At 39.1% G+C, this 57,671-nt stretch carries 62 protein-coding genes, 1 other RNA gene and 1 riboswitch (2 of these 64 only partly in view); of the genes, 16 read left to right on the forward strand and 47 right to left on the reverse strand.

Going from position 1 to position 57,671, the window contains the following annotated elements; genetic code table 11:
• The 18 genes from MMB69_RS21850 to MMB69_RS21935 form a co-directional block, all read right to left on the reverse strand.
• On the reverse strand, positions 1-706 hold the 5' portion of the coding sequence (locus tag MMB69_RS21850; protein ID WP_277448441.1) for a DUF72 domain-containing protein. The gene continues 149 nt to the left of window position 1, outside the view; only the first 706 of its 855 coding nucleotides appear in the window; the start codon lies at positions 704-706; its stop codon lies beyond the left edge, outside the window.
• Between the two features lie 102 nt (positions 707-808).
• Positions 809-2,206: a Fe-S cluster assembly protein SufB gene (gene sufB / locus MMB69_RS21855; RefSeq protein WP_016765826.1), complete on the reverse strand. Its 1,398-nt coding sequence runs from the start codon at positions 2,204-2,206 to the stop codon at positions 809-811.
• Between the two features lie 45 nt (positions 2,207-2,251).
• Positions 2,252-2,686, reverse strand: a complete 435-nt coding sequence (gene sufU / locus MMB69_RS21860) for a Fe-S cluster assembly sulfur transfer protein SufU (RefSeq protein ID WP_013085338.1) — start codon at positions 2,684-2,686, stop codon at positions 2,252-2,254.
• Complete coding sequence (locus MMB69_RS21865) at positions 2,676-3,896, reverse strand: cysteine desulfurase (RefSeq protein ID WP_014457888.1); 1,221 nt, start codon at positions 3,894-3,896, stop codon at positions 2,676-2,678. The genes sufU and MMB69_RS21865 overlap by 11 nt, the downstream gene beginning before the upstream one ends.
• Positions 3,896-5,203 carry a Fe-S cluster assembly protein SufD gene (sufD, locus tag MMB69_RS21870; RefSeq protein WP_014457887.1) on the reverse strand — a complete coding sequence of 436 codons (1,308 nt, stop codon included), beginning with the start codon at positions 5,201-5,203 and terminating at the stop codon, positions 3,896-3,898. The genes MMB69_RS21865 and sufD overlap by 1 nt, the downstream gene beginning before the upstream one ends.
• 17 nt (positions 5,204-5,220) lie before the next feature.
• A complete protein-coding gene (gene sufC, locus MMB69_RS21875; protein ID WP_013059647.1) occupies positions 5,221-6,006 on the reverse strand; it encodes a Fe-S cluster assembly ATPase SufC in 786 nt (261 codons plus the stop codon).
• Between the two features lie 240 nt (positions 6,007-6,246).
• Complete coding sequence (locus MMB69_RS21880) at positions 6,247-6,612, reverse strand: carboxymuconolactone decarboxylase family protein (RefSeq protein WP_013059648.1); 366 nt, start codon at positions 6,610-6,612, stop codon at positions 6,247-6,249.
• Between the two features lie 122 nt (positions 6,613-6,734).
• Positions 6,735-7,571, reverse strand: a complete 837-nt coding sequence (locus MMB69_RS21885; RefSeq protein WP_221812507.1) for a MetQ/NlpA family ABC transporter substrate-binding protein — start codon at positions 7,569-7,571, stop codon at positions 6,735-6,737.
• Positions 7,572-7,588: 17 nt separating this feature from the next.
• Positions 7,589-8,257, reverse strand: coding sequence for a methionine ABC transporter permease (locus tag MMB69_RS21890; RefSeq protein WP_013085342.1), 669 nt, complete (start codon positions 8,255-8,257; stop codon positions 7,589-7,591).
• Complete coding sequence (locus MMB69_RS21895; RefSeq protein ID WP_277448442.1) at positions 8,250-9,275, reverse strand: methionine ABC transporter ATP-binding protein; 1,026 nt, start codon at positions 9,273-9,275, stop codon at positions 8,250-8,252. The genes MMB69_RS21890 and MMB69_RS21895 overlap by 8 nt, the downstream gene beginning before the upstream one ends.
• 131 nt (positions 9,276-9,406) lie before the next feature.
• Positions 9,407-9,514: riboswitch (SAM riboswitch) on the reverse strand.
• Positions 9,515-9,694: 180 nt separating this feature from the next.
• Positions 9,695-9,994 (reverse strand): thioredoxin family protein, encoded by a 300-nt coding sequence (locus MMB69_RS21900; RefSeq protein WP_277448443.1) that lies wholly within the window; start codon positions 9,992-9,994, stop codon positions 9,695-9,697.
• Positions 9,995-10,008: 14 nt separating this feature from the next.
• Positions 10,009-10,359, reverse strand: coding sequence for a toprim domain-containing protein (locus tag MMB69_RS21905; protein ID WP_025752660.1), 351 nt, complete (start codon positions 10,357-10,359; stop codon positions 10,009-10,011).
• Positions 10,360-10,540: 181 nt separating this feature from the next.
• Positions 10,541-10,786, reverse strand: coding sequence for a YusG family protein (locus tag MMB69_RS21910; protein ID WP_014457881.1), 246 nt, complete (start codon positions 10,784-10,786; stop codon positions 10,541-10,543).
• Positions 10,787-10,865: 79 nt separating this feature from the next.
• A complete protein-coding gene (gene gcvH / locus MMB69_RS21915) occupies positions 10,866-11,249 on the reverse strand; it encodes a glycine cleavage system protein GcvH (protein ID WP_013059655.1) in 384 nt (127 codons plus the stop codon).
• Between the two features lie 135 nt (positions 11,250-11,384).
• Positions 11,385-11,741: an arsenate reductase family protein gene (locus MMB69_RS21920; protein WP_221785802.1), complete on the reverse strand. Its 357-nt coding sequence runs from the start codon at positions 11,739-11,741 to the stop codon at positions 11,385-11,387.
• Between the two features lie 115 nt (positions 11,742-11,856).
• On the reverse strand, positions 11,857-13,641 hold the full coding sequence (locus MMB69_RS21925; RefSeq protein ID WP_221785803.1) for an acyl-CoA dehydrogenase family protein: 1,785 nt from the start codon (positions 13,639-13,641) through the stop codon (positions 11,857-11,859).
• A 23-nt stretch (positions 13,642-13,664) separates the two neighbouring features.
• A complete protein-coding gene (locus tag MMB69_RS21930) occupies positions 13,665-14,843 on the reverse strand; it encodes an acetyl-CoA C-acetyltransferase (protein WP_014457877.1) in 1,179 nt (392 codons plus the stop codon).
• Between the two features lie 12 nt (positions 14,844-14,855).
• Positions 14,856-17,237, reverse strand: coding sequence for a 3-hydroxyacyl-CoA dehydrogenase/enoyl-CoA hydratase family protein (locus MMB69_RS21935; RefSeq protein ID WP_277448500.1), 2,382 nt, complete (start codon positions 17,235-17,237; stop codon positions 14,856-14,858).
• Between the two features lie 184 nt (positions 17,238-17,421).
• On the opposite strand from MMB69_RS21935, the gene MMB69_RS21940 reads away from it, so the two are divergent.
• The gene (locus MMB69_RS21940) at positions 17,422-17,571 is read left to right on the forward strand and encodes a YuzL family protein (protein ID WP_013059660.1); all 150 of its coding nucleotides are present in this window, start codon (positions 17,422-17,424) and stop codon (positions 17,569-17,571) included.
• Positions 17,572-17,650: 79 nt separating this feature from the next.
• Here the strand turns inward: MMB69_RS21940 and MMB69_RS21945 are convergent, their stop codons facing one another.
• The 6 genes from MMB69_RS21945 to MMB69_RS21970 all read right to left on the reverse strand — a co-directional run bounded on the left by MMB69_RS21945 (position 17,651) and on the right by MMB69_RS21970 (position 22,656).
• The gene (locus MMB69_RS21945; protein ID WP_221785804.1) at positions 17,651-18,568 is read right to left on the reverse strand and encodes a proline dehydrogenase family protein; all 918 of its coding nucleotides are present in this window, start codon (positions 18,566-18,568) and stop codon (positions 17,651-17,653) included.
• A 173-nt stretch (positions 18,569-18,741) separates the two neighbouring features.
• Positions 18,742-18,999 carry a YusU family protein gene (locus MMB69_RS21950; RefSeq protein ID WP_028409614.1) on the reverse strand — a complete coding sequence of 86 codons (258 nt, stop codon included), beginning with the start codon at positions 18,997-18,999 and terminating at the stop codon, positions 18,742-18,744.
• Positions 18,992-19,762, reverse strand: a complete 771-nt coding sequence (locus tag MMB69_RS21955) for an IucA/IucC family C-terminal-domain containing protein (protein ID WP_221785805.1) — start codon at positions 19,760-19,762, stop codon at positions 18,992-18,994. Before MMB69_RS21955 ends, MMB69_RS21950 begins: the two co-directional genes overlap by 8 nt.
• Entirely contained in the window at positions 19,752-20,579 is an 828-nt protein-coding gene (locus MMB69_RS21960; protein ID WP_013059664.1) for an ABC transporter ATP-binding protein, read from the reverse strand. The genes MMB69_RS21955 and MMB69_RS21960 overlap by 11 nt, the downstream gene beginning before the upstream one ends.
• A gap of 26 nt (positions 20,580-20,605) precedes the next feature.
• Positions 20,606-21,655, reverse strand: coding sequence for a FecCD family ABC transporter permease (locus MMB69_RS21965; RefSeq protein WP_013059665.1), 1,050 nt, complete (start codon positions 21,653-21,655; stop codon positions 20,606-20,608).
• Positions 21,652-22,656 carry a FecCD family ABC transporter permease gene (locus tag MMB69_RS21970; RefSeq protein WP_277448445.1) on the reverse strand — a complete coding sequence of 335 codons (1,005 nt, stop codon included), beginning with the start codon at positions 22,654-22,656 and terminating at the stop codon, positions 21,652-21,654. The genes MMB69_RS21965 and MMB69_RS21970 overlap by 4 nt, the downstream gene beginning before the upstream one ends.
• Positions 22,657-22,833: 177 nt before the next feature.
• Here MMB69_RS21970 and MMB69_RS21975 point away from each other — a divergent pair, with 177 nt between their 5' ends.
• Both MMB69_RS21975 and MMB69_RS21980 read left to right on the forward strand, forming a co-directional pair.
• Positions 22,834-23,820 (forward strand): ABC transporter substrate-binding protein, encoded by a 987-nt coding sequence (locus tag MMB69_RS21975; protein ID WP_269870862.1) that lies wholly within the window; start codon positions 22,834-22,836, stop codon positions 23,818-23,820.
• 111 nt (positions 23,821-23,931) lie between these two features.
• Positions 23,932-24,105: a YozQ family protein gene (locus tag MMB69_RS21980; protein ID WP_013085357.1), complete on the forward strand. Its 174-nt coding sequence runs from the start codon at positions 23,932-23,934 to the stop codon at positions 24,103-24,105.
• Positions 24,106-24,138: 33 nt separating this feature from the next.
• On the opposite strand, the gene MMB69_RS21985 is transcribed toward MMB69_RS21980, so the two are convergent.
• Complete coding sequence (locus tag MMB69_RS21985) at positions 24,139-24,276, reverse strand: hypothetical protein (RefSeq protein ID WP_192997141.1); 138 nt, start codon at positions 24,274-24,276, stop codon at positions 24,139-24,141.
• 36 nt (positions 24,277-24,312) lie between these two features.
• Positions 24,313-27,435, reverse strand: a complete 3,123-nt coding sequence (locus tag MMB69_RS21990) for an efflux RND transporter permease subunit (RefSeq protein WP_221812508.1) — start codon at positions 27,433-27,435, stop codon at positions 24,313-24,315.
• A gap of 269 nt (positions 27,436-27,704) precedes the next feature.
• Between MMB69_RS21990 and MMB69_RS21995 the strand changes: the two genes are divergently transcribed.
• Positions 27,705-28,577, forward strand: coding sequence for a TetR/AcrR family transcriptional regulator (locus MMB69_RS21995; RefSeq protein WP_129705292.1), 873 nt, complete (start codon positions 27,705-27,707; stop codon positions 28,575-28,577).
• A 24-nt stretch (positions 28,578-28,601) separates the two neighbouring features.
• On the opposite strand, the gene MMB69_RS22000 is transcribed toward MMB69_RS21995, so the two are convergent.
• Positions 28,602-29,186 (reverse strand): DUF502 domain-containing protein, encoded by a 585-nt coding sequence (locus MMB69_RS22000; RefSeq protein WP_221785808.1) that lies wholly within the window; start codon positions 29,184-29,186, stop codon positions 28,602-28,604.
• Positions 29,187-29,356: 170 nt separating this feature from the next.
• Here MMB69_RS22000 and MMB69_RS22005 point away from each other — a divergent pair, with 170 nt between their 5' ends.
• Positions 29,357-30,151: an SDR family oxidoreductase gene (locus MMB69_RS22005; protein WP_221785809.1), complete on the forward strand. Its 795-nt coding sequence runs from the start codon at positions 29,357-29,359 to the stop codon at positions 30,149-30,151.
• A gap of 129 nt (positions 30,152-30,280) precedes the next feature.
• Positions 30,281-31,483, forward strand: a complete 1,203-nt coding sequence (locus MMB69_RS22010) for an MFS transporter (protein WP_116741534.1) — start codon at positions 30,281-30,283, stop codon at positions 31,481-31,483.
• Between the two features lie 37 nt (positions 31,484-31,520).
• Here MMB69_RS22010 and MMB69_RS22015 read toward each other — a convergent pair whose 3' ends face one another.
• The 3 genes from MMB69_RS22015 to MMB69_RS22025 form a co-directional block, all read right to left on the reverse strand.
• The gene (locus MMB69_RS22015) at positions 31,521-31,952 is read right to left on the reverse strand and encodes a carboxymuconolactone decarboxylase family protein (RefSeq protein WP_014457862.1); all 432 of its coding nucleotides are present in this window, start codon (positions 31,950-31,952) and stop codon (positions 31,521-31,523) included.
• Between the two features lie 136 nt (positions 31,953-32,088).
• On the reverse strand, positions 32,089-32,982 hold the full coding sequence (locus MMB69_RS22020) for a LysR family transcriptional regulator (RefSeq protein WP_014457861.1): 894 nt from the start codon (positions 32,980-32,982) through the stop codon (positions 32,089-32,091).
• 157 nt (positions 32,983-33,139) lie between these two features.
• On the reverse strand, positions 33,140-33,766 hold the full coding sequence (locus MMB69_RS22025) for an FMN-dependent NADH-azoreductase (RefSeq protein WP_221785810.1): 627 nt from the start codon (positions 33,764-33,766) through the stop codon (positions 33,140-33,142).
• 213 nt (positions 33,767-33,979) lie between these two features.
• Here MMB69_RS22025 and MMB69_RS22030 point away from each other — a divergent pair, with 213 nt between their 5' ends.
• Positions 33,980-34,693, forward strand: a complete 714-nt coding sequence (locus MMB69_RS22030; protein WP_221785811.1) for an FTR1 family iron permease — start codon at positions 33,980-33,982, stop codon at positions 34,691-34,693.
• Positions 34,694-34,726: 33 nt separating this feature from the next.
• Here MMB69_RS22030 and MMB69_RS22035 read toward each other — a convergent pair whose 3' ends face one another.
• The 3 genes from MMB69_RS22035 to MMB69_RS22045 form a co-directional block, all read right to left on the reverse strand.
• The gene (locus MMB69_RS22035) at positions 34,727-36,082 is read right to left on the reverse strand and encodes a sensor histidine kinase (protein WP_014457858.1); all 1,356 of its coding nucleotides are present in this window, start codon (positions 36,080-36,082) and stop codon (positions 34,727-34,729) included.
• Positions 36,060-36,785 (reverse strand): response regulator transcription factor, encoded by a 726-nt coding sequence (locus MMB69_RS22040; RefSeq protein ID WP_013059676.1) that lies wholly within the window; start codon positions 36,783-36,785, stop codon positions 36,060-36,062. Before MMB69_RS22040 ends, MMB69_RS22035 begins: the two co-directional genes overlap by 23 nt.
• 158 nt (positions 36,786-36,943) lie before the next feature.
• Positions 36,944-38,071, reverse strand: a complete 1,128-nt coding sequence (locus tag MMB69_RS22045) for an MGDG synthase family glycosyltransferase (protein WP_269870866.1) — start codon at positions 38,069-38,071, stop codon at positions 36,944-36,946.
• Between the two features lie 162 nt (positions 38,072-38,233).
• On the opposite strand from MMB69_RS22045, the gene MMB69_RS22050 reads away from it, so the two are divergent.
• From MMB69_RS22050 to MMB69_RS22065, 4 genes are all read left to right on the forward strand, one after another.
• Positions 38,234-38,860 (forward strand): undecaprenyl-diphosphatase, encoded by a 627-nt coding sequence (locus MMB69_RS22050; protein WP_269870867.1) that lies wholly within the window; start codon positions 38,234-38,236, stop codon positions 38,858-38,860.
• A gap of 126 nt (positions 38,861-38,986) precedes the next feature.
• On the forward strand, positions 38,987-39,166 hold the full coding sequence (locus MMB69_RS22055; RefSeq protein WP_269870868.1) for a hypothetical protein: 180 nt from the start codon (positions 38,987-38,989) through the stop codon (positions 39,164-39,166).
• 169 nt (positions 39,167-39,335) lie between these two features.
• Positions 39,336-39,773 carry a MarR family winged helix-turn-helix transcriptional regulator gene (locus tag MMB69_RS22060; protein WP_013085370.1) on the forward strand — a complete coding sequence of 146 codons (438 nt, stop codon included), beginning with the start codon at positions 39,336-39,338 and terminating at the stop codon, positions 39,771-39,773.
• A 27-nt stretch (positions 39,774-39,800) separates the two neighbouring features.
• Entirely contained in the window at positions 39,801-40,442 is a 642-nt protein-coding gene (locus MMB69_RS22065) for a nitroreductase family protein (RefSeq protein WP_042991827.1), read from the forward strand.
• Positions 40,443-40,476: 34 nt separating this feature from the next.
• Here the strand turns inward: MMB69_RS22065 and moaD are convergent, their stop codons facing one another.
• Genes moaD through MMB69_RS22090 form a run of 5 tightly spaced genes read right to left on the reverse strand, consistent with a single transcriptional unit; the run spans position 40,477 to position 43,988 of the window.
• Complete coding sequence (moaD, locus tag MMB69_RS22070; RefSeq protein ID WP_042991825.1) at positions 40,477-40,710, reverse strand: molybdopterin converting factor subunit 1; 234 nt, start codon at positions 40,708-40,710, stop codon at positions 40,477-40,479.
• A 2-nt stretch (positions 40,711-40,712) separates the two neighbouring features.
• Positions 40,713-41,177 (reverse strand): molybdenum cofactor biosynthesis protein MoaE, encoded by a 465-nt coding sequence (locus tag MMB69_RS22075; RefSeq protein WP_277448450.1) that lies wholly within the window; start codon positions 41,175-41,177, stop codon positions 40,713-40,715.
• Positions 41,174-41,701: a molybdopterin-guanine dinucleotide biosynthesis protein B gene (mobB, locus tag MMB69_RS22080; RefSeq protein ID WP_277448451.1), complete on the reverse strand. Its 528-nt coding sequence runs from the start codon at positions 41,699-41,701 to the stop codon at positions 41,174-41,176. Before mobB ends, MMB69_RS22075 begins: the two co-directional genes overlap by 4 nt.
• Entirely contained in the window at positions 41,689-42,954 is a 1,266-nt protein-coding gene (locus MMB69_RS22085; RefSeq protein ID WP_277448452.1) for a molybdopterin molybdotransferase MoeA, read from the reverse strand. Before MMB69_RS22085 ends, mobB begins: the two co-directional genes overlap by 13 nt.
• Before the next feature lie 17 nt (positions 42,955-42,971).
• Positions 42,972-43,988, reverse strand: coding sequence for a molybdopterin-synthase adenylyltransferase MoeB (locus tag MMB69_RS22090; protein WP_264408665.1), 1,017 nt, complete (start codon positions 43,986-43,988; stop codon positions 42,972-42,974).
• A 162-nt stretch (positions 43,989-44,150) separates the two neighbouring features.
• Here MMB69_RS22090 and mobA point away from each other — a divergent pair, with 162 nt between their 5' ends.
• Positions 44,151-44,720: a molybdenum cofactor guanylyltransferase gene (gene mobA, locus MMB69_RS22095; RefSeq protein ID WP_277448453.1), complete on the forward strand. Its 570-nt coding sequence runs from the start codon at positions 44,151-44,153 to the stop codon at positions 44,718-44,720.
• A 12-nt stretch (positions 44,721-44,732) separates the two neighbouring features.
• Here the strand turns inward: mobA and moaA are convergent, their stop codons facing one another.
• The 3 genes from moaA to MMB69_RS22110 form a co-directional block, all read right to left on the reverse strand.
• The gene (moaA, locus tag MMB69_RS22100) at positions 44,733-45,749 is read right to left on the reverse strand and encodes a GTP 3',8-cyclase MoaA (RefSeq protein WP_277448454.1); all 1,017 of its coding nucleotides are present in this window, start codon (positions 45,747-45,749) and stop codon (positions 44,733-44,735) included.
• Between the two features lie 46 nt (positions 45,750-45,795).
• On the reverse strand, positions 45,796-46,542 hold the full coding sequence (fdhD, locus tag MMB69_RS22105) for a formate dehydrogenase accessory sulfurtransferase FdhD (RefSeq protein WP_481861928.1): 747 nt from the start codon (positions 46,540-46,542) through the stop codon (positions 45,796-45,798).
• Between the two features lie 66 nt (positions 46,543-46,608).
• A complete protein-coding gene (locus MMB69_RS22110) occupies positions 46,609-46,953 on the reverse strand; it encodes a Na-translocating system protein MpsC family protein (RefSeq protein WP_013085380.1) in 345 nt (114 codons plus the stop codon).
• 364 nt (positions 46,954-47,317) lie between these two features.
• Between MMB69_RS22110 and fdhF the strand changes: the two genes are divergently transcribed.
• From fdhF to modB, 4 genes are all read left to right on the forward strand, one after another.
• A complete protein-coding gene (gene fdhF / locus MMB69_RS22115; protein WP_277448457.1) occupies positions 47,318-50,257 on the forward strand; it encodes a formate dehydrogenase subunit alpha in 2,940 nt (979 codons plus the stop codon).
• Positions 50,258-50,268: 11 nt separating this feature from the next.
• The gene (locus MMB69_RS22120) at positions 50,269-50,748 is read left to right on the forward strand and encodes a helical membrane plugin domain-containing protein (RefSeq protein ID WP_277448458.1); all 480 of its coding nucleotides are present in this window, start codon (positions 50,269-50,271) and stop codon (positions 50,746-50,748) included.
• Between the two features lie 125 nt (positions 50,749-50,873).
• Positions 50,874-51,671, forward strand: coding sequence for a molybdate ABC transporter substrate-binding protein (gene modA / locus MMB69_RS22125; protein WP_277448459.1), 798 nt, complete (start codon positions 50,874-50,876; stop codon positions 51,669-51,671).
• 7 nt (positions 51,672-51,678) lie between these two features.
• Positions 51,679-52,335 carry a molybdate ABC transporter permease subunit gene (gene modB, locus MMB69_RS22130; protein ID WP_277448460.1) on the forward strand — a complete coding sequence of 219 codons (657 nt, stop codon included), beginning with the start codon at positions 51,679-51,681 and terminating at the stop codon, positions 52,333-52,335.
• Between the two features lie 130 nt (positions 52,336-52,465).
• Here the strand turns inward: modB and ssrA are convergent.
• The 6 genes from ssrA to eno all read right to left on the reverse strand — a co-directional run.
• Positions 52,466-52,827, reverse strand: a transfer-messenger RNA (tmRNA) gene (gene ssrA, locus MMB69_RS22135).
• A gap of 142 nt (positions 52,828-52,969) precedes the next feature.
• Positions 52,970-53,437, reverse strand: coding sequence for an SsrA-binding protein SmpB (smpB, locus tag MMB69_RS22140; RefSeq protein WP_013059694.1), 468 nt, complete (start codon positions 53,435-53,437; stop codon positions 52,970-52,972).
• 145 nt (positions 53,438-53,582) lie between these two features.
• Positions 53,583-55,925, reverse strand: coding sequence for a ribonuclease R (gene rnr / locus MMB69_RS22145; RefSeq protein WP_221785823.1), 2,343 nt, complete (start codon positions 55,923-55,925; stop codon positions 53,583-53,585).
• A 38-nt stretch (positions 55,926-55,963) separates the two neighbouring features.
• Positions 55,964-56,704 (reverse strand): alpha/beta hydrolase, encoded by a 741-nt coding sequence (locus tag MMB69_RS22150; protein WP_221785824.1) that lies wholly within the window; start codon positions 56,702-56,704, stop codon positions 55,964-55,966.
• A 267-nt stretch (positions 56,705-56,971) separates the two neighbouring features.
• Positions 56,972-57,205, reverse strand: coding sequence for a preprotein translocase subunit SecG (gene secG / locus MMB69_RS22155; RefSeq protein WP_014457843.1), 234 nt, complete (start codon positions 57,203-57,205; stop codon positions 56,972-56,974).
• A gap of 209 nt (positions 57,206-57,414) precedes the next feature.
• Positions 57,415-57,671, reverse strand: the end of a protein-coding gene (gene eno / locus MMB69_RS22160; RefSeq protein ID WP_221785825.1) for a phosphopyruvate hydratase. 1,039 nt of this gene lie beyond the right edge of the window; 257 of the gene's 1,296 nt are visible here — the last part of the coding sequence; the start codon falls outside the window, past its right edge; its stop codon occupies positions 57,415-57,417.

Here is a 57,671-nt window from a genome sequence, read left to right on the forward strand (position 1 = left end):
GCTTTTCAAGCCGTTCTTTCCACTCTAGGAGCTCTTTTTCATTGTAACGATACAAAAACCTTACCGCTCGCCAATTGCCTTCTGCGGGCTTGTTCCAACCATGTACGTTTCGTCCATGAAAACGTATGAGTGTTTTCTGTTTATCTGTAGCATGAATCACAATGGGAATAGATCCTTCTCCTGCCTGCGGTTCATCACAAATACCGTGAATCCACTTCTCTTGTTCCATAAACGTTAGCGTTTTATCGTAGAAAAACGGCTTAAACCAGGACTGATTTCGAAACTCAAGGGCTACTGGCAAATCGCCAAACTTCTCACGGCTATATCTCAAATAGGCTACATTTTCTTTTGTACAGTCAAACCAGGGCGGCATTTGAAATAAAATCATACCAAGTTTATTCGATGTTACGTACGGCTTCACTGATTCTAAAAACGCATGAAACATTTCTTCTTTGCTATCAAACGGATTTCCTTCTCTCATATGCCCTGTCATACCTTGATAGGCTTTTACCACAAAACGAAAAGATTCCGGTGTATCGTTCACCCATTTTTCTACATTTGATGTTGGTTGAATTGCATAAAAAGATGAATCGACTTCAACAATTGGAAAATGGCCTGCATATACGGCAAGCTTGTCTCTTGATGAAACCCCCGCTTCATATAATGAATCATGATCTCCCCAGCCTGTAACTCCAATATAAATCATGCCACTCCTCCTCTATGTTCTTAACTTCGCTTTTCTTTATTTTAATACAAACGATACAAAAAAACTCGTTTGCATAAACAGCAAACGAGTTTTGATCTATTATTAACCGATTGAACCTTCCATTTCAAATTTGATTAGACGGTTCATTTCTACTGCATATTCCATTGGAAGCTCTTTTGTAAATGGCTCAATAAAGCCCATTACAATCATTTCTGTTGCTTCTTCTTCAGAAATACCGCGGCTCATCAGATAGAATAATTGTTCTTCAGATACTTTCGATACCTTCGCTTCATGCTCAAGTGAGATGTTATCGTTTAAAATCTCATTGTACGGAATTGTATCAGAAGTTGATTGATTATCCATAATCAGCGTATCACACTCAATGTTCGCACGTGCACCTTCTGCTTTACGGCCGAAGTGTACGATACCGCGGTATGTTACTTTACCGCCTTGTTTTGAAATTGATTTTGATACGATCGTTGAAGATGTGTTCGGTGCTAAGTGAATCATTTTTGCACCAGCATCTTGGTGCTGTCCTTTACCAGCAAGGGCAATAGATAATGTCATACCACGTGCACCTTCACCTTTTAAGATAACAGCTGGATATTTCATTGTTAACTTAGAACCGATGTTTCCATCAATCCATTCCATTGTTGCGTTTGCTTCACAAACCGCGCGTTTTGTTACAAGGTTGTATACGTTGTTCGCCCAGTTTTGAATTGTTGTATAGCGGCAATACGCATCTTTTTTGATGATGATTTCTACAACGGCACTGTGAAGAGAGTTTGTTGTATAAACAGGTGCTGTACAGCCCTCTACATAGTGAACGTGTGAGCCTTCATCAGCAATAATTAACGTACGCTCAAACTGTCCCATATTTTCAGAGTTAATACGGAAATAAGCTTGTAATGGTGTATCTACTTTTATGCCTTTTGGTACGTAAATGAATGATCCACCAGACCAAACCGCCGAGTTAAGTGCAGAGAATTTGTTATCCGTCGGCGGGATAACTTTTCCAAAATGCTCACGGAAAATATCTTCGTTTTCTTTTAGCGCCGTATCCGTATCTTTAAATACGATACCTTGTGCTTCAAGATCTTCTTTCATATTGTGATAAACAACTTCAGATTCGTACTGAGCTGATACACCCGCAAGATACTTTTGCTCTGCTTCAGGAATACCTAGTTTATCAAACGTTTGTTTAATTTCTTCAGGAACTTCATCCCAAGAGCGTTCAGACTTCTCAGATGGTTTTACGTAGTACGTAATTTCATCAAAGTCTAAGCTTGCCATGTCTCCGCCCCACTGTGGCATTGGCATGTTGTAGAAGTGCTCTAGAGATTTCAAACGGAAGTCAAGCATCCATTGTGGTTCCTCTTTCATACGAGAAATTTCTTCTACGATTTCTTTCGTTAAACCGCGTTTTGAGCGGAAAATTGATACGTCTTTATCGGAAAATCCATATTTATAATCGCCGATTTCTGGCATTTTTTTAGCCATCTTTTATTACCCCCTACTTGATAGGATTGGGAATGAATGAAGGTCTTATTTTTGTTCGTTAAGACCTTTTTCCATCGCTTTCCACGCTAGTGTTGCACATTTAATACGCGCAGGAAATTTTGCTACACCTTGAAGTGCTTCAATATCTCCTAAATCTATACTATCATCATACTCTTTACCTTGCATCATGTCAGAGAAGATATGGGCCATTTTAAACGCTTTGTCTACTTCTTGACCTTTAATTGCTTGTGTCATCATTGAAGCTGATGACATTGAAATTGAACATCCTTCACCTTCGAACTTTGCATCCACCACTTTGCCGTCCTCTACTTTTAAAGAAAGTTCAATGCGGTCTCCACACGTCGGGTTATTCATATGAATGTTCACAGTATCTTCATTCAACGTTCCACGATTACGCGGATTTTTATAATGGTCCATAATTACTTGACGATAGAGAGTATCTAAATTATTAAAAGCCATTTGTAAAATACTCCTTCGTTTTTATTAATGATGATACCAATTTATCTACTTCTTCTTCCGTGTTATACAAATAGAAGCTTGCACGTGCAGTAGAAGATACGTTTAAATATTTCATCAGCGGCTGCGCACAGTGATGACCTGCACGAATCGCAATTCCATCAGCGTCTACTACTGTGGCAACGTCGTGCGGATGCACATCTTCAATATTGAACGTCACAACACCCGCTCGCTCTTTCGGTCCGTAAATCGTAATTCCATCTACTTGCGATAAGCGATCCAGTGCGTACTGCGCTAACTTGTGCTCATGTGCTTGAATATTATCTAAACCAACTTCTTCTAAGAAATCAATCGCTGCACCTAAACCAATTGCACCTGCAATGATTGGCGTACCTCCTTCAAATTTCCAAGGAAGCTCTTTCCACGTTGATTCGTATAGGTTTACGAAGTCAATCATTTCGCCGCCAAACTCGATTGGTTCCATTTTTTCAAGAAGCTCTTTCTTTCCATAAAGAGCGCCAATTCCAGTCGGTCCACCCATTTTATGTCCAGAGAAAGCAAAGAAATCACAGTCTAAATCTTGTACATCCACCTTCATGTGAGGCGTACTTTGCGCACCATCCACAACCATTACTGCACCGTTAGCATGTGCAATTTCCGCAATCTCTTTTACTGGGTTAATCGTTCCCAATACGTTAGATACTTGCATAATCGATACAATTTTGGTGTTGGACGTAATCGTGCTTTTTACCTCTTCTAGTGAAAGTGCATGATCTTCTGTTAATGAAATATATTTTAACGTTGCACCTGTTTCCTTGGCAACTTGCTGCCAAGGAATGATGTTACTGTGATGCTCCATATAAGTAATCACAATTTCATCACCAGGTTTGAGATTAGCACGGCCATAGCTTGCAGCTACTGTATTAAGAGCTGTCGTTGTACCGCGCGTAAAGATAATCTCTTCCGTTGATTTTGCATTAATAAACTTACGAACTTTTTCACGAGCGCCTTCGTATCCGTCTGTTGCTTTTGTACCAAGCGTGTGAACGCCTCGGTGTACGTTTGAGTTATATTCTTTATAATACTTCTCAATTGCTTCAATTACAGCAAGCGGCTTTTGTGAAGTTGCTGCACTGTCTAAATAAACGAGCGGGCTGCCATTTACCTCTTGGTCTAAAATAGGAAATTGTTTACGAATATCAGAGATATTCATTATCGAACTTTCCTTTCAATTAAATCTGTTAATTGCTTTTTAACCGTTTCGATTGGCAACTCGTTTACCACTGGTGCTAAGAACCCGTGAATAACTAGACGTTCTGCTTCTGTTTGCGGAATACCGCGGCTCATTAAGTAGTAAAGCTGAATTGGATCTACGCGTCCAACAGATGCAGCGTGTCCTGCTGTTACATCATCTTCATCAATTAGAAGAATTGGGTTTGCGTCTCCACGTGCTTTTTCACTTAACATTAACACACGAGATTCTTGCTCAGCGTTTGATTTAGATGCACCGTGTTCAATTTTACCGATACCGTTAAAGATTGAAGACGCGCTTTCTTTCATAACGCCGTGTTTTAAAATGTAGCCTTCAGAATGTTTTCCGAAGTGTACGATACTTGTTGTTAAGTTTTGAGACTGCTCTCCACGTCCAACTGTTACCGTTTTTGTATCTCCATATGAACCGTCGCCCATTAGATACGTTGTATTTTCTGAAACTGTATTTCCTTCACTCATTAAGCCTAAAGCCCACTCAATGCGACCATCTTTGCCCGCTACGCCGCGGCGGTTCACATAAGTAGTTGTACCTTTAGCTAAGTAGTCAACAGCTCCAAACGTTACTTTTGCATTGCTGTTAGCGAATACTTCCGTCACGATATTGACAACACCGTTTGACTCTTCAGCAGTAGCAATGTAGTTTTCTACATATGTTACTGAGCTGTTGTCTTCAGCTACAACAATCACATGGTTGAATAAAGCTGCTTCTTCATCTTCACGGACAAATACAGCTTGAAGAGGCTCTTGTACTTCTACATTTTTAGGAACGTATACAAATACACCGCCGTTTAATAACGCTGCGTTTAATGCAGTTAAACGGTGCTCATCTACTTTAACTCCGTCTTTCATGAAGTACTTCTCAACAAGGTCGCTATGCTCTTTAGCAGCTGTTTGAATATCTGTGAAGATAACGCCTTGAGACTTTAGCTCTTCTGTTAATGTTGAATATGCAGCTGTTTGGTCACGCTGAACATATAGATTTTTAACAGCTTCTGTATCAATCAATGCTTTAACCACTTCTGGAAGCTCGTCTACAGATGAGATTGTGCTTGCCTGTGAAGTGTGCTTGTCAAATGCAGTAAAGTTCCATTTCGAAATGTTTGTTTTATCTGGCTTTGGAAGTGCAAGATCTTCTGCTTTCGCAAGAGCTTGTAAGCGAAGATCTAGCAGCCAACTTGGTTCATTAGCTTCTTTTGAAAAGCTGCTGATGTACTCTTGATCAAATGGTAATTTCGTATCAATAGTCATAGAGATCCTCCTAACTCTTAAGCTTCTTGCTCTACAGTTTCGTCTTCAATACCTAATTCTTGTTTGATCCAGTCATAACCTTCTGCCTCTAGACGCTGTGCCAATTCTGGTCCGCCTGATTTTACAACGCGACCTTGCATCATAACGTGAACTTTATCTGGTGTAATGTAGTTTAATAAACGTTGGTAGTGAGTAATCATTAAGCAACCAAACTCGCTGCCGCGCAGTTCATTAATACCTTTTGATACAACTTTTAACGCATCGATATCTAAACCAGAATCGATTTCATCTAAAATTGCAATTCCTGGTTGAAGCATCATTAATTGAAGAATTTCATTACGCTTCTTCTCACCGCCAGAGAAACCTTCGTTTAGGTAACGCTGAGCCATGTCTTGATCCATTTCTAAGAAATCCATGTTTTTGTCTAATTGACGGATGAATTTCATTAGTGAAATTTCTTCGCCTTCTTCACGACGAGCATTAATTGCTGAACGTAAGAAGTCAGCATTTGTTACCCCGCTGATTTCACTTGGATATTGCATAGCTAAGAATAGACCTGCACGAGCGCGCTCATCTACTTCCATCTCAAGTACATCTTCGCCGTCTAGCGTGATGCTTCCTTGTGTAACCTCGTATTTAGGATGTCCCATGATTGCTGAAGATAATGTTGATTTACCAGTACCGTTTGGTCCCATGATTGCATGGATTTCGCCGCCCTTAACTTCTAAATTAACACCTTTTAAAATTTCTTTACCTTCAATTGCAACATGAAGATCTTTAATTGTTAAAGTTGACCCTGCCATATTAAAACCTCCAGTTATAGACGTATATAGTAAAAAACGATATACCTATATCTTTTTAATTATTCTCATTTTATTCTCATTACAATCTTATAACAAATGAAAACTTATAGCAACCTTTTGACCCAAAAGGTTTTAAACCATTATGTACGTTTTTTCAGACTAAATTCAATCATAAAAAAGTTGCCTTAAAAGACTCTGCGGAGCCTTCTAAGACAAGCTTTTTTTACGTGTTATATTTACTTAGTGCGTGTGGCTAGTCAGTTCTGAAATACACTCTTGGACAAGCGTAACGGACTGACTCATCGCTGCGCCTCCGCCAAATGCTGCTGACACTCCGCATGCTTCTAAAATTTCTTGCTCAGTTGCACCTTGATCAATGCAGCCTTTTGTATGATAAATCATACAGTACTCGTCTTGAGCTACTACGCTGATTCCTAACGCGATCAACTGCTTTTCTTTTTTAGAAAGAGAACCTTCTCCAAAACATGCTTCAGTAAACGCATTAAACGTTTTTGTTACTTCCGGCAATTTTTCGCTAAATTTCCCAACACCCATTTTATAATCATGAAGTGCTTGCTCAGTTGAATGACGTGCTTCTTGCTGCATAACGTCAGCTCCCATCATCAGTAAAGTTTTCACGGTTAGTATGCGTGAGAAAAATAAGAGTTATTCGTTTTCCCACATACAAAAAAAGCACTTGCCCAGACTGGGCAAGCGCTTTTCTTCTATTATTTATTTACCGGCAGTACTCCGCCTTTGTATTTTTCTTTAATGTAGTCTTGAATTTCTTTAGAGTGAAGAACTTTCACTAAAGCTTTCACTGTATCTTTATTTTCGTCGCCTTTGTGAACCGTAATGATGTTTGCATAAGGGTTATTTTCTTTGCTTTCCACTGCGATTGGATCTTTTACTGGATCTAAACCAGCATCGATAGCATAGTTAGCATTGATAACAACAGCGTCACCTTCATTATTTTTGTACATCTGAGGTAGCAATCCGCCTTCAACATCGGCTTTAAATTTTAAATTCTTCGGGTTTTCTACGATATCTTTAATTTGTGCATCTGTTTTCTTTACGCCTGGTTTTAATTTGATTACGCCAGCTTTTTCAAAAATCGATAAAATACGTCCTTGCTCTGCTACTGCATCACGCATAATAACTGTGCCATTTTTCGGAAGATCTTTTAAGCTTTTGTATTTTTTAGAGTAGATACCGATTGGTTCAATGTGAATGGCACCGGCACTTACAAAATCATACCCTTTTTCACCCTTGTGATCTTTTAGCACTGAATTCATATAAGGAACGTGCTGGAAGTAGTTTGCATCAATTTCATTGTTTGCAAGAGCTGTGTTCGGTAAGATGTAATCTTGGAATTTTTTAATTTCCAAGTCGATTCCCTGTTTTTCTAAAATCGGTTTTGCTTGTTCTAAAATTTCAGCATGAGGCGTATTAGAGGCACCCACAACAATTTTCTTTTCATCTTTTGATCCATTGTTAGATCCACACGCAGCTAATCCTACTACTAGCGCAGATGTTAATGCTATAGCCGAAAGCCATTTTTTCATAATAAATAATCCTCCCTTTATCTTTTATCAATTTTTGCAGTAATCGCATCTCCAATAAGTTGGATAATAAATACAATAATCAAAATTAAGATCGTAGCAGCTAGCGTTACATCATTATGACTGCGCTGGAATCCTTCTAAATATGCAAGATTACCAAGACCTCCAGCTCCAATCACACCCGCCATTGCCGTATAGCCGACTAACGCAATCGTCGTCACCGTCAAACCAGAAATTAACGCTGGCAGCGATTCAGGTAACAGCACTTTAAAGATAATAGTGCTTGTTGTTGCTCCCATTGATTTAGCAGCTTCAATAACACCTTTATCAATTTCGCGCAGACCAATTTCTACAAGACGCGCATAAAATGGTGCTGCTCCAACAATTAAAGCAGGTAACGCTGCATTAGCGCCTAAAATACTCCCTACCAATGCTTTGGTAAATGGAATCAGTAAAACAATTAAAATAATGAATGGAATGGAACGAAAGATATTTACAACTGCTGACACAATGGCATATAAAGGTTTGTTTTGCCAAAGCTGTCCTTTGGACGTTAAAAATAAAAGCAAGCCCAATAAAATACCTAGAACAAACGTGGCTATAACTGAAATAGCCGTCATATATAGTGTTTCATTTGTCGCTTGAATAAAATCATCTAAAATAACGTTTGGAAATAGTTTCTCAAGCATTTGTCATTACCTCCACTTCTACCTGCTGCTCATGAATGTATGCAATGACTTTTTCAACTTCTGTTAATTCTCCGTCTAAATGAACGAACAACGTTCCGTATGAACCTGTTTGTGTATGCGAAATCTTTCCTTGCAAAATATTAATCGTTACATCAAACTGTTTTAAAATCGTTGTAATGAGCGGTTGCTCTGCTTTTCCGCCAACAAACGTCAGCTGAATAATTTGCCCGCTTGGATACAGCTCTTTTACTTGTTCAATTGTTTCAAACGTTTCTTCTGGTTCAGAAATTTGTTGAACGAATCGCTTTGTAATCGGCTGCTTAGGTTTTCTGAATACTTCTAACACCTGTCCTTCTTCTACCACTGCCCCATTTTCCATAACGGCTACTCGATGACAAATTTTACGAATAACGTGCATTTCATGAGTAATGAGTACAATGGTTAACCCTAGCTTCTCATTAATATCTACTAACAGATCTAAAATGGAATCTGTCGTTTGAGGATCAAGCGCTGATGTTGCTTCATCACACAGCAATACTTTTGGGTTATTGGCTAGCGCTCGAGCAATACCAACACGCTGCTTCTGTCCACCGCTAAGCTGGGATGGATAAGCATTTTCACGCCCTTCAAGCCCGACTAGCTTGATAAGCTCGTCTACTCGTTTCATTCTTTTTTCTTTTGAGATCCCTGCTATTTCTAACGGAAAGGCAATATTTTCTCGCACCGTACGCGACCACAAGATATTAAAGTGCTGAAATACCATACTAATTTCTTGTCTAGCTTTTCTGAGTTTTCCGCCTTTAATTTTTCCAATATCATTACCTGCTACTTCGACCGTTCCTGTCGTTGGTGTTTCTAACCCGTTTAGCAAGCGAATTAAAGAACTTTTCCCCGCTCCGCTGTAACCAATGATTCCGTAAATTTCGCCTTGGTTAACGGTTAGATTCACATTATCAACAGCTGTTACTTGACCGCTTTTAGCCTGATAAATTTTTGTAACGCCTGTTAATGTAATCATATTTCTTCACCTTCTTTAGTAAAAACTTAATTATGTTAGGTTGCCCTATAGGATAAAAAAGCCGTAAAACAATTTTCCCCATTAAAAAAGCCTCTCTGCGCATGACAGAAAGGCTCGATATTTAATCCTTTCTCTCATCTTTCAAAGCGCATAGCTTTGCAGGAATTGGCACCATTTCAGTTAGTCTGACGGTTGCCGGGTTTCACAGGGCTCAGTCCCTCCACCTCTCTTGATAAGAGTTCGCAACAATTATTTTGTTTTTAGGAAATATTCATTCATTTATGAACATTCATGAGTGTGATTTTAGCATGTGTCAGATAGGCTGTCAACAGATTTTGTTCTTGGGATAATATCCCAAGATTTCAACAGCCCCAACGGTTTGCTCTCGTTCCATTTCTTCATTTTAAACAAACGTTTGATTATCGAAGCTCTTCAAGTACGTGCTCGATGGAATGAAAGGCATAGAGTTTTTTTACCATTTCGCCATTTTTCACTTCAATCAAACAAGGTACACTTTCAATTGAAAATGCTTCTGCTTTTGAAGGCATATAATTTAAATTGCTCATTCCGATGGTCACACCGGGCAGCATCGCTTCTGCTACGGTTAACATTTTTTTTGCCAGCTGACATGTCCCGCAAAAAGGGGTATGGAAAAAGATAAACGCTCTTTGTCCTTCTTTTAACTGATCGTCAAGCTGTTTTTCACTCCATTCTTGCATGTTGCTCATTCCTTTTATGTTAAAAATTCTGCATTAACATCGATATTGGCACTCAGTAATACTGTTGCTATGTGATGTCTAGGGGCGGCAGCAACCTCTCGGTACATTTTATCAATATATAGATGCTCTGCTTCCGGAAGCTCTCGTTTAAATTGTTTTCTCAGCTTATTCCCTGAATCATCAGAGTCAACGAGTATGTATACCTCTTTGTTAAACGTACAGTCAATAATTTCATCCAGCTTTGATAAACTAATCGTACCGTTTGTACAGATAATTTCAATTGGTTCTCGAATGATATCTTGAATACGCTTTTTATCTGATTTTCCTTCGACAATAATTACTTTTTCAATTTCAATTAGCCCCATTTTCATCACCCATAATCGTCAGTTGTATAGTAACATCATTTCTTTATGCTATACAATATTCGTTAATGTATCACAGTTCACCTGTTTTTTAAAAGAAATTTGCAAGAAAGAACTCTTTTAAAAGGCAGTTTAGGCCATATTGTTTCCATAAAACAAGAAAAACAGCGGCAGTTGCCACTGTTTAGCACCATCCTGCTTCTTCGTCGCAGTCTGTATATTTTTGCGTTTCACCTTGTTTTTGTACGTCCGCGTATTGATAGAACTTATTATTTTCTTGCGAATATCCTTCTTCAAAACGGTATTCATTGCCGCTTGTTCCGTAACTAACTTCACCAATTGGCTGCTTATCAACATATAATTTCATACCGCCGTCATGAAATTTAGCTGTAACGCGATCTGTAACGTCCATTTTTTGTTTTTCAAACATAAAAAGACACTCCTTTAGCTTGTTTACTAATAGAGTGTCCAGTCAAAAACTTTTCATAAAGACAATTTATGGAGGAATATTATCCTTCGTTTGTCATTTCTTCGTATTGCTCTGCTGTCATTAGCTTGTCTACTTGAGAAGCATCGGATGGTTTGATTGTAATCATCCATGCTTCTTCGTATGGAGATTCATTAACAAGCTCAGGGCTATCGCTTAAGTTGTCGTTTACTGCTACAACTTCACCGCTAATTGGTGCATAAAGCTCAGAAACTGTTTTTACTGATTCAACGCTGCCAAACGGCTCGTCAGCTTCTACTGTTGCTCCTACTTCTGGCAGTTCAACGAATACGATGTCTCCAAGCTCAGCTTGAGCGAAATGTGTAATACCTACGCGGACAACGTCTCCTTCTGTTTTTACCCATTCATGCTCTTCAGAATAACGCAAATCTTTTGGTGTACTCATCTTAATCCCTCCAAAATATGTATCTTAATTTGTTTATATAAAAAGCGCCTTCAACGTGGAGAACACTTTCTACAACCTAAAATAACTTCCTATTAACAGTGTAACGTAAAAGGTAAAAATTTTCTATTTGAAAACTTACTTCCACACGTCCTCAAACTGCTCTTCTTTGAAACCAAGCGTTACTTTTTGTCCATCTGTTAGCAGCGGACGCTTAATTAACATGCCATCTGACGCAAGAATCGACAGAAGTTCATCTTCACTCGCACTGCTTACTTTATCTTTAAGCTCTAGTTCCCGATATTTTTTACCGCTTGTATTAAAGAATTTTTTTAATTCCAAGCCGCTGTTCTGATAATAAGATTGCAGCTGCTCTTTTGTTGGCGGGTTTTCTACAATATGAATTTCTTCATACGCTACTCCGTTATCATCCAGCCACTTCTTTGCTTTTCGGCACGTACCACACTTTGGATATGAATAAAAAAATAATGACATTTCGTCAACCACCCTTTATTTTAAGCTTTTTTCGTATTTTAACACATCCTTTATCATTTACCTAGATAGAGGCTTCTTAAACAAAAAGGAGCTCGTAAAACGAGCTCCTTTTTCCTTAAACTGTGAACTTCTCTACTTCTAGAAGTGTTTTTGCAATCTCGCGCTTTACACTAATTACATTAATTGGTGTATAGCGAGTTAATTTGCGAAGAGACGAAAGCATGACTCTAAGCGTATCACCTTGTTCAACGCCAATTAACGTTTCTTTTGCATCTGCTTCGATTCGATTAAATGCTTCTTGGCAGAATACTTGCGTGTATTTTACTTTTAAGCTGTTTTGATCTGCTCCTGTTTTGGAAATGGCTTTTTCAGTACGTAAAACAGTGGATTCCATTGCATATACGTTACTAATCATATCGGAAATATTAACGAGAATTTCTTGTTCTTTCTCTAATTCTTTGCCATACTTTTGTGCAGCTAATCCCAAAAGCAAGAGCGCAATTTTCTTCCCGTTTTGCACAAGCATTTTTTCTTGATCTAACGGCTCATTTCCTACTTCCTGCGGCATAAGCATCATCAATTCTTCTTGAAGCGTTTGTGCTTTTTGAAGCAGTGGAAGCTCTCCTTTTAGCGCTTTGCGTAAATATGTGCCTGGTACTAAAAGACGGTTAATCTCATTTGTTCCTTCAAAAATACGATTAATGCGAGAATCGCGATACAGACGCTCAATTTCATACTCACTCATAAAACCGTAGCCTCCGTGAAGCTGCACGCCTTCATCTACAATGTAGTCAAGAGCTTCCGTGGCAAACACTTTATTTAGTGAACATTCGATAGCATATTCAGCAATGGAAGCAGCAATTTGCTTTCCGTCTTTTTGCTGTTCTTCTGAAAGCTGGCCCATATGGTCTTCAAAAAGTCCTACCGTACGATAGACAGAGCTTTCAGTTGCATACAATTTAGAAGCCATTGTTGCTAATTTTTCTTGAGTTAATGAAAATTTAGCGATTGGCGTTTTAAACTGCTGACGCTGGTTAACATATTGAGACGTAATTTCTAACGCACGTTTCCCTGCTCCAACTGCTCCAACTCCAAGTTTGTAGCGCCCAATATTTAAAATGTTAAAGGCAATCACATGGCCTTTTCCAACTTCACCTAGCACGTTCTCTTTTGGAACAAGCGCATCTTCAAGAATCAACGTTCTGGTTGATGAGCTCTTGATTCCCATTTTCTTCTCTTCCGGTCCAACCGAAACACCTGGAAATTCGCGTTCAACGATAAAAGCAGAAAATTTATCGCCATCAATTTTTGCGTACACGACGAATACATCAGCAAATCCGGCATTCGTAATCCACTGCTTTTCTCCATTTAACACATAGTGTGTGCCTTCTGCGTTAAGGCGAGCTGTTGTGCGAGCACCGAGGGCATCGGAACCAGAACCAGGTTCTGTTAACGCATATGCTGCTATTTTTTCCCCGACTGCTAAAGCAGGTAAATATGCTTGTTTTTGCTCTTCTGTTCCAAATAAGACGATTGGCAATGACCCAATCCCTACGTGAGCACCGTGCGTGATGGAAAATCCGCCTGCTCGAGACATTTTTTCAGCAATTAAAGCCGAGGTAATCTTATCTAAACCGAGTCCACCGTATTCTTCCGGTACATCTGCACCAAGTAACCCTAATTCACCAGCTTGTTTTAATAACTTTACAGAACGGTCAAACTCATGCTTTTCTAAATATTCCACTTGCGGAAGGACTTCATTTTCTACAAACTCATCTGTCGTCTTGGCAATCATCTTTTGTTCAGATGTATAATCCTCCGGTGTGTAGACGCGGCTTGCATCGCCTTCCTCAATTAAAAAGCTTCCACCTTTGATCATTTGTTTTGTTTTATTTGACATGTTCATATCCCCCTTTGAAATGATTATGCTAACAATTCAAATACACCAGCAGCTCCCATTCCTCCACCAATACACATCGTGACAATTCCAAACTGCTCATTTCGACGCTGCATTTCGTGCATTAAGCTAAGAGTCAGCTTAGCTCCGGTACAGCCTAATGGATGACCTAAAGCAATAGCGCCTCCGTTTACATTTACTTTATCTTCATTAATATTTAATTCACGAATAACGCCAAGTGCTTGAGAAGCAAATGCTTCATTTAATTCAAATAATCCAATATCAGAAAGCTCCAGGCCTGCTAGTTTAAGAGCTTTAGGGATGGCAGCTACCGGTCCAATCCCCATTACTTCAGGCGGAACTCCCCCAACTGCAAATGAGCGAAACTTAAGCAAAGGCTTCAAGCCTTCTGCTTCAGCTTGTTCTTTATCCATTAGAAAAACGGATGCAGCTCCGTCACTTGTCTGCGAAGAGTTTCCAGCTGTTACGGATCCTTTAATCGAAAAAGCTGGACGAAGTTTCCCTAATACGTCCGCAGTTGTCCCAGGACGAACTCCTTCATCTTGAGAGAACATCAGCTTTTGTTCACGCAGCTTATTGTTTTCATCAATTTTCCGAAGCGTCACTTCCACCGGAACAATTTCGTCGTTAAACTTCCCTTCTTGAAGTGCTTTTGCTGCTTTTTGATGGCTGCGTACAGCAAACGCATCCTGGTCTTCACGTGAAATGCCGTATTTCATCGCTACTTGTTCTGCTGTATGTCCCATGCCCATATAATATTCCGGCGCATTTTCAACCAGCTGAACATTCGGACGGGCTACGTTTCCAAACATCGGAACAAAACTCATTGATTCTGCTCCTCCAGCTAACACTGCTTTGGCTTGCCCTAGCATAATTCGTTCTGCACCGTAGGCAATACTTTGCAAACCTGATGAGCAATAACGATTAATCGTTATTGCTGGCACCGTATAAGGCAAACCCGCAAGAGCGCCAATATTTCGAGCCATATTCAAACCTTGTTCTGCTTCAGGCATCGCACAACCAATAATTAAATCATCAATTGGTCCTTCGTATCCGCCTGCTCGGCGAAGAGTTTCTTTAACCGCGATGGCTCCCAAATCATCAGGTCTAACACTTGCCAGTGAACCTTTTTTTGCTTTTCCGACCGGTGTCCTAGCACCTGCTACAATAACTGCTTCTCTCATTTTTTCTCCCCCTTAATTACGCAGTGGTTTTCCTTTAACTAACATGTGCTGCATACGTTCTTGAGACTTCGCTTCTCCAACAAGGCTTAAAAATGCTTCTCTCTCTAAGTCCAGCAAATACTCTTCATCAACTTCCGAACCAAACGCTACACGTCCTCCGGCTAACACAAATGCTAACTTACTAGCAATTTTATAATCATGTTCTGATATATATCCTGAATATTTCATGGATTGAGCTCCTAGCAGCAACGTTGCATATCCTGTTTCTCCAACCACAGGAATTTTAGTTCTTACAGGTGGTTTATAGCCTGTGTCATGTAAAGCAAGGACTGAGTTCTTCGCATCATTCAGCAAATGATCTCCGTTTACGCTGATAGCATCATGGCGGTTTAAAAAGTTTAGCTGTCTAGCTTCTGCAGCAGAAGCAGATACTTTTGCAGTAGCAATTGTTTCAAATGTTTTATTGGCAATTTGCTGAAGATCAAGCGTTACACCGTTCGGTAAACCATTTAGCTGTTTGATATAAAGCTCCTTATTACCTCCTCCACCAGGAATGAGTCCAACTCCTACTTCTACAAGGCCCATGTAAGTTTCAGCAGAAGCTTGGATTTTAGCTGACGGTAAGCAAATTTCTGCTCCTCCTCCGAGAGTCATCGCAAATGGAGCTGCAACAACCGGCTTTTCATTGTATTTCACCTTCATCATTGCCTGTTGAAATTGTTTAATGACAAATTCAATTTCAAAATAATTGTCATCTTGTGCTTCCATTAAAATCATAGCTAAGTTAGCGCCAACGCAGAAATTTTTCCCTTGATTTCCTATGACCAGTCCTTTATAGTTCTTATTCACTTCTTCAAGAGACTGATTTAATAAGCTAATAATATCTAGCCCGATTGCATTGTTAGGAGAAGTGAACTGCAGGCACGCCACATCATCTCCTAAATCAATTAAACTCGCTCCGCTGTTTTTTAAAATGACATTATTTTGAGAACGTAAAGATGACAGGTGAATCACCTTTTTATTTTCTTTTACCGCTTTATACTCTTCATCTTCATAGTAAAGCGTTTGACCTTCCATCTCTTTATAGAAGCTTGTAAATCCATTTTCCTGCATTTGTTTTACCCACTGCGGAATTGCTAAACCGGACTGCTCCATCTTCTCAATTGACTTTTCTAAACCAATTGCATCCCACGTCTCAAAAGGACCCATTTTCCAGCCAAATCCCCACTTCATAGCTTGATCAATGGCCACGATATCGTCGGCGATTTCATTTTTTAACTGTGCTGCATATACAAGAACGGGACTGATCACATTCCAAAGAAGATGTCCGGCACGATCATCAGAATATATAAGCGCTTTCATTTTATTTTGCAGCCCTTTTGCCTGCTTGCTTAATTCGGTAGAAGCTGTTTTTAACTTTTTTCTCTCAACGTATTGAAGTGTACTAGGATCAAGTTCTAAAATTTCCTTGCCTTTCTTTAAAAAGAAGCCTTGCCCCGACTTGCTTCCCAGCCAGCCATTTTCCTGCATTTGTCTCATAAATAAAGGCACATCAAACACTTCTTTTTCTTTGCCTTCTACTTTGTCAAATACATTGTTGGCCACATGAATAAATGTGTCTAGTCCCACTACGTCTAACGTTCGAAACGTTGCGCTTTTTGGTCTTCCAATTAAAGGGCCCGTCACAGAGTCAACTTCTCCCACGCTGTAATTACCTTTTAACATTTCTTGAACGGTCACAAGTAAACCGTACGTACCGATACGGTTGGCGATAAAGTTAGGCGTATCTTTTGCAATAACTACTCCTTTACCTAATACATCTTCACCAAACGTTTTCATATATTCAACAATTTCTGATTTTGTGTCATGAGTTGGAATGATTTCTAATAACTTTAAATAACGCGGTGGATTAAAAAAGTGCGTTCCTAAAAAATGCGCTTTAAAATCTTCTGAGCGTCCTTTAGCCATTTCGTGGATCGATATTCCCGAAGTATTTGAACTTACGATACTTCCTTTTTTTCGTACACTATCAATTTTTTCAAACAACTGCTGTTTAATCTCAAGACGTTCGACTACTACTTCAATAATCCAATCACAGTCGCTTAACTGCTGTAAATGATCTTCAAGATTTCCTGGCGTAATTAACGATAGTGACAACTTAGACGTTAAAGGCGCCGGTTTTTGCTTCGTTAATTTAGCTAGAGCAGTTGTACTCAACCGATTTCTCACTTGCCTATCTTCAAGCGTTAACTGTTTTTTTTCCTCGTCTGCTGTTAATGAAGTTGGAGCCACGTCTAGCAAAAGCGTTGGAATTCCTACATTCGCTAAATGAGCTGCAATTCCAGAGCCCATAACTCCTGAACCTAAAACGGCGGCTTTTTTTATCTTCATAATTATCCCCACATCCCCTTTAATATATTGAATGAATGGTCATTCATTTTATGCGTAAAAAAAGAGAGTCACTGTTAATCTCTATTTTTACTATAAAACATTTTTTAAATTTTCGCAATATATTAACAATATTATCTCTAACTATTTTTAATGTGTTTGGTTATCTTAATACACAGGAGGTGATTTTGTGAGCAAATTAAAGAAAGATCCATCGTCAGCAGGCGTAAGCGCAGCAAGCGTTAAAGGAAATGCTGGACCGGTCAATGAACCGCACGGCCGCGGCAAAAAGACATCTCAAAACCAACAGTATACCAAGCATAATACCCAAGGACATTAACCTCAAAATCGAACATGAGTAATCGAATCATGTTCGATTTTTGATTATTTCTTACTTTGTCATCACGACCATTTCATTATTATTTTTTTACGATTCCTTTTAAGACAAATGCGACGTTTGCAGGTCTTTCTGCAAGGCGCCTCATAAAATACCCATACCAGTCCGTTCCGTAAGGAACATACACTCTCATTTTATATTGTTCTGCTACGAGCTGAACTTGCCTTTCTGATCGAATGCCGTATAGCATCTGAAATTCAAACTGATTCATTGAAATTCCATGCTTTTTAACAAACTCTTTTGTATACTGAATGATTCGTTCATCGTGAGTAGCAACTGCTGTATAGTGACCGTTTAATAAGTGAAGTCCAATGATGTTTTGAAAGTTTTCGTCCACGTCTTCTTTATCAGGAAACGCCACGTCTGCTGCTTCTTTGTACGCCCCTTTCACTAACCTTAATTTAGGAGCATAAGCATCTAATTCACGGATGTCACTTTCTGTTCGATATAAGTATGCTTGAAGCACCGTCCCTACGTGTTCATACTCATTTTTTAATTGTTTAAATAGCTTAATCGTCTTGCTGCATCGCTTATAGTCCTCCATATCAATCGTCACAAATACGCTATATTTTTCCGCTTCTTCAAGAATACGCCGCATATGATGAAGCGCCAAATCTTCTGAAATATCCAATCCCATAGACGTTAATTTTAAAGAAATTTCTGAATCTAATCTTTCTTTGTGTATAAGGCGAATGGCCTTTATGCATTGAGCTGCAGCATGATCCACTTCAGCTTCACTTTCCACAAACTCGCCAAGATAATCAATCGTTACTTTTAATCCCTGTTCATTTAGCTTTTTTATCACACTAACAGCTTCATCGATGGTTTCCCCTGCAACAAACCTTGCTGCTCCAAAACGTAAGCCATAGCGCTTAGCCAGCTTTGTTAACTTTTTGCTTTTTGATAACAATAAAAAAAAGTTTCTTATCGTTTGTTCCAAAGCAACCCCCCGCCTTCACTTGTCATACACCTCACAAATTTTATTTAATTATCATTAATTTTACCATTTTTCAAACTAGATAGGCACCCTTTATTAACGTATGCACACAAAACCAAAACGCGACCGGGAGCTTTTGGATAAAAAAACATCCATCAGCTTCGTGATGAATGTTTTTATTCTGGTTTTCGCTGTGACGCTCGATGCGCTTCATTCAGCTCTTTGATTTCCTTTACAATCTCGACCATTTCCGCTTTTGCTTCTGGATATAATTGATTCCAATGCTTGGTTAAAGGCGGCATGGATTTTGAGATATGGTTGTAAAGTGCCCACATTTTTACTTTTTCTTGTAGCTGCTCGTCACTTTCACCGACCATTAGTTCTGTATACTTTTCAATCAAACCGTCGAATTGCTCTTGAAAGGTTTTATTCATGCACAATCACTCCTTTCTTTGGTTTACAAATAACCGGACACGTTTGACAATAAGTCTCTTTAGCTCCTGTTTGGTAAGACAAACAGCACGTTTGCCGAACCCTTATCTCCTGCTTTTGCTTTTCTACATATGGAGGAGGTGAACTGTACCGAGCAAGCGGATTATGATGATATGAACCAAAGTGATGACCCTCAGCTTCTTCTATCACATATCGTAAATTCTTTTGCACTTGCATGTTGTCTATTTCTTCATTTGCTAAAAGCAAATCATAAAGCCAGTGGATATAAACAGCTACGTTTTCCCACAGCGTCAGCTTCGAGATTTTTGTCACTTTACGCAGCGATGACCATATCGGCTCAATGTGATGAGCAAACAATTCATCAAGAAGTTCGTCAAGAAGAATTTTCCGATTGTCCTCTGTTACTTCTTTCGTCTCAATTTCTGAGATAAACACTTTTGGGAGCCACATCGTTTCAGCGTCTTCTGTATGCAAAGAAACATTTTTAGTCGATGCGTTTATCTTTTTTTGAAACACAATAAATGAATACAAAGCCGCCACCACAACAAAGCTATACCGCTTCGCTAACATGGAAGCAGCTGCTCTCAAGTTAGCAGCCTTCATCGTCTGTTGAATCCATAGCAGCTGCACCCTCAGCGTGCTTTCATCCATGCAGCTGGAGGGAGACAACCTGTACAGCGAGTTATCTTTAAACGTACAGCGGAATTTTTCTGCTAACTCGCTTTGCTCTTTCTTATTGAGCATGCTGCGTTTCAACGCGCAGCTTATTCACAATACATCGTCCGCGCCCATGAGGAATACAAAGAGGCGTTCCAAATAACGGATCCACCGTCACTTCACAGTTCATATTAAAGACTCGCTGTACTAAATCACAGTTAATGACTTCTTCTGGTCTTCCCTGTGCATAGATTTTTTTATCTTGAAGCGCCACAATATGATGAGCATAGCGGCAGGCTAAGTTTAAATCATGCAGCACCATTACGATGGTACGATTTTCTTTTTCATTCAGTTCAAACAACAAGTCCAAGATCTCAATTTGATGCGTCATATCTAAATACGTTGTCGGTTCATCAAGTAAAATAATATCCGTATCTTGTGCTAATGTCATGGCAATCCATGCGCGCTGACGCTGTCCTCCAGAAAGCGAATCAACTTGACGATCAGCCAAGTCTGCTAACCCTGTTGCTTCGAGTGCATTTTGTACTTTTTCTTCATCTTCTTGAGACCACTGACGGAACCAATTTTGATACGGATAGCGCCCTTGTTTAACAAGCTGAAGCACGGTCAACCCTTCAGGTGCAACAGGACCTTGCGGAAGGATTGCTAGCTGCTTTGCAATTTCCTTTGTCGGAAGAGAGGAAATTTTAGAGCCTTCTAGTAAAATAGAGCCGGCATGTGGCTTTAATAATCTTGCTAGTGAACGCAGCAGCGTAGATTTTCCGCATCCATTACTGCCGATAAAAACCGTAATCTCACCCTTTGGGATGGTAACGTCAAGCTCATCTATAATCATCGCTTCTCCATATGATAATGTTAGCGATTTTGTTTCTAACGAATGCATGCGAATCGCTCCTTCTACAAAGAATGCTATACGTTTCTTTGTTTGTATAGTAAATAAATGAAGTACGGTGCGCCAATTGCAGCTGTAAATACACCTGCTGGCACTTCGATTGGCAAGAAAAATGTTCGGCCAATTAAATCTGCTGCTGTGATTAAGATTGCTCCGATCAATGCCGATAGCGGTATTAAAGCTCCGAATGAAGAACCTACCAGCTTTCGGGCAATATGTGGAGCAAGCAATCCTACAAAGCTAATTCCACCGGCAAATGCAACGGCGCTTCCTGTTAAAGCTGTACTCATCAGCAATAGTGCCAAACGATTTTTTTGAACGCGACTTCCAACGTTAGTCGCAATTTCTTCACCTAATTCTTGAACATTTAAATTTCGAATCATTAAAATCGTGATTATAACCAGCCCTATTGTAACAGGAACTAGTATGGAAACACTGGCCCAATTTGAGCCATACACCGTTCCTGTGATCCAAATATTTGCCTGACTGGCGCGATAGATAGGACCCATAATCATAAACAGCGTGGTCATAGCTTTCGTTAACGCTGTTAATCCAATTCCTATTAATACTAGTGTAATAGGAGAGACGCCATTTTTCCAGGCAAACACATAAAGTAAAAGCGCCACTGCCACTGCACCTAAAAATGCGCTAACAGGCATCCAATTAATACTTACGGTTAACGAGTTGCTTTTATCACTAAATAGTGTCAAAAATAACACTACACCAACTGACGCTCCTCCTGTTAATCCAATTAAGTCTGGTGAAGCAAGCGGATTTCTCACAAGCCCCTGCAAGATAGCGCCTGCAATAGCTAGGCAAATACCGGCACAAATGGCAACAATAATGCGTGGAAGTCTAAAAGATGTAACAACTAATCGCTCAAACTCCAATCCATGACCTGCTAAAATTTTAATCACACGAAGTGGATTAATAAATAAGTCACCCGTACCTGCACTCAATAAAAAGAGAGCAACAAGTGCAGCTGAAAATCCAATAATGATCAGAGCTGCTTTTATGTTAACCAAAAATGAAATTCTCTTTAAGCGAAGAGATAAGTATGTTTTCATGACGCCTTTGCTCCTTTCCTTGCCATATAGATAAAGAAAGGTGTACCAATAACAGCAGTCATGACTCCAACAGGGATTTCTTGAGGCATAATGACATACCTGGCCGCAACATCGGCTAATAAAATTAAGATGCCTCCGGCAACCGCACTATAGGGAAATACCCAACGATAATCTTGTCCTACAATTGTTCTTACAACATGCGGAACAATAATTCCGACAAAGCTAATCGGACCGGCTACTGCAACGGCTCCACCAGCTAAAATGGCAATAATGATGCCGCTTATAATTTTGATAAGAATCGTTCTTTGACCTAATCCTTTAGCTACATCTTCACCAATCGTTAAAATATTAATTTTTGAAGCGATAAAAAACGTGACAATGATTGCTGGTACTATGTAAGGGAGTATGCCATACAGCATTTCCACCTTGCGTCCTTGCACAGATCCAGCCAGCCAAAAGAGAACTTGATCAAGCGAAGATTCATCCACAGCCAGCAGTCCTTGTGTTAAAGAAGAGAAAAAGGCTGCAATAGCCGCTCCTGCGAGCGTCAATTTAATAGGCGTTAATCCTTCTTTTCCGAGGGACCCAAGAAAATAGACAACCACTACGGTTAATGCCGCTCCTACAAATGCAATCCATGTAAAAGCTTGAAGTGAATTGACCGAAAAAATCATCACTGCAACAACAATAAAAAAGCTGGCCCCAGCGTTCACACCGATAATATCCGGTGAAGCAAGTGGGTTTTTCGTTAACGCCTGCATCATTGCTCCTGCAATTCCTAAACAAATACCTACCACAGCACCGATTATAGCGCGCGGCAATCGAATATTTTGAATAACTATGTGCTCATTCGAACCGTTAAACGCTTGAAAAGCTTCAAATGCTGTCTTGATACTTGTATCTGTGTATCCGAGTACGATACTTAATCCAATACAGATTAAAAGCAGCATGATTCCAATGATGAGCCCCATTACTTTCATTTGAACACTGCGTAGCATCATTTTCATTGCTCTCCTCTAAGATGATTCCTATATATCTAACCTTTAGTTTAGGAAACATTGAAAAAAGTGTCAATGATTTTGAGAATCATTTTCAATTTTTAATTGACACCGCTTAAAAGTTAGAATATTATCTTAATTGTTAATGAAAATCATTATCACTTAAGAGGAGGAAGAGATGTGAATACATATTCTAAAGGCAAGTTGTCATATTTGTTATCCATTCTTACCATTATGACACTGCTTGTGCTGGCAGCCTGCGGTAATTCGAACAGCGCTGACGATGATAAAAAAGAAAAAACTGAGGGTTCTGGCGAAACTTATACAGTAAAACATGCAATGGATAAAACAGAGATTAAAGGAACACCTAAACGAGTTGTCGTTTTAACAAACGAAGGTACTGAGGCTCTTCTTGCAATGGGTGTAAAGCCTGTTGGTGCTGTTCAATCATGGTTAGGAAATCCGTGGTACGACCATATTAAAGGTCAGATGAAAGGCGTTAAAAGTGTGGGTACAGAAAGTGAGCCAAGCTTAGAAGCAATCGCTGCTTTAAAACCTGACTTGATTATCGGAAATAAAATGCGTCAAGAAAAAGTATACGACCAGCTTAGTCAAATTGCTCCGACTGTATTTTCTGAAGAGCTGCGCGGAGACTGGAAATCAAACTTTAAGCTATATGCAAAAGCTGTAAATAAAGAAGAAAAAGGTAAAGAAGTATTAGCTGACTATGACAATCGCGTAGCAGATTTAAAGAAACGCCTTGGAGATCAGTTAAAACAAAAAATCTCAGTTGTACGCTTTACAGCTGGAGACGTTCGTATTTATCATAAAGATTCATTCTCAGGCGTTATTTTAGACCAGCTTGGATTTGCTCGACCTGAGTCTCAAGACAAGGATGATTTTGCTGAAATGAATGCAACAAAAGAACGCATTCCGGCAATGGACGGCGATCAGCTATTCTACTTCTCTTATGAAACGGGAGACGGCGAAGCAACAAAGCTTGAAAAAGAATGGATAAACGATCCGCTTTTCAAAAAGTTAAAAGTGGCTCAAGAAGACCATGTTCATAAAGTAGATGATGCTACGTGGAATACAGCAGGCGGTGTGTTAGCAGCTAATATCGTACTTGATGATATTGAAAAAATCTTCTTAGATAAAAAACAATAATAATATGAAAGAAAGAGCTTCGACGAATCGAAGCTCTTTTTGCATGTATAATGTATTTCCTTTCATCGCACACTAACCGTGGTCTCACTTTATTAAATAGGAGTGGTGAAAATGAATTCAAAAAAACAGCCTAAAAAGCAGCCTGATACAAATGAAATGGCTGACCGTCAGTTCGAAACAGAAGATTATAACCGACAAGATGCACTCTCACAAGGTCTAGCAGAAACACATGAGCAAGTAAGCGACGCCTATCAAGAAGGATCATTTGAAGATACAGATCGTTAATAAAAAAAGAGCTGACTTAAAGTCAGCTCTTTTTTATTTTGAATGCTGCCATGCCGTTTTAGGCAATGACATGGCCATCCACTGCTGGCGCTTTGATTTATCAATCGTTACTTTCTTTGCTTTAATTCCTTGTTGAATCAGCTGTTTCATTAGTTTATCAATTGACTTCATCGCTATTCACCTCAAAAGCGGAAATTTGTTTTGCTTCTACTTTTTTACTTTTTTGCGCTTAAACTTCATAAAAAACTCATAGACAATTGGAACGATAATGAGCGTAAGCAGCGTAGAACTTGTTAGTCCTCCGATTACCGTAACCCCTAGCCCTTTTGAAATAAGGCCTCCACCTTCAAATCCAAAAGCTAATGGAAGCAGTGCACCAATCGTTGCAATAGCTGTCATTAAGATCGGGCGAAGACGTGTCATTCCAGCTTCTAGTAACGCTTCACGCGTCGACAGACCCTCTTGCTCTTTATGAATCACGCGGTCAATCAGCACAATTGCATTTGTTACCACAATTCCAATCAGCATAAGAGCTCCAATCATCGAAGAAATGCTGATCGTTTCTCCAGAGATTAAAAGTGCCACTAGTGCACCAATGAGTGTAAATGGAAGTGAGAATAAGATAGCAAATGGTGCTAGCCCTCCACCAAATGTCAGTACTAGTACGAAGTACACGATACCGATGGCTGCGAGCATAGCAATTCCTAATTGACTAAATGAGTCATTAATTTGCTCTGATGCTCCGCCAAAGTTAATATCCATATCACTTGGCAAATCAATTTTCTTCACTTCTTTTTGGACGTTAGAAGAAACACCGCCTACATCGTCACTCTTAATATCGGCACTTACCTCTGCATAAATTTTATTATCACGGCGAGTTACCGTATTGGATGTTTTACCTTTTTTAATATCGACAACTTCATTTAATGTAACTTCCTGTCCAGTTTGAGAGGTCACTTTTGTGCTTGAAAGTTCGGCAAAAGTAGAGAAATCCCCTTTTTCTTTTGGAAGGTATACGTTAATTTCGTTTCCGTCTTTTTGGATAGTCGTTAATACTTCACGCTGTCCAAGGTTCGAAATTTGCATGCCGATTTGACTAGCAGACAAGCCGAGTTCAGCAGCTTTCTTTTGGTTCGGTACTAGCGTATATTCATCAAACGTATCTGAAAGCGTAGAATCGACATTTTTCAGCTCTTTATGCTTTTCTAAAACATGCTGAACTTTATCAGCATAAGGTTTGATTTCATCTAAGCTATCTCCGTAAATAAGGACGTTTAATGAATTATTGCTGCCGCTAGACGCCGTATTCATTGAGCCCCATTCACCTTGATTCGCTTGTTTATTAAGAGCTTTTAATACTTTGTCCTGCTCTTTATCAAAGTTTTGTGTATCCTCGTCATATTGCACAAATGTTAAAACGTTATTTTTGCTTCCCGGATTAAAAGAGTTACCTTCACCGAACGAATACTGAACCGTTTTGACACCATCTCGCTTCATCAAGTACGCTTCTGCGCGATTCGCTGCTTTTTCTACGTCGCTTTGAGACTGTCCGGCTTTCGGTGTATACGTAAGCGTCAGCGTTTTTTCTTGATCGGATGATAAGAAGCTCACCCCAATAGAAGGAACTAAGAATAAACTTCCTACTAACAGTAGTACGGCTAATCCAAAGGAAATAAGCTTATGGTTTAGCGTCCAGTTCAAAATTCGCTTATATCCGTGCGCTAGTTTGCTTGGTTTTTCTTCTTTTACTTTTACATTTGTTTTAAATAACGAATGAGCAAGCATTGGCACGAGTGTTACCGCTACTAGCAGTGATGCTAACAGTGCAAAAACAACGGTTAACGCAAACGGTAAGAATAGCTCTCCTACCGGTCCTTCTACTAGACCTAAGGGTAAGAATACGGCCACGGTTACGATTGTAGAAGAGAAAATTGGAACAAACATTTCTTTCGTCGCCGCGACAATTAAATCTTTTCCTTTAAGCTTTTCTTCCTGATAAGCCATGCGGCGGTAAATATTTTCAATAACGACAATGGAATCATCTACAACCCTTCCGATGGCTACAGTCATCGCTCCAAGCGTCATAATATTTAAAGAGATATCCATTGATTTCAGCGCTAAAATGGCGATCAATAACGAAAGCGGAATCGAAATAACGGCAATAATCGTTGAACGAATATCACGTAAAAATAAAAGAATAATAATAACCGCAAAGACCGCACCGATAATAGCTTTATTTAGCATAGTATGAACAGAATCTTCAATCGGTTTACCTTGATCAAAAATATTGTCAACGTGAAGGTCTTTGTTTTTCTTTTCTAGGCTATTCATTTTTTCTTTAATATCATTTACAACATTTACTGTGTTCGCATCTTTCGCTTTGACAACTTGTACAGCAATTGAAGGTTTTCCGTTCGTGCGAGAAATGGATTCTGCTTTCCCCGTCACTTTAATATCCGCAATTTCTTTTAATTTCACAGTTGGAATAGAAGCTGCGGAAGGCGCCTGCTGCACGGCGCCTTGTGCCTGCTGCTGGCTCATTCCTTGTTGCTGATCTTGAGCAGCTCCTTGAGCAGCTCCTTGACTAGGCACAGCTGGAATCTCTAAGTTTTCCAAATCTTTTTCTGTTGTCATCTTTCCGTCTACCACAACAGATTTTTGAGATCCATCCATCGTATACGTACCAGCCGGCACTTTTGCATCAGATGCTTGGATAAGCTTTTTTACCGTATCTTCATCGAGTCCCAGCTGCTTGAGCTTGTCTTGTTTGAATACAAGTTCTGCTTCTTCAACTTGCTCTCCTGACACGCTGACCGAAGAAATTCCCTGCACTTTTTCAACTTGTGGAACAACAGTATTTTTTACATACTTCGTTAAGTCTTCTAATGATTTTTTATCATCTGAAACACTTAATGAAATAATCGGAAAGTCACTAATGCTTTGTCTTGAAACATTTGGTTCCTCTACATCATCTGGCAGATCTACGTTTGAAAGAGCTCGTCTAACTTCGTCTTCTGCCTTCTCCATATTTTTACTAAAGCTATATTCAACTTGAATGGTAGCAATATTTTCATAAGAAGATGAGCTAACTGTGTCAACGCCGCTCAGTCCCTGGAGCTTTTGTTCAATCGGCTTACTCACCTTATCTGCCACTTGTTCCGGAGTGGCTCCCGGATAAGTTGCACTGACTGTTACAACAGGCGTTGAAATATCAGGAATGGTCTCTAGCTTCATATTAAACCCTGAATACAGCCCTGCAATAATGACAAAGAGCGTTAACAGCCATACTGCAAATTTATTTTTCAATGAAAATTTAATAAACTTCCCCAATGCATATCCTCCTTCAAATATATGTATACTAATAAAATTGACTGATCGGTCACAACAACTTAAAATATAAATGACTAACCGGTCAGTGTCAACCCTAAGCAGGCTCTCTCCTAACATGTTCATAATAAAGACATATTTACGATAAATCGTTTTTTAAAGGAACTGACTCTCGTTCTCAACTTTGATATATACCTTTATCTTTTTTAGTGTATGATACTATTATCTAACGAAATGAATGGCCAAATTGTTCAATAAAGGAGGTAGAAGACATGAAGGAAAAAGAAAAAAGAATAATTGAAGCTTCGATTAAGCTTTTTGCAAAAAAAGGATTTAATGCTACCTCTGTGCAAGAAATTGTAGATGAATGCAACATTTCAAAAGGTGCGTTTTACCTGCACTTCAAATCTAAGGATGCACTTTTATTATCAATTTTAAACTTTTACTATGAAAAGCTCTTTAGCTCTGTTTATGCTCTCGACGAGGAAGTAAACGATGCCCGCAGCCGCTATATGAATCAGCTCATCTATTTCTATGAATTTATTACAGAGCACAGAGATTTTATTATCATGCAAATCCGTGAAAAATCTATTCCCTTTAACAAAGAAGTGGAGACCTTTGTTCATAAAATGCAGCGAGAAACGTTTTACTTCCATCGCAAAAGCCTCGTTAGCGTATACGGAGAAGACGTAACTCCTTATATCTCCGATTTAACAAAAATGATTGAAGGTATTCATCATTCCTTTTTAGAAATTATTATCTTCAATCAATACGAGCTTACCTTTAAAGAAGTAGCGCAGTACATAATGGACCGAGTTGATGTATTAGTAGAAGATTTATTAGCTAGAAAACCTCGTCCCCTTATTCCCGCTTCTTTTGGTGAAGATATATATGGAAAGGAACGAACTACTTTTCTCAGTAAAAATGAGCAGGTAAAACAAGCTCTTGAGGAAATTAAACATCTGCTAGACACCAGCGATCATATTTCTGATGAACACGCAGACAGCTTTCACATTTTACAAACGGAGCTAAAAAAAGATAAGCCTACCGCTGCTATTGTAAAAGGCATGGTTGGAAATTTAACGGAACTTAAACCGTTGGAAGAACCGCTTAATCTTTTAACAGCCTTACTCCAACAAAAATAACAGAAGGCTTCAACAAGCCTTCTGTTATTTTTCTGCTTTTGAACTAGATACTCCCCCAGATAACACGAACTTCATGGCTTCTTCCGGCTTAATATCTAACCATTCAATTTCTTCTTTTGGAATCAAAAAAGTAAAACCGGCTACTTGAAAAGTCTGTGGAACATAAACGGCTACGTGGTCTTTTAATGAATGAATGACCTCTTCTACTTCTTCAGAGGTCACAAACCCTATGACTTTCATTGACGTGCCGGGCATCGTCACTAAAGCGACTTTTGAAAATGACTTTTTCTCTCCAAGAAAAGATTGAAACGTATCTTTAATAACGGTATATAGCGTTTTAACAAGCGGTATTCTTTCTAACAATCGATCAATTAAGCTAATGATTTTCCCTGCAAAAAAACGAGTGGATAACCATCCTAAGAACGTAATTAAAACAAGCGTCGCTAAGATGCCAATCCCCGGTATATAATCCTGCTTCATATAGGGCTTCAATACGTTTCCTAAAATGCTGTCTAAAAAATTAAACACTCTTACTAAAATATAAATAACAAGGATAATAGGAACAATCGTTAAGAGTCCATTAATAAAACTTTTTATGATTGCTTTCATGCAAACACCTCATTTTTTCTGACATACTGCTGTTTATTATACAATGAATTTGTTTTGCTGCGTCTCTTTATTTCTATTCACACACGTATAACCTAACGACGTTTTATCAAAATAATAGATGGGTACATGAACATACATACTTATATATTTATTTTTGCGGAGGGATACAATTGGGACGTTTAGAATCAAAAATCGCAGTGATTACAGGATCAAGCTCCGGCATAGGAAAAGCAACTGCTGAACGCTTTGCGAAAGAAGGAGCGGTTGTTATTTGTGCCGATATTAATTTAGACGGTGTGAAAAAAGTAGCACAAGAAATTAAAGATGCTGGCGGTAAAGCCCATGCCTACTATATCGACGTAGCTGAAGAAGAAAAAGTAAAAGAGTTCACGGAGGAAATTGAAAAGAAATTTGGAAAAGTGGACATTCTTTTTAATAATGCAGGGACAGACACAGAAGGCGGCAAGCTTCACGAATATCCAGTAGAACTTTGGGATCGCTTAATGTCGGTAGATTTACGCGGAACATTTCTTGTAAGCAAATACGTTATTCCGCTGATGTTAGAAAATGGCGGATCGATTATTAATAATTCATCCGTATCCGGACTGGCAGCAGACTTAGACCGTTCTGGCTATAACGCAGCGAAAGGTGCTATTACCAACTTAACAAGAACCATGGCAATTGACTACGCTCGTGAAGGTATTCGCGTTAACTCAATCGCTCCTGGAACAATTGAAACACCTCTTCTTGATGATTTATCAGGCGCTGAAGAAGGAAAAAAATTCAGAAAAGCATATGAATGGGTGGATCCGATGGGCCGTTTAGGTAAACCGGAAGAAGTAGCCGGGGCTGTATTATTTTTAGCATCTGATGACAGCTCGTATGTAACGGGTGATTGCATTACGGTAGATGGCGGTCATATGGCGTATACATGGCCTGGAAAAATGCTTTACGATAAAATGTGAGAATACAATTAGCTCTATACCATAAGGTATAGAGCTTTTCCGTTTGAATTTTTTCTTTAAAATAGACGTGACATTATGTCAAGACAGGTGTAAACTTAAAGCAAAATTCTTTGCTTCTAGGAGGAAGACATGAAAACAAAACAATTATCAGAACGTCAGCTTCTTGGCATCGCAGGGCTCGGATGGCTCTTCGATGCAATGGATGTTGGCATTTTGTCTTTTATCATTGCAGCTCTTCACGCTGAATGGGGACTTTCCCCTACTGAAATGAGTTGGATAGGCAGCGTTAATTCGATCGGAATGGCCGTTGGAGCTCTGGTGTTCGGGTTGCTGGCTGATCGAATTGGGCGAAAAACCGTTTTTATTGTGACTCTTGTTCTTTTTTCAGTGGCAAGCGGCCTTTCGGCTCTTACTACTACCCTTGCTGCTTTTTTAGTATTTCGATTTTTAATTGGAATGGGTTTAGGAGGAGAGCTGCCTGTTGCTTCTACACTTGTGTCTGAGACCGTGGCGCCGGAAAAACGGGGTAAAGTGGTCGTCTTGTTAGAAAGTTTTTGGGCGTTCGGCTGGCTACTGGCAGCGCTTATTTCTTACTTTGTAATCCCAGCTTACGGGTGGCAGCTAGCTCTTATCCTAACGGCTATACCAGCGTTTTATGCCATTTATTTGCGCATCAAACTGCCAGATTCTCCTCAGTTTGTGGAGGCGACAAAAGAAAAGAAACCGTCGATTGCGGACAATGTAAGAAGCGTGTGGTCTAAGCCTTATCGTCAATCTACGATTATGCTGTGGGTTCTGTGGTTTTGCGTTGTATTTTCATATTACGGCATGTTTTTATGGCTACCTAGCGTCATGGTCATTAAAGGATTTAGCTTAATCAAAAGCTTTGAATACGTATTGATTATGACATTAGCTCAACTGCCTGGCTATTATACTGCTGCTTGGTTTATTGAACGCATGGGCCGAAAATTCGTATTGGTCACATACTTGTTAGGTACGGCTGCCAGCGCATATATCTTCGGAAATGCGGAGTCACTTTGGCTGCTGCTAACAGCAGGAATGTTGTTGTCTTTCTTCAACTTAGGCGCTTGGGGAGCTTTATACGCGTATACACCTGAGCAATATCCGACATCTATTCGAGGCACAGGAGCTGGAATGGCCGCTTCTTTTGGACGAATTGGAGGAATTCTAGGACCGCTGTTAGTTGGGTATATGTCAACTCAAGGTGCTTCTTTAACCGTTACGTTCTCAATCTTTTGTGCAGCTATTTTAATCGGTGTTGGTTCGGTTGTTTTTCTAGGAAAAGAAACCAAACAAAAGCAGCTCGCATAAAAAAAGACGCTCTTTTAGAGCGTCTTTTTTGTGCTTATTATTTATTTTCTACTAGCTCTTTTTCGCCTGTCTCTACTTCCACGTCACGCTGAGCGAATACTTTCTTAGCTACGCTTAAAGCATTTAACACGCGAGGGAAACCTGTGTATGGAATTAATTGAATGATGCTTTCCACAATTTCATTCGGCTCTAGTCCAGCTGTTAAACCTGTGTTTAAATGCAGCTCAAGCTGAGGCTCTGTACCCTGAGTAACCAGTGATGAAATGGTTACTAATGCTCGCTGCTTATTCGTTAAACCTGGTCGTGAATAAATGTCTCCATAGGCAAATTCAATAATATATTTCCCAACGTCGGGAGCTAGGTCTTTTAAGTCTTCCGTAATTTTTAAATGAGTCGAAATATCATCGTTACTCGTTAACGTATATTCCATTAATTTATCTAAACCTTTTTGATAACTATTTTGTGCCATGTAAAATCAGCCTCCGTATTTTTTACTGACACCGCGCGGAATCAATGTTTGTTTTCGTGTATGTTTTCTACACTATCTACTTTAGCGCACATTCTTTCTTTCGTAAAATACATATATTCAATACAACATATGCATTTTATCTATATAAAACAGAATGCTGTTCATTCATATAGTGGAGGAATTGTTTAGAGGCATATGAAATATATTTATCTTTTTTTAAAATCAATCCTAAATCCCATGAAATTGAAGGATTAGTAATAGGAACTGCTTTTACGATAGCAGAATCCACTTTTGCTGCAATGGATTGTGGAAAGATAGATACACCTAAGTTTTCCGCGATCATTTCACCGATAAAATCCCATTGAGAGCTCTCGTAAGCTACATTAGGTTCAAATCCTGCTTGTTGACACGCCTGAATAAGCCGGTCGTGAAGCGTAAAATCTTCATTAAATAAAATAAATTTCTCTTGGGCTAGTTCATTAATTTCCACATGAGTTTTAGAGGCCAAAGGGTGAGAGTGGTGAACATATAAAAGCATTTTTTCAGAGATAAAAGGATTAATGTCAAAAAGATGTTCATTTACTGGAAGCACCGCTACACCTAGGTCTAACTCTCCTTTTTCTACTGCTTTTTGAACACGATTGGCTCCGTATTCAATAAGTTTAATTGTGATATCTGGATAGAGCTGCTGAAACCCTTTAATAATCTTTGGAAAGAACAGTACTCCAATCAATGGAGGAATTCCAATTTTAATCATCCCTTTTTTCAGATTCATCACATCATATAAATAAGTCGATAGCTCATCAATGGATGCCATAACTTTTTGTCCTTGCGCATACACAACTTCCCCGGCATCCGTTAAATCAATCTGTCTTGCGGACCGATCAATTAATTCTACTTCCAATTCTTCTTCTAAGTTTTTCACCATTTTGCTCAAGGTCGGCTGTGAAATATGGAGACTTTGAGATGCTTTAGTAAAGCTCCTTAATTTAGCGACTTCTAAAAAATAATTAAGCTGACGAATATCCATCTCTGCTCCTCCTATAGATCAAGCGAATATCTTTTATCTTATTTATTCATTTTACCTATTAACTTTTAAGATATACAGCGAAAAATCCGAACGATTTATCGTTCGGATATACCTTCACCTAAAATACTTTTGTCCTGTCCTTTTTTACTACGGTTATTTAAAATGTTTTGGCTGCTTGTGCTGCTTGTTCTAGGCCACTTTCAATAATTTCTTGAGCACGATCGGGAAACTGATTATGTCCCTCAATAATAACAGAGTTCACATCCGTAACTCCAAAAAATTGAAGTACGCTGCTGACATATTTAACGGCCATTTCGACCTCAGCTGCTGGACCTTCTGAATATACTCCGCCTCGCGCGTTTAATAACATCACCTTTTTATCGCCTAGTAATCCCACAGGACCTTCTGGCGTATACTTAAACGTTTTGCCTGCTTGATTTAAATAATCAAAGTACGTATGAAGCACTGCTGGCACAGTAAAATTCCAAAGCGGAAAGGCAATGACAATTTTATCAGCTTTCACAAATTGTTCTAAGTAATGATTAGCAATTTCGGCTGCTTTATTTTCCGCTGCCGTCACTCCTAGCCCTCTTGCTAGTTTAAACTGACCGTCTATCATATCGGCACTTAGATAAGGAAGTTCTTCTTGAAACAAATTTAGTTCTATTATTTCTTCACCTTGGTGGGATTGTTGATAGCTTTCTAAAAACGCATTATATAATTTCACGCTAACCGCTTCACTTGCCGACCTATCATTTGCTTTTATAAAAAGAGTATAACTCATACTAAAACCTCCACTGATTATTGATACTCTTATTTTATTCGCTTTGTCCTTACGTTTCGAACGACTTTATAATGAAATACTCTCATACTTTAGTCTGAAAAATCCTATATAAGAATTTATTAAAGAGCCAAAAATCACATTGACAACGATAATCATTATCATTAAAATTAGAGGGAAATTGATTATTATCATTTAAAGTAAGGGGAGCTTTTTATGTGGTCAAGTTTGGCTTTGTCGCTTCGTGAAGGTTTAGAAGCATCACTTATCATTGGAATTATTTTAGCTCATGTTACAAAAGTTGGCCGAAAAGATTTAAAGTATCCTGTCTTCATCGGGGCTGCTGCTGGTCTTATCTTCAGCTTAGTATTTGGCTTCATTGGCTTCAATGAGGCGAAAGAGTTAGAAGAAGAGTCAGAAGAAATTTTTGAAGGAGTCATGATGCTTTTAGCTGCAGGTCTTATCGCTTATTTTATTCTATGGTTGCATCGAAGCAAAGAAATGACTTCTTCGGTCACATCAAAAATTTCCAGCAACTCTTCTAAATGGGGATTAATTACCTTAGCCTTTTTATCTGTCTTTCGTGAAGGAACAGAACTAATTATTTTTAATCTGACACAAGTAAATCAACACGCCTCTTCTATCGCATTTGGAAGTATAAGTGGTATTTTGCTGGCCGTCGTTATTACATACATTCTGTTTAAAACGGCTATTAAGCTGAACCTGTGGATTATCTTTAAAGCGCTTGGTGTTTTTCTTATTTTTATTGGCGGAGAGTTATGCGGTGAAGGTTTGGCTAAGCTATTTGAAGCTGGTGGAGAATCACTTGAAATAATTGGATTTAGTATCTTTACAGTTGCATCACTTTATCTGTTTTTCCAAACGGACTTGAAAAAATTACGAGTAAGAAAACAAAAATCGGCATCATAATTACACAAAAGCCGCCTGTTAACGGCGGCTTTCTTAATTTGTAGATGAAACGGGAAGGTGAATCACAACTTCCGTTCCTTGTTCTTCTTCACTATTAATAAAAATCTCGCCTTTATGCTGACGGACAATAGTTTGTGCAATCGATAGTCCAAGCCCCGTTCCTCCCGTAGCTCTGCTTCTAGCTTTATCGACTCGATAGAAACGTTCAAAAATATGTGCAAGATCTTCCTTCGGAATACCAATTCCATAGTCTTTTACTTTGATAATGACATCTTCCTGCTTTTTTTCAACGGTCACTTCAATTTTATCCGTACTGTATTTAATTGCATTATCAAGCAAAATAATCAGCACTTGCTTCATTTTTAGTTCATCCACTTCAATCATAATTGGCGTTTGATCATAATGAAGAACTAATTCTCTTTTGTATACCTGCTGCAGCTGCTTAACGATTTGTTCAAAAATAAGAACAAGATCTGTTTGCTTCATATCAAGCGTTTGTTCTTTTTCCACACTTGCCAGATCAAGCAGCGTTTCAATCATTTTTTGCATTTTGGTTGCTTCCGCATAGATGGTGTCGATCGCATCCAGCGTAATTTCTTCATTTTTAATCCCTCTTCTTCTTAATAAATTAGAATAACTGCGAATAACGGTTAGAGGGGTTTTTAATTCATGAGAAGCATCGGAAACAAACTGATTTTGCTTTTCAATATTTTCTCGCAAGCGGTCAATCATATGATTAAACGTAACGGTCATCCCCTGCAGTTCATCTCTCGTTTCCGTTTGAATGAGGACCTTTTTAGGAACACCGCTCTCTTCGATCTCTTTCATCGTTGTGACCATATTTTTAATAGGATGCATAATGACGCGTGATAACCATCTTCCTCCTAAAAGAGACAGTAAAATGGATACAAGCGAACAAAAAATCAAAATTGATAGCAAAATATCTTTACGGGTTTCAAAACCAGTCAGCAGCTCGCCAATCTCAAGCGTTTCAACGACTTGATTATTGACTTTGACAGGCATGCGAATAACCAATACTTGCTTTTCTCTGATTTTGCGAAGCTTCACCTTTTTTTTCTTTGAAAATTCAGGCTTAATTTTCACCAGATGAGGATCATTTGATACTTGGTTAATGACCGTAGAATTTTCTGAGACTGTTCGGATAAATGAATGGTTGGTCAAATAAAATTTTAGTAACTCCGGCGAGAGCTCCACGGAATGATCTTGCTGACCTTTTTGAATAATCTCGCGTGCTTTTTCGAATAAAATGTCCTGTTCCATATTCACCGTAGATTTAGTAAAGGAGAAAAAAACAACAATGTTCATGATTAATAAAATAACCACTAGCCATGCTGTTGTCAGCAAATTAATCTTCGTCGTGATCTTCATGTTTCTCCTCTTTCATCATATATCCTACGCCCCGCACCGTATGAATGAGAGAAGTAGAAAAACCTTCATCTACTTTTTTTCGTAAGTGGCGAATATACACATCAATTACGTTTGTTTCTCCTTCATATTCATAGCCCCAAACGTTTGTGAGAATTCCTTCTCTCGTGACAATTTTATTTTTATTCGTAAGCAAATACACGACTAAATCATACTCTTTCGGTGTCAGCGTAATGGATTCATTGTTTCTTAGGACTTCCCTTGTTTCAAGATTAATGGTCAAATCACTGATCGTTAAGAGCTCCGCTTCAGCTTCTTTCGTTCCTGATGCTTCTACGAGCGAACGATAGCGAATACAAGAGCGAACCCGCGCTAACAGTTCTTCAATTTCAAACGGTTTTGTAACATAATCATTAGCCCCTTGGTCTAAGCCCATTACCTTATCCAGCGTCGTATTTCGGGCAGTTAATAAAATAACTGGCGTAAATACTTCCGCTTTCCGAAGTCTTCTTAACACCTCAATACCGCTCAGACTTGGAAGCATCACGTCTAGCAAAATGAGGTCATATTGAGCGGATGTTGCCGTCTCTAACCCCGCTTTCCCGTCGTACTCAACATCTACTTCATAATCTTCAAATTCCAATTCAATCTTTAACACTTTCGCAATTTGCGCTTCATCTTCCACAATTAAAATTTTCTCTTTCATGTTATACACCTCTCACCACATGTCTTAAGTGAAAGAATAGCTTCTTTAGATAAAAAAACAACACCTTTTTCAAAAGATGTTTGTTTTTTTATCTAAACCCTACTTTTTCAACATACTTGTTCTTTAGCTTATCCTTATTGTTTGTAAACATGAATGTTTTACGCATGAAGACCAATCGTTTGCTTTTCACCTAAAATCCAATTGACTACTGCTAAAAGTTCTTCAGGCGTTTGTGCTTCGATTTCTTTATGGTAAGCAGCAATCGCGTTATATAATGTGCTCATTTTATCAGCATCCTGCAGCACTGCCTGCAGCTGACTTTCTAACGGTTGATCCGCCTTTAGTTCTTGAACTAAGTTTCGTTCTGTTAAATAGCGTAAATTCACTTCTTCTTGACCTGGTAAAGCAGAATGAACAAAAATCGGTAAATTCTTGCGAAGAGCTTCACTGACCGTGATACCACCTGGCTTTGTTACGATAGCATCCACTTGTTCATACAGTTCATTCATTTCTGTGCGTGATGAAATATACGGAATTGGTGTAACGTGCTGTAATTCCCATCCCTTGATTTCTTCGTATAACTTTTGATTTTTGCCGCATAAGACAAAGTAATGAAAATGGCGCGCGTCTTTTAAATCATTATAAAAATCCATAATATTCCCTAGACCGCTGCTGCCTCCGGCAATTAAAATATTTCGGTTACCAGGATGCTTAACAGTTCTTGTTTTTGTTATTTCTTCATGTACCGGTATCCCTGTGACCATCATATTTTGAAGTGGAATTTCACTTTGAGCACGAAGCCCTCTTCTTACTTCTTCACTAGGAAGAAAGTGAAAGTCAATCTCTTCTTTTCCCCATAAATTATTAATAAAGAAATCCGTGTAGACATTTATAATAGGAACATCGCACTTGCCTTTTGCTTTTAATTGACTGAGCAAATAAGAAGGAAATCCATGTGTGCATATAATTAAATCCGGATTTTCTTCTTTAACTAAGTGCTCCATTTTTTTTGCGAATACGTGATGATACCATTTGAATGAATGAACAGGCGGTTCATAAAAGAGATGTTTGTATGCCATATTGTACGTTTCTGGAGCATAACGAATCCATTTCAAATATGTGCCTGTGACCACTTTTTCTAATAGTTCGTTTGTATAGCTTAATAAATCTATTTTTTTATAACAAATATTTGTTGTTCTTCTTTCCAATATATCCATTAACGCCTCTGCCACTTGATGATGGCCAGAAGGCATTTTTAGAAGAGGTAAAAATAAAACCTTTTTCAACTGTTTCATCTCCTATTCTAAAAGCAGTTTCTTCCTCTCCTTTTTATATCATTAAATGCCCTTGAATTTCGGATTTTAATTGATTTTTAATGTGAAATTCATCGTTTTTTTAGAGTGTCAATCTAAACTAAGAGTGAAAAGTACTGCATAAGGAGAAAACAAATGAACCTCAATTACGAAGTATTTCAATGGATTAACTCGTTTGCTGGTAAATCCAGCGCAATGGATTCTGTAATGGTTATCATCACGAATAGCGTTCCTTATTTTATAATGGCTTGTTTGCTTTTGCTTTGGTTTAGCGGAAAAACAGAAAGAACAATTTATCACCGTTATACGGCTTTATACATGTTGTTTACAATTGTACTTTCTCTATGTATCAATGAAGTCATTCACCTGGTGTATTACCACCCGCGTCCGTTTGTGACTCATCACGTTCATAAGCTGATTCCGCACCCGGCTAATTCATCTTTTGTCAGTGATCATTCAATTTTAGTCTTTTCTGCTGCTTGGATCATGTGGTTACGGAAAAACAAATGGAGAAGCATCATTTTTATATGGGCTGTCATTTCGGGCCTTTCACGTATTTACGTAGGCGTTCACTATCCAGCAGATGTACTTGGAGGCATGGTGATTGCAGGAGCTATCGGATGCTTTATTATATACGTTTCAGCTAAAACAGCTCCTCTTATTCAGCGATTATTCTGGATTCACGATTTAATTATCAAGCGTATTCCGTTTCTATCTCCCTATACGCATGAACAAATTAACAAAAAAAATCATTCAGCTTAAAGAGGCTGAGACAAAAATAGTTTAGCTGAAGTGAAAAACGAACCACTAATCAAACAGTTTGATTAGTGGTTCGTTTTTTTTTATTATGGTGAACGTAGATTTTATCTGTTTCGTTCCTTCCAGCAGTTGATTGGAGGGCAAGGCGAAGACTCCTGCGGGAACAGCGGAACAGGTGAGACCCCGCAGGAGCGCAAGCGACGAGGAGGCTCACCGGCCGCCCGCGGAAAGCGGAGCCTTGCACGGAAATCAACTGCCGTGTCACAAGCGGTCCATAAGGGCTCATTTATCCGATTTGTTCGTCTTTAGATTAAATTGATTTCGTTATATCTCACTCTCTTTTTATTATTTATAAAAAAAGATTATTCACTTTCTTGACTTTCACTTTTATTTATTTTATATTAGTTGATGTATCAAACATTGATGTATCAACTATTAATCCATCAATAAATATCATAGAAAAAAGGGAGCGACTTTCTTGTCACATTCATGTTCTGAAAAAGCAAATGTTCTGTATGCTCTGCAAGAAGTTAATAAACAAATTAATCAAAAGTTTGAGCATTGTACCGGTGTTAGCCAATCACGTCTTGATATTTTACATCAGCTTTATGAAACAGGTGAAATGAGTCAAAAGGCGCTTCAACAGCAAGTAAACATTGACAATGCTGCAATTACAAGGCATTTAAAGCAGCTAGAAGAAAGAGATGTTGTATCACGCCGTAAAAATCCTGATGACAACCGCGTAACATTTGTAAAGCTTACGAAAAGCGGACATGAAAAAATCGGTGCATTTCGAAACGAAAAAGCTCGCTTTATTGATGAAGCATTTAAAGATTTCAGCGAAGAAGAACAGCTGCTGCTTTCCAAAATGCTCGAGCGTTTAAAAGTAAACATTTCGGCCATTGAACGGTCATAACATTTTTAACATAAAGGAGAGTTCATCATGACACAAACAAAAACACTAAACAATGATTTCCAAGATATTATTACAGGGCGCAGATCTATTCGTTATTACGATCCAACTGTCAAAATCAGCCGTGAAGAAATGAAAGAAATTTTAACAGAAGCGACGCTAGCTCCATCTTCTGTTAATGCACAGCCTTGGCGCTTTCTAGTAATTGATAGCCCTGAAGGAAAAGCAACACTAGCTCCGCTTGCTAAATTTAATCAATCACAAGTAGAAACATCAGCAGCTGTTATTGCGATATTCGGCGATTTAAAAAGTGAAGAAAATTTAGATGAAATTTACGATAAAGCTGTTGAACTAGGCTATATGCCACAAGAAATTAGAGACATGCAAATTCCTAAAATCAAAGCGCACTACGCAGCTGCTTCTGAAGAATTAAATAAAGAAACAGTATTAATTGACGGCGGTTTAGTATCTATGCAGTTAATGCTTGCTGCACGTGCTCACGGTTATGATACAAACGCTATTGGCGGTTATGAAAAAGATCAAATTGCCGAAGCATTCGGTTTAGACAAAGAGCGCTATGCACCGGTTATGTTACTTTCAATCGGCAAAGCCGCAAATAGCGGTTACCCGTCTGTACGTTTACCAATCGAAAAAGTAGCTCAATTTAGATAATAAAAAAAGGTGCTGTGTATTCAGCACCTTTTTTTTATCCTCCACTAACGGGTGGAATAAATGCAACGGTATCTCCCGTTCCAATGGTTTCTTCATCTGTTACAAACTCTTCGTTGACTGCTGTCATCGTTTGATTCAGAGAGGACAGCTTATATGTTTTTTGCACATATTCCTTTAATTCCTTCACTGTTATATCTTGCTTATCAACTGTTACTTGTTCCACTCCAGCCTCTTCACGTATAGCAGCGAAAAATAAGACGTTAATCATTTTTACATCTCCTTCAATGGCTGTCCTTCAGGATATTCTTTTGTTTCTAACTGATCTCCAATCCATTTTGTTCCGTCTTCCCAAAATTCTTTTTTCCAAATTGGCACAATTTGCTTAATACGTTCAATAGCATACTCGTTTGCTTCATAAGCTGTTTTACGATGCGGAGAAGAAACGGCAATAACTACTGCAACTTCTGTTATATCAAGCTTCCCGATTCGATGAGTAATAGCTGTCAACGCATCGGGCCACTTTTCCTGAATTTCGTCACCAATTTGGCTCAGCATTTTCACTGCCATTGGCACATAGGCTTGATATTCAAGAGAGAGCGTCTTCTTGCCTTTTGTAAATTCTCTTACCGTTCCAATAAATGTCGTAATAGCTCCCGCGTCTCTTCTAGAAACTTTTTTAATTATTTCATCTACGGCAATTGGCTGATTTACTACTTCAAATAAGTGCTGGTTCATCTTCTTTCCCCCACTTCTTTCAATAAAAAATTAAGATAAAACTCGTCTTCTTGTAATTGAAACATTGGATATGCTCGCTGCACTTCTTTTTTAAGCGGAACGTGACTAATCACGCATATAATATTGGTTAGAGAGGAAAGCAGAATAAGATCTTCTTCACTTCGAATCAAGACTGCTTTTGGATAGGATTCTTTTTTATATCCTTCAACAAAAATGACATCTGGCGAGAAAAATTGATAAAAATCGATCAGCTTTTTTAGGCTCCAGTCTTTACTATCTGCCGTAAGCTGAAGGATTCCACCTCCTTCTACACCTGCCACATCGGCACCTGCTTGCTGGTGGCGATGACTGTCTTTTAACCCGCTGCTGCTATCTGGAGGTCCGCCGTGTCCATGGTGCTTAATAGAACCTACACATAGATTGAATTGTTTCGCTCTTTTAATTAGCTTTTCCACTAAAGTAGTTTTTCCGCTGTTTTGAAATCCAACTACTTGTAAAACGGTGCAACGTGCTACCAAGGCCATTCACTTCCCTGTACGTCATCTAGCAATAAGACATCAACCAGCATTCCTTTTTTGTACCCTCTCGTCCCTCCAGGAAATATAATTAACGTATCCGCATGAGCTAAAGACGAAACCGCACTAGATTTTGTAAAGCTTAACGGAGAAGCAATCAGCTGCCCTTCCCTATATGAAAGCCTGCCAGATACAAATCGCATAAAAGGATTTGGCTTTAAGAAGTCTTTTCCTAACAAAGCTTTTTCTTTCCGAAGATGAGGGGTGCTTTTACCCGCATATGTACTGATTACCGGACGAGCCAGAAGTTCAAAACCGACATAGCACGCTGTAGGATTTCCCGAGAGGCCAAATAAAAGCTTTTCTTCCATACGAGCAACCGTTGTTACACTGCCTGGTCTCATCGCTATTTTATTAAAAAGAACTTCGGCTTGTAATTGTTTATACACATCTGGTAGATAATCATAGTCTCCTACTGAAACGCCTCCCGTTGTAATCAGCATGTCCACTTCTGATAGTGCAGCTTTTACCGCATTGTAGCACTGACTTAAATCATCAGGCATAATACCAAAATAGTTCACTTCGCCTCCAGCTTTTTCAATTTGCGCACGCAGCATATGAGCATTGCTATTACGAATTTTGCCCCGTTCAACAGGATCACTCACTTCCACTAGTTCACTTCCAGTTGCAAGTAATCCAACTACAGGTTTTTTGAAGACAGCTACGTTACTATAGCCAAATGTGGCTAAAAGAGCAGCTACTCCCGGAGTGATATACGTTCCTTTCGAAGCTAACACAGTTCCTTTTGTTGTTTCTTCTCCTTGAAAAGAAATGTTATCTCCGCTGTTAAACGAACGCTTGATTTGAACGATCGGCTGATTGTCTTTTGTATATTCTTTTGTTACTTCAAGCATGGCAACCGCATCGCAGCCTTTGGGAATAGGAGCTCCTGTCATAATACGCACAGCCTGCATCGCGTTGACTGTATGTTCAAAAACAGAACCTGCTCCTATTTCTCCTCGAACAGCCAGTTCTACTGGATGAAGTGATGATGCTTCTTTCGTATCTTGCGACCGAACGGCAAAACCATCATATGGAGAACGATCAAAAGCAGGAATATCATGATCTGCTATTAAATCTTCAGCTAAAAATCTGCCGTGAGCTTCTTCAAGCGCAATGATTTCTTGCTTTCTGTTTTTTGCATACTGCATCACTCGTCCAACGCATTCTCCAACAGGGATAGGAGTTCGCTTTTCTCTCATTCTTTTCACTCCTTTACTCATCCTAGTAAACGATAATATAAGCTTTTCGCAAATTGAATATCATTCGTTCCATGAATAAATACACGGCCATCTTGAAAAATTACAAAGCGCTGCTCTGGAAGCTGACATGACAGAAGGTATGGATTGCGGTCCACTTCCCCCTGTTTTTTTAACCGCTTTTCCAATTCATCAAAGTTGTGTAAATGCTGCTGTGAGGGTCTGATTTGAACCGTCTCTCTGCCGCAAAGAACTTCTGTTTTAAGTTGATTTTCATACGCTAAGTACGGATACGTTCGGGTCGATCCGCAAGAAGAACATTTATCACTTTTCATTTTGCCCGTCTTAAATTCAGCGTGCTGATTATTCCAGACGTCAAAGGTTAAAAATGTGTGGCGCAAAGCTTCAACATCTTCGACTAAAATTTTTAATGCTTCGGTTATTTGATAGGCTGCCACGATTTGAACAGCTGGACTGATAATTCCTGCTGTCTCACAGGTTGCTCCTCCGACAGGCACTTTTTTCAATATGCAGTGCAGACAAGGGGTTACATTTGGGATAACGGTATAAGTGGCGCCATAACTCCCTACACATGAGCCGTATATCCAAGGAACTTCATACTTATGTGACAAATCATTTAAAATAAAACGGATGTCGAAGTTGTCTGTCGCATCGATGATCACATCGGCTGTTTGGACGATACTTTCTAAATTAGCAGGCTGAGCATCCATCACCAGCGCTTCAATCTTCACTTCCGTGTTTATTTGACGCAAACGATTTTTTGCTGCTACAGCTTTAGGTAGTTTGTTTTGCGCATCTTGTTCTGTATAAAGCTGCTGACGCTGTAGATTACTCCATTCTACATAATCGCGATCTACAAGAGTCAATTTTCCAATTCCAGCACGCACGAGGGCTTCTGCGCTAGCGCTGCCTAGAGCCCCTGCACCTACAACTAAAACATGCTTACTTCTAATTTGCTGCTGCCCTTTGTTTCCAACGGGCTGGAAAAGCTGCTGACGTGAATAACGTTCTGTCACTCTTTTCTCTCCCTTTCTCATTCAATCTCTGACTTCACTATCTATTCCTTCGTCAAAGATATTTCTTTAAAAACATGCTATTATACACATAAAGCTACGCTGCTTTACGGAGGCTTTTTTTGCATAAATATACAAATATATTTTGATGGAGGTATTTAATAAATGTCCATTGCAGGCATTGTATTAGCAGGAGGAAAATCTTCTCGCTACGGTCAACCAAAAATGTTTGAAACCTATAACAAGAAATCATTTTACGAATATAGTATAGATGCATTAAAAGAAAATCACGTCACACCTATACTTGTGTCTACCAACCAAGATTTACTCCCTTATTTTCAAAGAAATGATGTTGCATTTGCAGTTGAAAAATGCCCGTATCAAGGTCCTTTGTATGCAATTCATCACGCTTTAACTGCGATCGATTGCTGCGCTGAATGGTTCTTTATTCTTTCTTGCGATATTCCTTTTATTAATGCTGAGTTTGTTCATCACATGATCACACTGACTCAAACGGACTCACCTGACATTGTTCTTCCTGTTCAGCCTGATCACATTCACCCGCTTCTAGCACTCTATCACCGTAGAACGCTTCCTCTTATTGAACAACTCGTTACACAAGGTGAAAAAAGGCTTACGCAATTGTTGAATCAGACAAACGTCCTTCGCGTGCCTTTTTCAGCAGAAGATCCCACTTTTATAAATGTGAATCATCGCAGTGATTGGGATGTATAAAGCTTCTTTGAATTATCCACCAATATGAGACATTTCCACTTTTTCAGCGCCTTGGACCTGTCTTCCATTAGCTCGTTCGTCTGAGTAACGATCTTTCCGATGATTCCAGATATCAGAAATGGTGTCACAAACAGTATGATCAGAGGCTTCTGACCGTATCAGTGTGCGGAGGTCATATCCTTTTGACGCGAACAAACAGGTATAGAGCTTTCCTTCAGCCGATACTCTTGCGCGTGAACAAGTGGAACAGAATGAATCTGTGACAGATGAAATGATACCAATTTCCTCTTCTGTCCCGACGTATCGATACCTGGTGGCTACTTCTCCCGTATAATGAGGTGTAATTTCTTCAAGAGGCATTTCTTGTCCAACTATATCAAGAATTTGTTTCTTTGTTATAACCTCATCCATTTTCCATCCGTTTGAATTTCCAACATCCATATATTCAATAAAACGCAGCGTATGTTTTTTGTCTTTAAAATAGTGGGCCATCGGAAGAATATCCTGCTCATTCTTGCCTTTTTGGACAACCATGTTTATTTTGACTGAAATCCCCGCAAGAGCTGCTGCTTCTATTCCTTCTAATACTCGTTTTACGCTTCCCCGGTTTCCATTCAACTCTTGAAATCTCACTTCATCAAGCGAGTCTAAGCTAACGGTTACTCTTGATAATCCCGCTTTTGATAAGGCTTCTGCATGCTTCTTTAACAGTGAGCCGTTTGTTGTTATGGCAATATCATCTATACCCTCAATTTGCTTCAGACGATTGATTAGATCTGGCAAGCCTTTTCTTAGCAGCGGCTCTCCTCCCGTTATACGCACTTTTTTTACTCCTAGCGATGCGAATAATCTAGTGAGTCTCTCTAATTCATCAAACGAAAGAATGTTTTCGGCAGGTAAAAATGGATAGTCTGCCCCAAAAATTTCTTCAGGCATACAATATCGACAGCGAAAGTTACAGCGATCTGTTACTGACAAACGCAAGTCTCGTAAAGGACGCTTTAAAGTATCACCTATAGCGTATGACATCTGCCTCATCTCTCCTCTCTCTAGCTGTCAGCTTCTCCACAGCAGATTAACTCTCTCTTAAAATTCTTTCCGGGCATGTATAAATATTCAACGAATCATTTCGAATAAACCCTACCGTTGTAATTCCCAATTCTTCTGCTAGATTTAAAGCAAGTTCAGTCGGAGCGGATTTTGAAAGAACCACTTCACACCCGATCTTCGCTACTTTCAACAAAATTTCTGAAGAAATACGGCCGCTGAAAACGACTACTTTATCTCTAATTGAAATATGGTGTTTTAAGCAATACCCGTATAGTTTATCTAGAGCATTATGCCTACCAATGTCCATTCTGCTAAGCATAAAGCCATTTTTATCACAAATAGCAGCGTTATGAACGCCACCCGTTTCTTGAAACGTAGCAGCAGATTGCTGCAGCTTATTCATCAATTGAAAACAATCCTTAATTGAAAGTTCTACCGATATATCGTTCATTTTTTTAGCAGTCAGCGCATCATTTATAAAGACAAACCCTTGTCTGCTCGCCCCGCAGCAAGACGTGATATATCGTTTATTTTGAAGGTTTTGAAAATATGGGTTTAATTTATCTATTGTAACATGAACATACCCTTCTTTTTCTTGAACCCATATGTTTTTAATGTCTGTGTATGCTCGGATAACCCCTTCAGATGCTAAATAGCCAATTACCATATCTTCAATGTATTGTGGGCTACATACCATCGTGACAAACTCTTCTTCATTAATTTTCACAGTCACAGGAAACTCCGTTACAATTTTATCTTCGAAGCTTTCCATTTGACCATTTCTAAATCTAAGAACTGTACGCTTCTTAACGGTCGAGTTCATGTGATGTCTCCTTTTTTAAATAATGTTTTTATCAAAAACGAATACGGAAACCGCTATATTTTCTTTTATTTTCATATCTGAAAATAAATTAACCAACTTTGCTCCTACCAATTCTTCTAGCCCTTCCGGCGGATTCGATGCATATACATCTTGGATCATTTTTGTTCGAGCTAGATGAACCATGTCACATCCTTCAGCAGTGCTTGCAATAAATGTTTCTGTCGGAGTTAAATTTCCATACAGTGTTGAGACAGCCATATTTTCAACAAAAACCGTATGTATTCTTTCCGGTCCTTTTCCAAATAAATCTTTTCGAAGCTTCCGAATAATATCATTAAATTCATGAATAGTTTTTGACATAATCAACGCTCTCCCACCGATTAAAATTAAATTGTGCATTTTATTCCTACAGTTTTTTTATCATAAATCAACACTTCAAAAAATAAAAGCCTAAAATCTTTGCAGCAAAACTTTTGAAGAGAGTTGGGTATTTAAAAAAGTTGTGCATTTAAAAACGTAGCGATATAATTGTAAATAACCGAGATGGAATAATAATAATGAATTGTTATTACTCTATCACTTTTTCTTAACGATATAAATGGGCCGGATTGGCATATTAGTAAGACCTGCTAGTAAACTATTCCACCATGATTGCACTTCCCTTATTTAATTAGGCGTGTGTATTCATGGTGGTTTTTTGTTTTTATATAAAGGAGGAAAACAAATGAGTCGTGAAATCATCACTGTTCATATAAATGGCAACGAATACAAAGCAGCTTCAGGCTCTACCATACTCGAAATTATTAATCAGCAAAGCATTGAGCACCCTCAGATTTGTTATGTTCCTGAAGTGGATCCTATTCAAACTTGTGACACATGTATCGTTGAAATGAATGGCGAGTTAGTTCGTTCTTGTTCTACAAAAGCTGAAAACGGCATGAAGATTGAATTACAATCAGCACCCGCAAAAGCGGCACAGACGGAAGCAATGGATCGTTTATTAGAGAATCATTTGCTATACTGCACCGTTTGCGACAATAACAACGGAAACTGTAAATTACATAACACAGCCGAAATGATGGAGATTGAACATCAAAAATACCCCTATACGCCAAAGGCCTCAGAGAATGAAGTCGATATGTCTCATCCGTTCTACCGTTATGACCCTAATCAATGCATCGCTTGTGGCCAATGCGTAGAGGTTTGTCAAAATCTTCAAGTTAATGAAACACTCTCTATCGACTGGGAAGCAAAACGTCCCCGCGTTCTCTGGGATGACGGTGTAGCAATCAATGAATCTTCTTGTGTGAGCTGCGGTCAATGTGTAACCGTATGCCCTTGTAATGCCTTGATGGAAAAATCCATGCTTGGAGAAGCTGGATTTATGACTGGGCTTCCAAAAGACGTTTTAAATCCAATGATTGATTTAGTTAAAGAAGTAGAACCTGGATACAGCGGAATTTTTGCTGTTTCAGAAGTGGAAGCCGCTATGCGCGAAACACGCACGAAAAAAACAAAAACTGTCTGTACATTTTGCGGAGTTGGATGTTCATTTGAAGTATGGACAAAAGGCCGTGAAATCCTTAAAGTTCAGCCTAGCTCTGATGCTCCCGCAAATGCCATTTCAACCTGTGTGAAAGGAAAATTCGGCTGGGATTTTGTAAACTCTGAAAAACGTATTACTAAGCCTTTAATCCGAAAAAATGGTGCATTTGTAGAGTCGTCATGGGAAGAAGCCCTCGACTTAGTAGCAAGCAGGTTAAGCTCTATTAATCAGCAGTATGGACATGGATCAGTTGGTTTTATTTCTTCTTCTAAGATTACAAACGAAGAAAACTATGTTATTCAAAAGCTGGCTCGCCAAATGTTTGAAACAAATGACGTAGACAACTGCTCTCGCTACTGTCAGTCTCCTGCAACTGATGGATTATTTCGAACAGTGGGAATGGGAGGCGATGCCGGCACGATAAAAGACATCGCAAAAGCTGGACTGGTTATCATCGTTGGAGCTAACCCTGCTGAAGGTCATCCTGTATTAGCAACTCGCATCAAACGCGCGCATAAGCTTCATGACCAAAAACTAATCGTCGCAGATTTGCGCAAAAACGAAATGGCTGAACGCTCTGACATTTTCATCAGTCCAAAACAAGGTACGGACCAAGTATGGCTAATGGCTGTAACAAAATACATGATTGACCAGGGATGGCACAATGAAAAGTTCATCCAAGAAAACGTCAACTATTTTGAAGACTTTCGCTCTTTGCTTGAAAAGTACACGCTTGAATATGCTGAACAAATTACGGGTATTCCAGCAGCAACGCTCATTCAAATAGCTGAAATGATTCGCGACGCAGATGGAACCTGTGTGCTGTGGGGCATGGGCGTAACGCAAAATACGGGAGGCTCTGATACATCAGCGGCTATCTCAAACCTGTTGCTTGCTACTGGAAACTATCGACGCCCTGGAGCAGGCGCTTATCCGCTCCGAGGCCACAATAACGTCCAAGGAGCATGTGATATGGGAACTCTTCCTGCTTGGCTTCCAGGCTATCAGCACGTCACAGACTCAGTCGCCCGAGCGAAATTTGAAAAAGCATACGGTGTAAAAATTAAAGATAAGCCAGGGCTTGATAATATTCAAATGCTGCATTCAATTGATGAAGGAAAAATGAAGGCCATGTACCTTGTCGGAGAAGATATGGCTCTTGTTGATTCAAATGCTAACCATGTACACGAAATATTATCAAATTTAGATTTTTTTGTCGTCCAAGACATTTTCCTTTCGAGAACGGCTCAATATGCTGATGTTGTACTTCCTGCTGTTCCTTCTCTTGAAAAAGACGGAACATTTACCAATACGGAGCGACGTGTCCAAAGATTGTATCAAGCATTACCAACGCTCGGTGATTCAAAGCCGGATTGGTGGATTGTTCAAGAGATTGCCAACCGCTTAGGTGCGAACTGGACGTATACACATCCTGGTGATATCTTTGCAGAAATGGCTAGTCTATCACCTCTATTCAGCCAAGCCAGCTACGAAAACCTTGAAGGCTGGAATAGCTTCTTATGGGGGAGTTTAGAGGGAAAAAGCACGCCGTTACTTTACGTCGATGGGTTTAATTTCCCAGATAAAAAAGCGCGCTTTGCTTTATCACATTGGGTACTTCCTGCCGAATTCCCAGAAGAATATGATCTACACATTAATAATGGAAGAATGTTAGAACATTTTCACGAAGGGAATATGACCAATAAATCGAGCGGCATCCAATCAAAAGTACCAGAAGTATTCGTAGAAATTTCACCTCAGCTTGCCAAGGAGCGTGAAATTGTAGAAGGTTCGCTTGTCAGATTAATCTCACCGTTTGGAGCAGTAAAAGTACAGGCATTAATTACAGAGCGAGTAAAAGCAAATGAGCTGTATCTTCCAATGCACTCTGTTCATAAAGATTCGGCTATTAACTTTTTGACGGGACCTGCAGTTGACCAACGAACAAATACGCCGGCTTACAAACAAACAAAAGTACGGATGGAAGTATTAAGTAAAGGTGGAGAAACGCCTTTACCGTCTACAAATCCCCGTAACAAAAAACGTCATCCTCAAAATGGGGTCGAGGTTCAGCGTAAATGGAACCGTCCTGGCTACGTCCATTTAACAAGTAAATAGGAGGAGAAAAGATGGCACAACCTATTACAGAAATTAGGAAACCTCTTCTAAGCGAGGAAGAAGAAAAACAACAAAAATTAGAAGATTTAACTTCTCTGCTAGCAGATAATGAAGAAGCTTTGAACCGTATTCTCGGTATTGTTGGCGAACTTAACGACATGGGTGTTCTTGAAGCTGCTGATTCAATGATTCAAGCAAAAGAAAAAATCTCAAAAATTGCGCTTCATCAAATTTCCAGAGAACCGGTAACCAATTTAATTAATACTCTTATGGGTGCAAGCAGCGGTTTGATGAAGGCAGATCCAGAGGTAACCGCTAAACTTGTAAATAGCGCAACAGCTGGTATGAACGAAGCGAATGAATATATAAAAACAGGAAAAAAAGTAAGTGCATTAGCTCTTATAAAAGCGCTAAACGATCCAGATGTCAATCGTGCAATTGGATTTGGGCTTCACTTTTTAAAAGGAATGGGCAAAGCGTTGGAAGAATAAATGAAGCAGCGACTTGAAAGTTTTCCCCCTTTCAAGTCGCTGTTTTCTTTTTAGGAAGTCAAATTTTAAATGAACGTGATATAGTTATACTAAATTGCTTTACTACAACTAATTGAGGTGACACGATGCAACAATACTTTAAACCCTTATTCGCACTATTATTTTTAATTATGTTTACTGCTGCTTGTTCGAACGAAACAAATACAGCTCAATCCGCAGCTCAGCACAAAAACATCAGCTTAACGATATCCGCTGCGGCCAGCTTAAAAGATGCGCTCACTGATATTCAAAAGCAATATGAAAAAAAGCATCCAAATATAGACTTAAAATTTAATTTTGGAGCTTCAGGCTCGCTGCAACAGCAAATTACAAACGGCGCACCTGTTGATTTATTTTTTTCAGCCGCGGAAGACAAGTTTGATGCACTAGTAAAAGCAGGAGCTATCTCCAAGGAAAATGGTACTGACTTGGTTGGCAATGACCTTGTGCTTATCGTGCCAAAGAATAATACGTCTGCTATCACAAATTTTGAAGATCTATCAAAGCCGACTGTTCAAAAAATTGCACTTGGAATACCAGAATCCGTTCCTGCCGGACAGTATGCGAAGGAGACTTTTGAACAGCTGAACCTCTGGAAAAACATTGAGCCAAAAACCGTCTATGCGAAAGACGTACGCCAGGTTCTTTCCTATGTGGAGACAGGAAACGTTGAAGCTGGGGTGGTTTATAAAACCGATGCCTTGATTTCAAAAAAGGTGAAGATTGTCGCTACTGCAAATAATAGCACTCACAAACCAATTGTATACCCTGTAGGCGTTATTAAGGATTCGAAACATCCACAAGAAGCAAAAGCTTTTTATCAATTTTTACAAAGTAAGACGGCTCTTGACACTTTAAAGAAATACGGTTTCACTGCAAATTGAGGCCGCTATGATTCAAGAATTTTTATCTCCTCTTCAGCTATCGCTTAAAATTGCATTAGTAGCAGGATTTGTCGTTATTATTTTAGGCACTGTGATAGGAAAACTGTTATCCAGGAAACACTTTAAGGGAAAAGTGATGCTTGAAACGGCGTTAATGCTCCCGTTGGTGCTCCCTCCGTCCGTTGTTGGATTTTTATTGATTGTCATATTCGGGAAACACAGCCTGCTCGGCCGGGCAATTGAATGGGTCTTTCAACAACCCGTTATTTTCACATGGTGGGCAGCTGTTATTGCCTCCGTTGTCGTTGCGTTTCCGCTTATGTATCAATCTGCCAAAACAGGCTTTCAAGGCGTAGATTACGAAATTGAAGACGCAGCTCGAGTAGATGGTGCAAGCGAATGGAAAGTCTTTTTCTTTATTTCCATCCCTTTAGCTTCTAAAGCCATCGCAACAGGAGGAGTGCTAAGTCTGGCAAGAGCACTCGGAGAGTTTGGAGCCACTTTGATGTTTGCTGGCAATATTCCAGGTGAAACACAAACTGTGCCTACCGCTATCTACGTAGCGATTGACTCTGGAAACATGAATCTCGCTTGGCTATGGGTTATTTCAATCGTCTTTCTTTCCTTTCTTATGCTGCTTTTTGTTCAGCTTAAACAAAAGTAAAAGGATGTCTCTTTGTGTAAGAGGCATCCTTTTTACATACATCATAAATTAAAAAGGAGCTAATCAAATGAAGAACATACATTTGATTAACTCCTGTTATAAGTAAGGTAAGCCACCATACAATATGTATTGGTGGAGACGGTGGGAGTCGAACCCACGTCCAGAAATATCGCCACTTAAGCGTCTACGAGTGTAGTTGGCATATTGATCATTCGCGAGCTGTTCTGCCTACCAACAGGCGTCCCAGTCGCTAGTCTGATTATTCTCTTCCTTCGTCCTCAGACGGCGAACTCCGGCGTAGCCCACTTAAAGTGAGTCCCTTACCCTACCACATGGGCGATGGAGGGAGGAACCGCTAAGCTACTATTATGCAGCTAAAGCGAAGTTATTGTTAGATTTGCCAGTTATTATTGGCGTTGATGTTTTAACGAGGCCATCTCCTCGACTCGCAACCTAAGCTCGAACTACCCCTGTCGAATCCGTAACGTCCCCATATAAAATAAAAGGGAGTCGGAATGTGTAAGAAAAAATCTTACATCAGATAGCGACTTCAGTGTGCAAAATGAAATCTAACTGATAACAATATTTATTATATCATAAAATGAGCATTTTGCAATTGTAAGATTTTGTAATGTTACATCTTTTGACGATCACGAAATGCTCGTTCGATATCGCGCTTCGCTTCTTTTCGCTTCAAGTCTTCACGCTTGTCATATTTCTTTTTACCCTTACCTAGACCTAGTAAAACCTTTGCGTATCCATTTTTTAAATACACTTTTAAAGGAACTAGTGAATAACCCGTTTCTTTTGAATAGCCAATTAGCTTGCTGATTTCACGCTTATGCAGCAATAGCTTTCGTGTACGCAACGGCTCATGATTGTATCGATTTCCTTGTTCGTAAGGACTAACGTGCATATTGTGTAGAAATACTTCTCCGTTTTGCACACGAGCAAAAGAGTCCTTTAAATTTACACGCCCATTACGAATTGATTTGATTTCCGTTCCTTGTAGAACAATACCCGTCTCATATGTTTCTTCAATAAAAAAGTCGTGGCGGGCTTTTTTGTTTTGTGCAATTAATTTCCCTTCACCTTTTGGCATAAAACGTTCCTTCCCTTCAGCCGTACTTACGTATATGTATGATATTATGTATTATTTTACTGTATGGAAATCTAAACAACAACTAAAACGTTTAATGGAGCTGTTTTGAAGCAGAAGGACTATCCTTCTGCTTCACTGCTGTCGATTATTTACGCTTTTTCTTTTTGCGCTTAACATTTGGGGCACCCTCGAAGAATCTTTTTTTCTTTTTCTTCTTTGGACTTTGAGTAGACCACTCTTCATTTTTGCTTCGGCTGCCCTCACGACCTTTTCCTTTGTCATCTTTGCGTGACTTTTGTTTTGCTTTAATCACTTTAGGACGGTCTTTAGATAAGCGTTTGCGACTTTCTTTCATTCCTACAATAATAAAGTCAACTGAACGCTCGTCTTTATTCACATCGGCAACTTTCACTTCAATTTCGTCTCCAATTCGGAAGACATTGCCCGTTTTTTCTCCAATCATCGCATAGTGACGTTCGTCGTAACGATAATAGTCATCTGTTAAGTCACTGACGTGAACTAAACCTTCAATCGTATTTTCTAGCTCCACGAACATTCCAAAGTTAGTAACAGAGCTAATAATACCATTAAATACTTCCCCAACTTTATCAGCCATAAACTCAGCTTTTTTCATATCGTCCGTTTCCCGCTCAGCGTCAACTGAACGACGTTCCATATTAGAAGAATGCTCAGCAACATCAGGCAGAAGCTCGCGCCATTTTTCTTGCGTTTGCTGATCTGTTTTTCCTTCAATTAAATACGTGCGAATGAGACGATGAACGATTAAATCCGGATAACGACGGATTGGAGACGTAAAATGCGTATAGAACTCAGCTGATAAACCAAAGTGACCTAAACTTTCTGCTTCATATTTCGCTTGTTTCATCGAACGAAGCATAACAGTTGAAATAACCATCTCTTCAGGCGTACCTTTTACTTCTTCTAAAATATCCTGCAGTGCACGCGGATGAATATCGTTTCCTGTTCCTTTCACCGTGTAACCAAAGTTTGTAATGAACTCTAAGAAACGAGTAAGCTTCTCTGCATCTGGATCTTCATGAATACGATAAATGAATGGTACGTTCATCCAGTGAAAATGCTCTGCTACTGTTTCATTCGCCGCTAGCATAAATTCTTCGATTAGCTTTTCAGCAACCGAACGTTCACGCAAAATAACATCGTGAGGATGGCCATCATCGTCTACTAATACTTTTGCTTCTTTGAAATCAAAATCAATGGCACCGCGATCCATTCTCTTTTTACGAAGAATAGCTGCCAGCTTTTCCATACGCTCAAACATCGGAACAATTGGCTCGTAGCGTTCTAACACTTCTTCGTCTTTATCCACTAAGATTTTGTTAACGTCTGAATACGTCATTCGTTCTGTCGTTTTGATGACACTTTCAAAAATCTCATGTTTCACTACTTCACCCTGTGAATCGATTTCCATCTCACAAGAAAGCGTAAAACGGTTAACTTTTGGATTTAATGAGCAAATTCCATTAGATAAACGGTGAGGAATCATCGGAATAACTCGGTCTACTAAATAGACGCTTGTTCCGCGCTCTGCTGCTTCTATATCAATCGGAGAACCTTCTTTAACGTAGTGACTTACATCTGCAATATGGACGCCTAATTTGTAGTTTCCATTTTCAAGCTCTGTAACTGTTACCGCGTCATCCAAATCTTTTGCATCTGCTCCGTCAATGGTTACAATGACTTGATCACGAAGATCACGGCGGTTGCCGATATCTTTTTCGTCAATCGTTTCAGGTGTATCAATTGCTTGTGTTAAAGCATCAGCAGGAAATTCTTGAGGAAGACCGTGCTTATGGATAACAGAAATGATATCGATCCCGGGATCGTTTTTATGTCCAAGGATTTGAACCACTTTTCCTTCTGCATTCATGCGGCCTTCCGGATAGGTTGTCAGTTCTACTACTACTTTATGCCCTTCAACTGCACCGTTTCTTGCTGATTTGGGAATAAAGATATCACCTGCAATTTTTTTGTCATCCGCAATCACAAAGCCAAAATTTTTGCTTTGCGTATACGTACCTACAATTTGCTGAGTACCTCGTTCTAAGATTTTTACAATGGTTCCTTCACGACGAGCACCTGATGATTCTGATGACACTCTTGCAAGCACAATATCTCCGTGCATAGCATTGTTTGTTTCGGTAGGGGGAATAAATACATCACCCGCATCTTTTTCTTCAGGAACTACGAACGCAAACCCTTTTGCATGTCCGCTTACTTTCCCTTTGACAAAATTCATTTGTTCCGGCAGCCCGTAGCGATCGTTTCTTGCTCGGATAATTAAACCCTTCTCTTCCATAATAACAAGTGCCTTTACAAACTCTTTGAATGACTCTGCATCCTCAGTGTTGAATTCTTTTGCAAGCTCTTGGACAGTCAAAGGTTTATAATTATCCCTTTTCATAAAATCCAATATTTCATTTATATAGGGCTGATTTTCTTCTTTCACATCATGTCCCTCCTTTTTCTTTATTCGTATTATCTCTATCACCAATCAAGTGATTCCAAAAATGCATATACATCCTCATGAAGCTGATCACGCTCTTTATCAAAGGTAATGGTATGACCAGATTCTTCGTACCATTTTATATCTTTTGTAGGAGACTCGACGCTATTATAAATAATATTGGCGCTGTCTGTATTAATCATATGATCATGACGACCTTGTACAACAAATGTCGGTGCATAAATCATATCTACTGAATTTCGCACTTCAGCGATTAATTCCTGTAAAGACTTTAATGTGTTCATTGGTGTTTGCTTGAATTCTTCCATTTCTTGTTCAATCTGTTCAGACGATTTACCTTCACGCTTTTTATATTCGCGTGCATACGCTAAAACACCTTCATACATGACTTCTTCACTCTTTATATACATAGGGGCGCACATAGGCACAATACCCTTTATAGGTACAGTGTAACCTAATTTCAGTGAAAATACGCCACCTAGTGAAAGACCTACAGCGGCAATACTTTCATGACCTTTGCTTTTCAAAAAATCATAGCCGTCCATGACATCTTTCCACCAATCTTTTGGACCAGTATGAACAAGTTCTTCAGGCGCTACGCCATGTCCTTTGTAATGAGGTGCGTGGCATGTGTATCCTTTTTTCTCTAAAAAACGACCTAACATACGAACATCAGCAGAATTTCCGGTAAAACCATGAAGTAATAAAACAGCTTTTTCGCCGCCTTCAAATGTAAATGGCTTTGGTTGTGCAATTTTCATATATCATTTAACTCCTTTTAGTTATAATATCTGCAGTCCTAATAGAAAAAAACATGTATTTATGTGACGGCCATCACATAACAAGAGATGGAGCCATCCACTTTTACGCTTTTATACTATATTTAGTACTTTTTTCTAAAGCTATATTATATCATTACTTAAAAATGAAATTAAAGTATTCAACACGCCCATTAAAAAACCACCTAATACATAAGTTGGTATACACCAAGTACATATGCATTAGGTGGCAGTCTATCCAGTAACATATTAAAGTTTGAAATAAGATACAGCAAGTGTTAACGCAAAGAATAAGATAGATAACACTACTGTCAAACGGTGTAAAACTAAGTCAATTCCACGTGCTTTTTGTTTCCCAAATAACGTTTCAGCTCCACCGGAAATAGCTCCAGATAATCCAGTAGTTTTACTTGATTGTAAAACTACCACAACAATCAAAGCAATTGAAACAATCACTAGCAAAGTAATCAGCAATGTATGCACTAAGACACACCTCCTACACCAAGTAATAGTCAATCAGCGGGGTTTCTTCATCCCTTCTGATTGGCATTACCGGGGATAAAGTACGCGCACTACGCTAAAGTTAATTTATCATAAAAAACCCTCTCGTACAAGTAATGGCAGTGAAATACACCGGATTTTAACGTAAAAAAACGGATGACAATCGTCATCCGTTTCTTTATACTTTCAACTTATTTTTTTAAGTTGTAGAAAGATTTAGCGCCATCGTATACAGCTAGAACACCTAGCTCGTCTTCGATACGTAGTAATTGGTTGTATTTCGCAATACGATCTGTACGGCTCATAGAACCAGTTTTGATTTGACCAGCGTTTGTTGCAACAGCGATATCAGCGATTGTTGCATCTTCAGTTTCACCAGAACGGTGAGAAACTACTGCTGTGTAACCAGCACGTTTAGCCATTTCGATAGCTTCGAACGTTTCAGTTA

Origin of the sequence: Priestia sp. P5 (assembly GCF_029522155.1) — a bacterium.
GTDB classification, from domain to species: Bacteria; Bacillota; Bacilli; order Bacillales; family Bacillaceae_H; genus Priestia; species Priestia megaterium_E.

Bases quoted from the DNA above. Each gene is read 5' to 3' on its own strand.
- sufB (WP_016765826.1), bottom strand. From the start codon at position 2,206: ATGGCTAAAAAAATGCCAGAAATCGGCGATTATAAATATGGATTTTCC.
- sufU (WP_013085338.1), bottom strand. From the start codon at position 2,686: ATGGCTTTTAATAATTTAGATACTCTCTATCGTCAAGTAATTATGGAC.
- MMB69_RS21865 (WP_014457888.1), bottom strand. From the start codon at position 3,896: ATGAATATCTCTGATATTCGTAAACAATTTCCTATTTTAGACCAAGAG.
- sufD (WP_014457887.1), bottom strand. From the start codon at position 5,203: ATGACTATTGATACGAAATTACCATTTGATCAAGAGTACATCAGCAGC.
- sufC (WP_013059647.1), bottom strand. From the start codon at position 6,006: ATGGCAGGGTCAACTTTAACAATTAAAGATCTTCATGTTGCAATTGAA.
- MMB69_RS21880 (WP_013059648.1), bottom strand. From the start codon at position 6,612: ATGCAGCAAGAAGCACGTCATTCAACTGAGCAAGCACTTCATGATTAT.
- MMB69_RS21885 (WP_221812507.1), bottom strand. From the start codon at position 7,571: ATGAAAAAATGGCTTTCGGCTATAGCATTAACATCTGCGCTAGTAGTA.
- MMB69_RS21890 (WP_013085342.1), bottom strand. From the start codon at position 8,257: ATGCTTGAGAAACTATTTCCAAACGTTATTTTAGATGATTTTATTCAA.
- MMB69_RS21895 (WP_277448442.1), bottom strand. From the start codon at position 9,275: ATGATTACATTAACAGGCGTTACAAAAATTTATCAGGCTAAAAGCGGT.
- MMB69_RS21900 (WP_277448443.1), bottom strand. From the start codon at position 9,994: ATGCAAGAATGGAGTGAAAAACAGCTTGACGATCAGTTAAAAGAAGGA.
- MMB69_RS21905 (WP_025752660.1), bottom strand. From the start codon at position 10,359: ATGGGGCTAATTGAAATTGAAAAAGTAATTATTGTCGAAGGAAAATCA.
- MMB69_RS21910 (WP_014457881.1), bottom strand. From the start codon at position 10,786: ATGTTTGAAAAACAAAAAATGGACGTTACAGATCGCGTTACAGCTAAA.
- gcvH (WP_013059655.1), bottom strand. From the start codon at position 11,249: ATGAGTACACCAAAAGATTTGCGTTATTCTGAAGAGCATGAATGGGTA.
- MMB69_RS21920 (WP_221785802.1), bottom strand. From the start codon at position 11,741: ATGTCATTATTTTTTTATTCATATCCAAAGTGTGGTACGTGCCGAAAA.
- MMB69_RS21925 (WP_221785803.1), bottom strand. From the start codon at position 13,641: ATGTCAAATAAAACAAAACAAATGATCAAAGGTGGAAGCTTTTTAATT.
- MMB69_RS21930 (WP_014457877.1), bottom strand. From the start codon at position 14,843: ATGAGAGAAGCAGTTATTGTAGCAGGTGCTAGGACACCGGTCGGAAAA.
- MMB69_RS21950 (WP_028409614.1), bottom strand. From the start codon at position 18,999: ATGAATAAAACCTTTCAAGAGCAATTCGACGGTTTGATTGAAAAGTAT.
- MMB69_RS21955 (WP_221785805.1), bottom strand. From the start codon at position 19,762: ATGCTCAATAAGAAAGAGCAAAGCGAGTTAGCAGAAAAATTCCGCTGT.
- MMB69_RS21960 (WP_013059664.1), bottom strand. From the start codon at position 20,579: ATGCATTCGTTAGAAACAAAATCGCTAACATTATCATATGGAGAAGCG.
- MMB69_RS21965 (WP_013059665.1), bottom strand. From the start codon at position 21,655: ATGAAAACATACTTATCTCTTCGCTTAAAGAGAATTTCATTTTTGGTT.
- MMB69_RS21970 (WP_277448445.1), bottom strand. From the start codon at position 22,656: ATGATGCTACGCAGTGTTCAAATGAAAGTAATGGGGCTCATCATTGGA.
- MMB69_RS21980 (WP_013085357.1), top strand. From the start codon at position 23,932: ATGAATTCAAAAAAACAGCCTAAAAAGCAGCCTGATACAAATGAAATG.
- MMB69_RS21985 (WP_192997141.1), bottom strand. From the start codon at position 24,276: ATGAAGTCAATTGATAAACTAATGAAACAGCTGATTCAACAAGGAATT.
- MMB69_RS21995 (WP_129705292.1), top strand. From the start codon at position 27,705: ATGAAGGAAAAAGAAAAAAGAATAATTGAAGCTTCGATTAAGCTTTTT.
- MMB69_RS22000 (WP_221785808.1), bottom strand. From the start codon at position 29,186: ATGAAAGCAATCATAAAAAGTTTTATTAATGGACTCTTAACGATTGTT.
- MMB69_RS22010 (WP_116741534.1), top strand. From the start codon at position 30,281: ATGAAAACAAAACAATTATCAGAACGTCAGCTTCTTGGCATCGCAGGG.
- MMB69_RS22015 (WP_014457862.1), bottom strand. From the start codon at position 31,952: ATGGCACAAAATAGTTATCAAAAAGGTTTAGATAAATTAATGGAATAT.
- MMB69_RS22020 (WP_014457861.1), bottom strand. From the start codon at position 32,982: ATGGATATTCGTCAGCTTAATTATTTTTTAGAAGTCGCTAAATTAAGG.
- MMB69_RS22025 (WP_221785810.1), bottom strand. From the start codon at position 33,766: ATGAGTTATACTCTTTTTATAAAAGCAAATGATAGGTCGGCAAGTGAA.
- MMB69_RS22030 (WP_221785811.1), top strand. From the start codon at position 33,980: ATGTGGTCAAGTTTGGCTTTGTCGCTTCGTGAAGGTTTAGAAGCATCA.
- MMB69_RS22035 (WP_014457858.1), bottom strand. From the start codon at position 36,082: ATGAAGATCACGACGAAGATTAATTTGCTGACAACAGCATGGCTAGTG.
- MMB69_RS22040 (WP_013059676.1), bottom strand. From the start codon at position 36,785: ATGAAAGAGAAAATTTTAATTGTGGAAGATGAAGCGCAAATTGCGAAA.
- MMB69_RS22050 (WP_269870867.1), top strand. From the start codon at position 38,234: ATGAACCTCAATTACGAAGTATTTCAATGGATTAACTCGTTTGCTGGT.
- MMB69_RS22065 (WP_042991827.1), top strand. From the start codon at position 39,801: ATGACACAAACAAAAACACTAAACAATGATTTCCAAGATATTATTACA.
- moaD (WP_042991825.1), bottom strand. From the start codon at position 40,710: ATGATTAACGTCTTATTTTTCGCTGCTATACGTGAAGAGGCTGGAGTG.
- MMB69_RS22075 (WP_277448450.1), bottom strand. From the start codon at position 41,177: ATGAACCAGCACTTATTTGAAGTAGTAAATCAGCCAATTGCCGTAGAT.
- mobB (WP_277448451.1), bottom strand. From the start codon at position 41,701: ATGGCCTTGGTAGCACGTTGCACCGTTTTACAAGTAGTTGGATTTCAA.
- MMB69_RS22085 (WP_277448452.1), bottom strand. From the start codon at position 42,954: ATGAGAGAAAAGCGAACTCCTATCCCTGTTGGAGAATGCGTTGGACGA.
- mobA (WP_277448453.1), top strand. From the start codon at position 44,151: ATGTCCATTGCAGGCATTGTATTAGCAGGAGGAAAATCTTCTCGCTAC.
- moaA (WP_277448454.1), bottom strand. From the start codon at position 45,749: ATGTCATACGCTATAGGTGATACTTTAAAGCGTCCTTTACGAGACTTG.
- fdhD (WP_481861928.1), bottom strand. From the start codon at position 46,542: ATGGAAAGCTTCGAAGATAAAATTGTAACGGAGTTTCCTGTGACTGTG.
- MMB69_RS22110 (WP_013085380.1), bottom strand. From the start codon at position 46,953: ATGTCAAAAACTATTCATGAATTTAATGATATTATTCGGAAGCTTCGA.
- fdhF (WP_277448457.1), top strand. From the start codon at position 47,318: ATGAGTCGTGAAATCATCACTGTTCATATAAATGGCAACGAATACAAA.
- MMB69_RS22120 (WP_277448458.1), top strand. From the start codon at position 50,269: ATGGCACAACCTATTACAGAAATTAGGAAACCTCTTCTAAGCGAGGAA.
- modA (WP_277448459.1), top strand. From the start codon at position 50,874: ATGCAACAATACTTTAAACCCTTATTCGCACTATTATTTTTAATTATG.
- modB (WP_277448460.1), top strand. From the start codon at position 51,679: ATGATTCAAGAATTTTTATCTCCTCTTCAGCTATCGCTTAAAATTGCA.
- smpB (WP_013059694.1), bottom strand. From the start codon at position 53,437: ATGCCAAAAGGTGAAGGGAAATTAATTGCACAAAACAAAAAAGCCCGC.
- MMB69_RS22150 (WP_221785824.1), bottom strand. From the start codon at position 56,704: ATGAAAATTGCACAACCAAAGCCATTTACATTTGAAGGCGGCGAAAAA.